This window comes from Paenibacillus suaedae, from assembly GCF_032337355.1.
Classification (GTDB): Bacteria; Bacillota; Bacilli; order Paenibacillales; family Paenibacillaceae; genus Paenibacillus_B; species Paenibacillus_B suaedae.
Genome location: NZ_JAVYAA010000003.1, coordinates 403700 through 461370 on the forward strand (window position 1 = coordinate 403700; position 57671 = coordinate 461370).

Below are 57671 nucleotides of genomic sequence, written 5' to 3' on the forward strand. Positions count from 1 at the left end.
ATTTTGTAAATATCGAAAATGGTTATGGGGACTTACGGAATAGGCATATTGACATTGCTTTCAGTGATTGTTCGGAACTTAACAAGGAACTATATGCTGTACATGTATATAAAGAAGAACAGGCGCTCATCGTTTACGCAGATCATCCATGGGCGGATCGAACGGCCATTTCTCTTCACGAATTGGAACAAATAGATTCAGATGTGTTTGTTAGCGATACAAATACAGAAGAGCTAATGCAAACTTCCGGGTTCGAAACTGCCAAGCCTCCTCAAACGAAATTTCAGTCTACCTCATCTACCATTGTTCTCTATATGGTCATTCAAAAAATGGGGGTGGCTATTTTGCCAATTTCATTCTTAGAAAGCTCTGCTTGTTCGAAAGTAAAAGTAATACGTTTCTTAGACCCGATTCCTGCACGTGAAGTCAAGCTTATTGTTCAAAAGGATCGGTTTATTGAGCCCGCGATTCAAAATTTTATAAGTTATTTTTTAGAACCAGCGAAATCACTTTCCATGTAACAGATCGTGTTCTAAAAAAAGGTACAGTCCGGTTTTATTGGAACTGTACCTATACCTATACGTTGATAGCTATTGTATAGGATGTGAATTTAACCTCCGTGACCGCCAAACATCGTTTTGGCATATACAACGCCCGTACCATAAGCCCCAGCATGCTGGATTGCAACATTCACAACGGCATCGTATGTTTCTTCACGTGCCCAATCGCGTTGATATTCAAGAAGGACAGAAAGCCATGTGACAGGGATCGCCCCCGCTTGAATCATACGTTGAATGGATGTGTTATGGGCTTCTGTCGTCGTACCACCTGAAGCATCTGTAACAATATACACTTCATATCCATCTTTGATGGCCGAAATCGTTGGAAATGCAAGACAAACTTCCGTCCAGAGAGCTGCGATAATCAGCTTCTTGCGCCCCGTTTGCTTTACGGCCTCAACGAAGTTTTTGTCCTCCCAGGAGTTCATCGATGTTCGATCAATTGGCTTTTGATCGGGAAATACTTCTTGAATATGCGGATGAAGGGGGCCTGAGAATGATTCCGAAGCAACCGTTGTTAAAATGATGGGGGCATTAAATACTTTAGCCGTTTTGGCTAATCCAACGGTATTGTTAATAATTGTTTGACGGTCAGCACTTTGTGTTCCAAACAACATTTGGGGCTGATGGTCTATAAGAATGATGGCAGAGTTCTCGGGTGTCAGTAAATCTGTTTTGTCATTAAACATATGTTGATCCCTTCCTTCTTTAAGTATGGTGGCAACGGAAAAGAGCTGATTTCGAACTTCTGTTGCATGTCTTAAGTTTATGGGGTCATGAACGGGCAAACCATCTTCAATTTTCTATAGGATCCATCGTAAAAAACTATATGATATCGAAATCGATAGCTGGCTTATCAGGCATAAGAAACGCTTATGCTTGCCATAGAAATCCCCTTATTGATCAAGCCAATTAAAATTTATAGACTTACTGTTGAATCGAATAACGCTTACGAATCGGATTAATGTAGGGGAGGTAAGAGCGAACATGTGGGGCCCTATTTTTCTTGCCTTAGCAACAGGCATTACTATAGGAGTCGTTTTTCAATTGCTTCGTATTCCGTCTCCCGCGCCGCCTTTTTTTGGGACTGGTTGGTCTTCTGGGCATGTTTATTGGGCAAAGGCTGGTACCTTGGATCAAACTATGGTTTAACCAACAATAAACGAAGGAGGACAAAAGATGATTGAGCAACCGAATCGAATGGAAGCTGAACTGATTATTATGAATGCCAGTATCGTAACGATGAACGATGACAACCCCACAGCGACTGCACTAGCAGTAAAGGACGGGCAATTTTGTGCTATAGGGGACGATGCTGAGATAATGAAGCTTGTCGGCCCAAATACAAAAGTGATTAACGCTAACCAACGCATGTTAATTCCGGGATTAAACGATTCGCATTTGCATCTTATTCGAGGTGGACTTAACTTTAATCTCGAATTGCGCTGGGATGGCGTACCTTCTGTGGCTGATGCTTTAAGGATGTTGAAAAAACAAGTTGATCGAACACCGCCGCCTCATTGGGTTCGCGTTGTTGGCGGATGGACCGAGTTTCAATTTAAAGAACGCCGGATGCCTACATTAGATGAAATTAACCGAATTGCCCCTGATACTCCCGTATTCATCCTTAATCTCTATCGTCAAGCCTTTTTGAATAAAGCGGCTTTGCGTGTGATTGGTTACACGAAAAACACACCGAACCCGCCAGGTGGGGAAATCCAACGGGATGGCCAGGGCAATCCAACGGGATTGTTAATCGCTCGCCCGAATGCGACTATTTTGTATGCCACATTAGCTAAAGGCCCGAAGCTCTCCTATGATGATCAAATGAATTCTACCCGACTGTTTATGAGGGAATTGAACCGTTTTGGAGTAACAAGTGTAATTGATGCTGGAGGCGGCTTTCAGAACTATCCTGATGATTATAAAGTGTTTGAAGAGCTGGATAAGCGTGGTGAGATTACAGTTCGTACAGCGTATCATTTATTTACGCAGCATCCTAATAATGAACTGAACGATTTCAAAGCTTGGACGGAAACAACGCAGCCGTACACGGGCAGCTCTTACTACCGTCATAACGGTGCCGGAGAAATGCTTGTATATAGCGCGGCAGACTTTGAAGATTTTGTTGAACCTCGTCCAGAACTGCCCGCTGTACTGGAAGATGAACTATTCGAAGTAACAGAGCATCTGGCCAAGCATCGATGGCCGTTTCGTCTTCATGCAACCTATGGAGAATCCATTACGCGCTTTCTTGATGTATTTGAACGGGTGAATAAAGAAGCTCCTTTCCAAGACATACGTTGGATTCTCGATCATGCGGAGACAATTCAGGAAAAAGATTTGGAACGCGTCATCACGCTTGGCGGTTCGATTGCCGTTCAGAATCGCATGGCCTTTCAAGGAGAATATTTTGTTGATCAATATGGGGCAGCGGCAGCAGAACATGCACCACCGATAACGAAGATGCTGACTGCTGGTTTGCGTGTCGGAGTAGGGACAGATGCAACAAGAGTAGCAAGTTATAACCCGTGGCTAGCCTTATACTGGTTAGTAACGGGAAAAACACTTGGTGGGCTTAGTTTGTACCCTGCTTCCAATCGTGTAGACAGACATCAGGCGCTTCGTATGTATACAACCGGGAATGCATGGTTCTCTAAAGAGGAGGATGTTAAAGGACAAATTAAAGCCCAGCATTACGCTGATTTTACGATTCTCTCGGACAATTTCTTTCAAGTCGCCGAAGAAGATATTAAAAAAATCGAGTCAGTCTTCACAGTTGTAGGAGGCAAGATCGTGTACGGCACACAAGAGTTTCAGTCCTTGGCACCACCTGCTCCAAAAGCGAGCCCTGACTGGTCACCGCATAATTTCTTCGGAGGCTACTATAACGGATTGAACGACGGAGGCGATGGATCCGGAGGGCTACCTTATAGGCAACAGCGCTTGCATCACAGTTGCAATCATCATCATGGCAGCGGATTCTGTGACTTGGATTGCTTCGTCTTCTAATCTCAAATATGCGGCTTGGAAAGATAGCGAATTGGAGTCGGCCCATTACCTTTTCTTGAAAAAATAGTAAAGCGCAAAAAAGAGAACTGAATTTAGTTCTCTTTTTTACAGATATACAAAATAAGCAATAATCCTTTCACGATTAACCATATAGCAATAACCAATTGTTGAATGGCAATTGGAAAGTTCACGGGCCGCAGCCGGACTTTTCTTCTGTTGGCGCATACAGCGCCGATTCATTAAAACATAGACTGTGTTAATCTTCCATCAAATTACCATAATATTTCCGTAATAAAGGTTCAACATCCGAAAATCGGATATATTCTCCATCAGGTAAATCTGATTTGTCGGTATCCTGCGACCAAAGTGCAGAGCAGGATTCAACCAGCTCGATCGTGTCTCTACACCAGCGGATATATTGAATTTCTTGCTCCAATCCTCTTCTTACAACCGCCGAGCTCATTACAATCCGTGATTTCATGACATTGCGCTCCCGAATGCTTTCCCATCGCTCTTGAAAAATGTGTTTCATCTTGGCTAACCGCTGTTCCCGTTCCTTTTGATAGGCCTTTAACTGGAAAATGACCTCTGAGGCGGGAACATTGTCCATAAAGGAGACTTGCATCAGAAACGAGTCCTTTAGCTTCGGGGTTTCTGAAGGCGAGAGCAGCCAGCTGATCAGCTCCTGCTTGCCTTTGTCTGTGATGGCATAGATCTTTTTGTCGGGTTTGCCCGTTTGCGGTAGTAAGCGGCTTGTAATGTATTCCTCTTGCTCCAAACGCCCAAGTTCCGGATAGATTTGCGATAAATGAGAATGCCAGAAGATGCTCATAAAATCATCAAATTCCTTTTTCAGATCATAACCAGTCGCTTCCCATTTACTAAGGAAACCCAAAATACCATATTTTAACGACATCTCTTATACTTCCTTTCTGATATTTCCATAATTAAACCGCCACTGTTTCAATGTTCGTTTGCTCTGCGGAGTTTCCTTTACCAAGGGATGGAACAGCCAAAATTCCGGCAATCCCGAGTACAAGCAAAAGACCGCTAATCACGAGAATCGTGGTTGGAACTCCACATATCGAGAGCAACACTCCGGTCATCGAAATTCCCGGCAGAGCCGCACTGCTTGAAATCATATGATACATACTGAATACGCGGGTGTAGTTTTCCTTCTCCACAATATCCTGCACGTAGGTCACAAATGTAATATTAAAGCACCCCAGAGCAATTCCCTGCACGAAAAAGAGAGGCAAAATTACCAGCCAACTTTGTATCACATATAGGCAGCCGATGCTGATGCAGAAGGTGAAAAGTGGAGGGACGATCAGCCATTTTCTCTCTATCTTTTTATACCATTTTGGAACGAGAGCCGCACCCACAATCATACCGGAAAGGGAAGCTGTCCCGATAAAACTCAGATTTTCAACGCCTGAACCAAGCACATCTCTTAAAAAGGAGAGCAAAATCAAATCTACTGAGGAAGCAATGAACATGGCAAGCGTCAAAAAAACAAACAACGTTCCAAGCTGGCGGTGGCGAGCAATATAAAGGACACCTTCTTTCATCAAAGTCCAATGTCCTTGCCCTTCAGGCATTTCTTGTTTCACCTTGGGCTTCATAAGCATAATGCACATCAGCGAGCAGAGAAGAAGAAAGGCTGAGAACAGCAGCAGTGAAGCAGGCGGGAACCCATTTTTGAGCATAAAGGCCGTAAAAGTTTGACCTGATATTTTGACGACTGTATAGCCCATTTGCAGCCAACTGTTCGCCGATGGACGTTCTCTTTCGCTTACGATTTGCGGGAGAAGAGACTGATTGGCAGGCATGAAAAATAAACCGACAATGCTTTCGGTGATCAGGAGTACATATACCCACGGCATTGGGATCAAGTCTGAGAAGAAAAAGAACAGGATCATACCTATCATGCGAACGACATTTGACCATGCCATCACATGCTGCAGCGTTTTTCCGGATATCCAGGCTCCGGCAGGCAGGGCTAGCAGAACGATAGGGAGATAGTATGCGACATAGAAAAACGTAAAGGATTCTGTTCCGCCCGATTTGATTTCAATCCATTTGAGCAACGAAAAAAAGAGTATGGAATCCGCAAACACGCTCAGGATTCTTCCGGCGAATAATTGTCTGAAGGCTTTGTGACGCAGCAGCATGGAAAGACCACCTTTTTGGTTTATGTTGGTATATTTATTGTAAATGGGGATGAATAATAGGTCAAGTATTATATATAATTATTTATCTATAAATTTAAAAAAACACTCTTTGCTTCTGAAAGCGACAGCCATCAGCTCCAAAGGGCGTTTGTTTAAACGAATCTATGAAATAAGATCCACATTCTTGGAATCTTCAACGGACACAGCGAAAGTTTAGAAGTCGTTGATGGAAAATCGTTTCTTGGATTTTTTGCAAAATACGGATATAGAAAATCCCCTAGACTTTGATTGGGATATTTAGGTACAATTTGAAGTAGATAATTCTGGAAGGAGTGAAATGTCAATGCTAAACAAGGTGATTATCAATGGTCCAGTTGTAAATTAATGATTTTTTGAAGGATGGTGTACAGAGAGATTGCAAACTAAAGAAAATATCATGACTCATAACGATATTGTTTCAATCGGCGATACCTATTTACTTCCAGTAGTATCGGAGTTGTTCGGATTGGAAGGCTATGAAATTCAGCTTATTCCGGCACATGACGGAGGGCGGAATGTCGTATATACCTGTGAGAAAGAGGGCACCGATGCAAAGATTCTCCGAATTGCCTTCTTACCTGACAGGAAGCGGGAAGATTTTCTGGCCGAATTGGAGTATATCAGGTATTTATATGAGCATGGCGGTAGTGTCTCGGATGTAGTCAGCTCCCGGAAGGGGAATCTGCTGGAAGAGATCACTTATCAAAATCATACCTTTTATATCTGCTTGTTTAAGAAGGCCAAAGGTAAATTGCTTGTGGAAAACAATTATCGATATCGGGAAGGAGTACCTCTTTCCGAATATTTTTATAACTGCGGTAAAGTCCTGGGGAAACTGCACCACATATCGAAAGGGTATACTCCTGTCCATCGTCGGTATAGCTTTTTTGATAAATACAATGCCGAGTATATCAATCAACTGATACCCGACTCCTTCTCTCTGGTTAAGAAGAAGCTGGTTGAGCTGCTTAATACCTTAGAAGGATTGGATACGAACCGTGAGTCTTTCGGTATGAATCATTTTGATTATAACGATGGGAATTATTCGATAGATTTTGATACCGGGCAAATAACCGTATATGATTTCGATAATTCATGTTTCGCTTGGTATATGTTTGATCTGGCAGGTCTCTGGATAAGCGGAGTGGGCTGGGTACAATTTGAACCAGATGCCGCTAAACGTAAAAAGTTTATGGATGATTATTTTGGAATAGTCCTCGAGGGATACAGATCGGAGACCAAGATCGAAGATTCGATGTTGGAACAGTTACCTTTATTTATTCAGGTGTGTGACATGGAAAATATCGTCGACTACTTCGAGGCGATGCAGAACAGCGGTGAGGAGCCAAGGAGTGACGAGGTAATGTCGTATATCATAAAATGTTTGGAAGACGATATCCCATATAAGGGCTTTTTCCATGACATTTACTCATGTGAAGAACCCTTTGAGTATGAGGAACGGAATATTTAGGCTTTGTGTGTGGATTGCAAATGGAACAGCCGGCTTTTTGGGGCCGGCTGTGTTTTAACTTCATTGGATACAGATGTAAAAAGAAAATAGAGTTCTAGACTGAAAAATTAAGTGTTAGACTAGGCAAATAAAGTTGTAGACTGTGAAAATAAAGTATTAGACTGACGTTGCTTCATTAAGCTATACCAGCAGGATAGTCCAAAGTTTTCGCGAATACCCTACATAAGGAATTATTTACGAAGTTCGTGAATAAGACGGTATACAAAAGTCTGTTAGAGCAAACAAGCCAAAGACCATTAAGAAAGATGTGATTCAAATTCATGTATTAAATCATCAAGTAGAAAAACTAGCTCAAATCGTACGAAAACATAAAGCTATATATGAATTACTTGATAGAGTTCAAGAACTGAAGATAAATAATTACTATGTTGGCGCGGGATGTATTACTCAGACAACATGGAATTATTTAAGTGATTTGCCCCTCGAGCATGGAATTAAGGATGTGGATTTGGTCTATTTTGATGATTGTGATTTATCTGAAGAGAATGAAGATCAAGTAAAATCACAGCTAGAAAGGATGTTTCCTAATTATCCATTTAAGATCGATGTAAAGAATGAAGCTAGAGTTCATTTATGGTACAAGAGTCGGTTTGGATATGAGATTAAGCCCTATCAGTCAGTGGAAGAAGCAATCGATACATGGCCAACCACAGCTACGTCTTTAGGAATAAGAATAACTTCCGATAAATGGGATGTATATGCACCTTACGGATTGGATGATTTGTTTAATAAAGTTGTAAGACCAAATAAGCGGCAAATTACTAAAGAGATTTATGATAAGAAAGTAAGTCGATGGAAGGCGCAATGGAATGATTTAAGAATAGAGCCTTGGTAGTTGATTCAGGAAGAACAGACCATCGCATAACACCATTTCACGCATCGCAGCCTAACGGCTGCTCGGTCACTCGAAGTATTTTGAGGAGGCGGAATCAGGCAACAACCCTGCACTGGCTAACTGACCAGCGCAGCCAGCGACTATCTCGCATTAAAACGAGGTAAAACCAGCATAAATTTGTCATTCTAACGGGGCACGTCTGTTCAATGGAACGGCGACAGTCTAGGACTTTATTTTCTCGTCCTTAGCTGTCGCTGTTCCTATTTTTCAGGTCAGTCTATAACTTATTTTATGGAGTCTGGTGGTATGACAATTCGCAAAGGCGCATGGAATAAAGACACTTTTATTTTTAACTGACAGTATGAGTTTTGTTGCTGACGCGCTGAGCGTTAATGAATATTTTATCGGATTAGACAACATGGTTCATTCCAGTACAAATAGCGCTTTTTTGCTCCTCTTCACGATGCAAGAACAAACCGTCGACCAGCTGTTGGGAGAACCATTAATTATGTATCCGGATGGTTGCGATATACGCCAAGAAGCATGAAACAAAAACAGGGCAATCCCGGGAAAGGGATCTGCCCTGTCTATCTATTTATTGCTGAGCAAGTCTATCTCTCCGTTCATGCTCAGGCTCAATATGAATCAGTACTTCTGCCCGCTCGAAACTGCCCTGAATCGTATGCTCGATTTCATCACACAGATGATGCGCGGTTGCGATATCCATTCCAGAAGGTACCACGAGATGAAAGTCCACGTATTCAATAGGGCCGGAGCGTCTCGTACGAAAATCGTGAAACTCAATATACTTATCTTTGTGCAAGAGTATCAGCTGCTGAAGCTGCTGCTCTTCCTCTTCGGACAACCTAGCATCAATCAGGGGAGGAAATGATTCTTTCATAAGCGTGAATGCTTCCTTCATAATGTACACCGCAAGAAAGATCCCAATAATCGGATCTAAAATTGTCCACCCTGTCAGCGTTACGAGCAGCAAGCTTACACCTACGCCAAGTGACGTATACACGTCAGTAAGCAAATGCAGTGCGTTTGATTTCATCGCCACAGAATGCAGCTCATCTGCTGTCTTGCCAACCTTCCTCGCAACGACCAAGTTAATCCCGGCACCAATAAACATAACCGCGATTCCAAGATACGGCATCTCAATTTCTGCTGGCCGCAATAACTTATGAACACACTCATATATAATCCAAATGCCTGCAACGAAGATGAGCAGTGTTTCGATCGTACCGGAAATATTTTCAACCTTACCATGTCCATAGGGATGATTGCGATCCGCTGAACGATTCGATATGCGTACGGAGAAAAACGCAATTACAGACGCTGCCAAGTCCAAGGAAGAATGGATCGCCTCTGAAATAACGGCAATCGATCCCGTCAGAATTCCTACGACCAGCTTTAATATCACAACAGTTGTATTGCTAAGAACTGATAAAAATGCAACCTTTTGTCCGTTCAAGATCATCACCCTTACCATTATCATCAACTTATTCTTGCCAACATAGTCAACCATAGCAGATGAAAATCGAGTGGGTCTATAGAAACCTTTTTTCACGAAGTCAGATAAATAGGGGCAATTGAAAAAAGTTGATGCCATGCAAAAAGACTGGATCATACCATCATATTCCATATGGTGCGGCATTCCGTGCAGAAGTTGTGCTACTATATGGATATACTTGGACAAGGAGGCATCTTTGTGTCGAATGAAACTCGAATTATGGGAATACCTGTCCCTAAAATAACGATGACAGAGACTGTGCATATCATTAGCGATGTCATTCATACTGAGGGCATGGAGATTCAGCAATTGTTCCATGTAGTGACGCTAAATCCTGAGATTACGATGGCCTGCCAACAGGATAAGAACCTGCGAGCAATCATTGACGATGCCGGGCTGCTCACAGCTGACGGTATCGGCATCGTCATGGTATCTCGCTTGAAGGGCAATCCGCTTCCTGAACGGGTGACGGGCTGTGACTTATTATTCAATCTCTTAAGCGAAGGGAATCAGCGAAAGTGGTCTTTCTACTTGCTTGGTGCAGAAGAAGCTGTGAGTAAGAGAGCCGCTGAGGTTATCCAGGAGTCTTATCCTCATGTGCATATTGTAGGAAGGCATCATGGATTCTTCCATTCAGAGGACGAAGCCAAGATAGTCAACGATATTGCTGCCGTGAAGCCGGATGTATTAATCGTGGCACTCGGAGCACCTTACGCTGAACGGTGGATACATAAATACAAGCATCAGCTCCATTCCCGCGTAGCAATTGGCGTCGGGGGAAGTCTGGATATCGTTGCAGGGAAGGTCAAGAGAGCCCCTGCTGTGTGGCAGAAGCTGAATCTGGAATGGCTGCATCGGCTGCTTAATCAGCCGTCGAGATGGAAGAGACAATTGATTCTGCCGCGCTTCGCAGTCAAAGCTGTCTTGTACAAAGAAAATAAAGAATGAGCGGACATTAGGTTAGAATATATGTAAGAGCAACATTTCAAAATATGCCTTGTGCTATAACATAGTTGACCCTATACATAAGGAGATGAACTATGAACAGCTTACAAGGTAAAGTCGCCGTAGTAACCGGCGCTAGTCGAGGAATCGGACGTGCCATTGCACTGCGCCTTGCGCGTGAAGGAGCCTTCGTTGCGGTGCATTTCGGGAGAAGAGAAGAACTTGCTGAGGAAGTGGTACGGCATATTCAACAACAGGGTGGCTTGGCTTTTAAGATAGGCGCAGATATCAGTCAATTGAGCGGGATTCATGATTTATATAGGTCTCTAGACGACACTCTGCAGAAGCATACAGGGAGTAATCGCTTCGATATTCTGGTGAATAACGCTGGAATCGGCCAGATATTGAGCCTGGAAGAGGCAACGGAAGAATCGTTCGATGAAGTAATGAGCATCAATGTCAAAGGGCCTTTTTTCGTCATTCAACAAGCGCTGCCGCGATTAAATGATGGCGGACGCATCATTAATATTTCATCCTTTGTCACCCGAGCGGCGTCGCCAGTCGTCTTTACGTACAGCATGACGAAGGGGGCGATCAACACACTAACATCCGCTCTCGCTAAGCAACTTGGGAAACGCCAAATTACGGTGAACGCCATTCTGCCAGGGATCATTAACACAGAGATGAACGCCGGCACGTTAAGCCAGTCCGAAGGACAGAGGTATGCGGCTGGACTGTCGGCCTTCAACAGATGGGGAGAACCGGAAGATGTAGCTGATATAGCCGCATTTCTAGCTTCAGAAGATAGTCGTTGGGTAACTGGACAATTGATTGACGCGAGCGGAGGCTCACATTTGTAATAGCGCAAGCAATAAAAGAGAGGGATACCCACTTATCGCATATGGGCAGCGTGATCCGTTATGGACGCGCTGTTTTTTGTGACATGAGGCGAGATTGTGAAATTGACGCGATATTCATGATTTTGAAATATTTGATGTGATCGTACGCACTCGGGGGTGCTTCCCCATGTAGTATGTTGAAAATAGAAAATCATTTTGACAGGGGGAAGCGCAATGTTCTGTCATCAATGCGAGCAGACGCCGTCGGGCGGCTGCATGGTTGTCGGAGTGTGCGGCAAGGACGAGACGATTGCTAGTCTACAAGATACGATCGTGTTTGCGTTGAAAGGCATCGCGGCGTATGCGACGCATGCGCGGCAGTTGGGTTATGTCGATGAAGAGGTTGACGCGATTACGCATGAAGCGCTTTATATGACGTTGACTAACTCGAATTTCAACTTACAGGAGCATCTGGACATGGCGATGAAGGTAGGGGGCGCGGCGATCCGTATTATGGATGTGCTGGATCGGGCCTATACGGAGCATTTCGGCGTTCCGGTTCCGGTTACCGTCCCGCAGAACAAGATAGAGGGCAAGTCTATCGTCGTGACAGGGCATAACTTGTATGCACTGGAGGAATTGTTGAAGCAGACGGATGGCAAGGGCATCAACATTTACACTCATTCCGAGATGCTTCCGGCGCATGGTTACCCGGCATTGAAGAAATATCCGCACTTGAAAGGCAATATCGGCAAAGCCTGGTACGACCAGCGCCGTCTGTTTGAGCAATATCCTGGCGCCATCCTTGCGACGACGAACTGTGTAATGCCTATTAAGGGGACCTACGCCGATCGGTTCTTCTCCTATGACGTGGCTGGACTCGAAGGTGTGACCAAGATCGTGAACGACGATTTCTCGCCGCTGATTGAGCGTGCGCTAGTGCTGCCCGCGGCGGATGTGGAGAGCGAGCAGACATTGATAACGGGGTATCACCACGAGACGGTGCTCGGGCTGGCGCCGGAAATTATTCAAGCCGTTAAGGATGGCAAAATCAAGCGCTTCTTCGTCATCGCGGGCTGCGATGCGCCAGGCAAGGGCGGCGAGTATTACCGGGAGCTCGCGACATCACTACCGAACGATACTGTTATTTTGACGACCTCGTGCGGAAAATTCCGGTTTAATGATGTCGATTACGGTACGGTGGCGGATACAGGCATTCCTCGTTATATCGATCTGGGGCAGTGCAATAATTCCGGCTCCACGGTCAAGATCGCAGCTGCGCTTGCAGACGCCTTCGGCTGTAGTGTCAACGAACTGCCGGTGTCGATCGTGCTCTCATGGTTCGAGCAGAAGGCGGTTGCGATTTTGCTTGGCTTGTTCAGTCTGGGCATCCGTGATATTCGCATCGGGCCGAAGCCGCCGGAATTCATCTCGGAAGGCGTGATGAACGTTCTGACCGATCTGTTCGGCCTGAAGCTTATCGGGGATGCGCAGGAAGATATGAAGGCGATGCTCCGTCTTATCTAGATGGTGAATGAGATAAAGTATTTATAGCGTTAATTGATTGAGACGCGATCCCTTAAGGGGTCGCGTCAGACTTTTGACAGGACTTTGTCGAGTCTGAGAGAGGGGGGGATACCCTCTCTTTTTTATTGAACATGATGCCCTTGAGCTGCCAAGCTGCAACAAAGGATGAATGCCAATGACGGAACCATAAAACTAGCGTAGCTTGCCAGTCAGATCTATTGCATGCACGTCGCTATTCTACAGATGATTGATCGAGTATAATAGAATCATTAGATCGAGTTGGAGGAAGGGCATGGATCAGGTAACTTCACCTTATGGCAAGCACGCAATATACAACATATTTGTTGAGCTTATTCATCAACAGGAACAGCACGAGGATTTGATTCAGAAGCATATCGCTCATGAAATGAGAAAGCTAGGAGATGAATTCGACGAGGAACTGCAGCTGAATATCACAGAACTTCACGTTATATCCAGTATTGGGGAGCATGAACCTATTAATGTGACGGCGCTCGCGGAACGATTACGAACATCTAAAGCGACAGTATCTCGAATATGCTCCAAGCTCTTATCTATGGACATCATACGAAGAACCCAACTAAGCGATAACAAGAAAGAGGTCTATTTCCGCTTAAATCCCAAGGGAAGGAAATTGAATGTACTGCATGAGGATGTGCATCATGAACTGGAACAACGATTTCTGGATATTCTAGATCCCTATAACGAAGATGAGCTGCTTATCGTCCAGAAGGTGTTTCGGGACATTCTGAACAATTGGACATCCATACACAAGAATTTAGATACGCGAGGTTAGGTACTCCTATGAGAGCCCAGTCCATGAGCATGCGGACTGGGCTCTCGTCCTACAACAAGGAATTGCATTACTTAGCTGGTGCAAGTCTAGTCTGCTTGCTGCTGAGATTCAACGCTTTTCTGATCTTTCTTGCGAAGATCAATGGTTTCTCAATAGCCTCAATATTGACATAGACTAAGCGTGGACGTTCAAACAGCCATTCACTGTGTACAGACGATACGAGGATACCTTGCTCGCGAATAGCGGATAGGAAGCGGTTCGTTTCTTTTTGTAATAATGCTACTCTGCCTAGACATAAAGCTCTGCGTGTTCTCTTATTTAGGGATTCAAATGAAAATGAAGAGGTTACGCCGAATTTCTTTCCTAAAATAAATGCCCGAATCTGCTGACGAGATATCGTAGCTACGCATTTACCACCTGCAAATCCTGGTTGGCCACCAATGATCATTGCGAACTTTCGACAAAGACGTTCCTCACTGGACATCATGTATCGATAACCTCCTATGCGAACACAACTCAGAAACGCGTAATAACGTCAATAGACAAAAACAATGGTCGTTCTACATAAGTAAATACGTGGATGGAAGTTCATTATTATTTTGCCTGCTCCGATTGTCATAATTCTATTGTCAAGACAATGTATGTCTCTCGGAATAATGATGTCTAGGCACGTATCTCGATTGAGTTTCAAATGATTGGATTCAGCTTCAACGGGTATGGGAGCAATTTTACGGAGGTGAGTGCTCAAGGGATCGCAAATCTGGCGGAACAGGCTTAGGGCTGGCGATCTGCAGGCATATTCTTGAACTGCACGGAAGCACGTATGGGGTAGAGAACACGAAAGATGGCGTATCGTTCTATTTCACAGTAGATCAATCAATAGGTGAAGTGGGTGACAACAATGTACACGAATAAATCGCAATGGCTTCTTATTAGTCTTGTATTGTTCATGCTGCTGAGCGCATGCGGAACAACAGGAACAGCAGACTCAGGCAAGAACGCTCAACCAACGCCTGCAGCGAAGGAGAAGGTTAAGCAGGAAACTCCAATACTGGTTGTCGTCGACCAGACGACGTATCCAGGCCAATCCGAGCATCATTTTTATTTTCAAGTGGAGCAGCTCCCAAAAGGATATGCACTAGCCGAGATGAGTTGGAAATCAGAGAAGACAGACATTATCAATACGACAAAGCAAGCTATCGAACACGGTGGAAATGGGGAGGATGGCTTCTATATTAGCGGAAATGGACAATTTTCAGGATTTATCTATGACGAACAGTTAAAGGGGGAGAATGGTGAGGTCACCTTCGTATTCCGCAACGATGCTGGTGAAGAACGGAAATGGAAGAAGAAGCTCAAGTTGAAGTGAACAAACGCGAATGAAGTTCCGCATCAATAGCCGGAGTCAGGCAGTCAGTACTTGCTCCGGCTTCATTTACATTCATAACTGTAATCCGAATCTCTTCAGCTCAATGAATGTCCCTTCCAGTAGTTTGCCTCTCTCTGTTAGCGAATACTCTACGCGGGGAGGAACCTCAGGGTATACTTTTCTCATCACAATGTCGTGCTGCTCCAGTTCCTTCAATCGAAGCGAGAGTGTCTTCGGACTTATTCCATCCATTGCTTTCAATAAATCGCTAAACCGCATTGTTCCCTCGATCAACAAGTCACGAATAATCAAAAACGTCCATTTCGTACCAATTATATCAAGCGTTTTCGCGATAGGGCAGGTTTGACCAGGGGTTCCTTTTGTCAATGTTACAGGTTCAGATGGATGAAGCATGATCGATCCTCCTCAACAATTTTTAGATGTTACGTCCCATCATAACACAATACTTCCCTAACGGAAATAAGGTGAATAAAATATCAGTACTTCCTTAAAGAAATTATTGAGTATTATACTGTTCTTGCAGCCAATACTTCACACTCAAGGAGCTGAATCCGATGAAAAATATTCTGATTATTAACGGTCATCAACAATACCGTTCTTCTGAAGGGAAACTGAACAACACCTTAATGGAAAACATGGTTCGTGTGTTACGTCCACACCACAATGTCAATACAACAGTTATCCAAAATGGTTATAACATCGAGGAAGAACAGAAGAAATTTTACTGGGCCGATGTTGTCATTTATCAGACACCAATCTATTGGTTCAGTGTACCAGGTCTGCTCAAAACCTATATGGATGAGGTGTATGCATACGGTACATTCTTCACTGGTTCCGATCAATATGGTGAAGGTGGATTGCTGACAGACAAGAAATACATGCTCTCCACGACTTGGAACGCTCCATCCTCTGCATTTGAGAGTAATGATCAATTTTTTGAAGGGGAAGGCTTGGACAATGTGCTAAGTCACCTTCATCGCATACACAAGTTTCTCGGTATGAAGCCTCTAACAAGTTTCTCTTGTTACGATGTAGTTAAGAACCCGAACATTGATCACTATATTGCCAATCTTGAGCAGCACTTAATGGAGGTATTCACAGATGAATATGTTGCAGAATAAGAAGGTTGTATTTATCGGTGGCAGCTCCGGCATCGGACTTGAATCTGCTAAGCAAGCGATTGCTCATGGAGCTGAAGTAGTCATAGCAAGCCGTTCCGAGAACAAGCTGCAGCAAGCCAAGGAACAGCTTGGAATGAAAGCATCGGTTCAACAGCTTGACCTCACGATTGAACATGAGGTAGAGCAATTCTTCCAGAATGTTGGATCATTTGACCATCTTGTCGTAAGTGCGGCAGAGACGTCTGGCGGCCCGTTCCTGAAGACGGATACGAGTCAGGCAAGACAATTGTTCGAGAATAAATTCTGGGGACAATATTATGCAGTCAAATACGGCGCTCCAAAGCTGTCTCCTAATGGCTCAATCGTGTTATTTTCCGGCGTTGTTGCCTATAAATCGATGATCGGTTCATCTATTCTCGGCGCGGCCAATGCTGCTGTATCCAATATGGGGAAGACGTTAGCGTTGGAACTTGCGCCAATTCGGGTAAACGTTGTATCACCAGGAATCATGGATACACCTTCTCGAAGCAAGATGACGGAAGAAGCACGCCAGCAATTGTATGAATCGATCGCAAGCCGTCTTCCCGTACAGCGTGTAGGAACTCCAGAAGATGCTGCGCAGAGCGTAATGTATCTACTCACGAATTCATTCGTGACCGGTACCGTTATCCATGTAGATGGCGGACACGTATTAACGTAAAGCTCCATCATAAGCACTTTGCAGCATAATTTACAGACGAGAAACATAAAACCCCCCGGCATGAATGCCGGGGGGTTCATTGTATGATCAACATACAAATATTAGTATTGAAAAATTACTAGGTATATGTTACTATAGTGTGTGCTCTTAATTTTTACATGCAATTAAAATAAATCATATCATAGACTTTTTTCTTTGTCAATTATGAGTAATTCACTCACATACCGGAAAAAAACGGCTCGAATCCGTACGCATACTTTTAGGGGGGCGACAGTTTGACTAACGAAGAACACAATGAGCAAACTCATTCAGATGCAGATATTAATTTACTACCTCCAGGAGTCAAGATAGATGACTCTGTGCGGATGTATCTAAAGGGAATTGGCCGGGTTGGTCTTCTAAGCACCGAAGAAGAAGTAGATTTGGCTAAACGTATTGCAGAAGGCGATGAAGAAGCGAAGAAAATGCTTACAGAAGCTAACCTTCGCTTGGTCGTGAGCATTGCAAGACGGTATGCCGGGCGAGGCATGTCACTCTTAGATCTTATTCAAGAGGGCAACATGGGTCTGATTAAAGCTGTAGATAAATTTGATTATACAAAAGGCTTTAAATTCAGTACTTATGCCACATGGTGGATTCGACAAGCAATTACACGCGCAATCGCTGACCAGGCAAGAACGATCCGTATTCCTGTTCATATGATTGAAACGATCAATAAGCTTGTTCGTGTCTCCAGACAGCTGGTGCAGGAGCTTGGCAGAGAGCCTGAGGTAGAAGAGATTGCTAAGGAAATGGAATTGAGTGTAGAGAAGGTTCGCGAGATTATGAAGATCTCTCAAGATCCAATCTCACTGGAAACACCAATCGGGGAAGAGCACGATACCAAGCTTGGCGACTTCATCGAGGATCAGGACGCCCAATCTCCAGTAGAATCAGCAGCTTATGAGTCCTTGAAGACACAGCTAGGTGACGTCCTTGATACGCTCACTGAACGTGAAGAGAATGTACTTCGCTTGCGCTTCGGACTCGATGATGGTCGTACTCGGACATTGGAAGAAGTAGGCCAAGTATTTGGTGTTACGCGTGAGCGGATTCGCCAAATCGAGGCGAAGGCTTTGCGTAAGTTAAGACATCCGAGCCGCAGCAAACGCTTGAAGGACTACATCGAATAATGAAATGATATGCAAATGAATGAAGCTGCGTTACACTTCAACGGATTGGAGTGTAATGCGGCTTTTTTTCGTGCAGGCGTACAGGTTTTCATTAACAAGCATGAAAAGCAACAATTTGTAACAATGATTTGGGGAATATCATTTATTTTTCATCTGAACTTCATATTATCTTCATAAGTTTATGTTATTGTATGTTCGATAGAGCACGATAACGTACCCAAGCAAGTATACACATATTGCGTTTGCGCGTTGGGGTAAGGATATTTGGAGGAACAATGAACACCAGCATAGATCAGATTCAACAACTCGTACTCGCCGGAGATGAACGCGTATATACGAAATTATATATCGAATATCGTAGCTTGCTAGTTCAGCACGCTTATCGTTATGTCCGCAATCAACAAGATGCAGAGGATGTTGTACAAGAGGCGTATATTCGTATTTTCCGAAATTTGCATCGGTACAACTTTTCTTGCAAAATATGCAGCTGGATGAAGCTTATTGTAAAAAATCTATGCATTGATCTCATACGGCAGCGTACTCGTAAACCTGCCGTACATTTTACGGAGAACATTGCCTACGACAATCAAGAACAATCATTAATCGAAAGCCTGCAGGATCAGACTCAAGGACCTGAACAGCAAATTCTTGAACAAGAAGTTCAACACAACGTAATTAACATCGTGAATGAAATGCCCGATGCATATCGAGATGTGTTCCGGCTGCGTTACTTATCGGAATATTCGCTTGCAGAAATATCGAATGTCTTATCCCTTGAAATCAATACGGTGAAATCCAGACTGTTTCGAGGAAAGAAATATTTACGCAAACAGGTTGACAGTGGTGATATTTGTTCCTGACCAATTATGTAAATAGTTACAACTTATTTATCATTGACCATTCATCATTGGACATGTGTACAATAATAGATGACGGCTATTACGGATGACTCTCATCCCTCAGGAGGGCAATACTAGACGATGATCAGCTGTCATTACTCTTCAGGAGGTATCATTCATGATTCGCAAAGCTACACCAGAAGACAGCAAGTACATTATCCCATTGATGATGGAGGCGATCGGCACCATCGCCTATGAACTATCTGGAACTACGAACAGAGATGAGACGATGCGCATACTCGAGCAATTCTATAAGCAGTCCGACAATCGCTTGAGCTGGAAGAACAGTATGGTCTGGTTGCAAGAAGATGTACCTGTCGGCTATGCATTGGCTTATGCGGGGTACAAGCTGGTCGAATTGGATCGCCCATTGGAGGAACGTCTATCTACTCTTCAAGGCAATCCTGTTCAACTTATCAAAGAAACAGAAGGGGAAGAGTACTACTTGGATTCATTGGCTGTAGATTCTTCTCAGCGTGGATTAGGGATCGGAACGAAGCTCATGAAGGCGTTCGAATTAGAAGCAGCTCAATTCGGGTTCAGCATCGCCTCGCTGTTAGTGAACGTTGCGAACACGCGAGCGAAGCAATTGTATGAAGCACAAGGGTATACAGCAGATGGCAAGATCATAACAATTGCAGGGGAAGATTATGAACATATGGTGAAAAAGGTACAGTAACCTATACACGAATGCAGAAGAAGCGACAACTTAGTTGCAGTCACTTTGCGATTACTTACATCAGCTGCAGCACCTTGCACAGTTTAACAAGTTCATGTACTCCTCGGAATTGCTGGCGATTTCGATCATGGAGGCTGCGGATAGCATTTTCCGTCACTTTTTTGGCCTGCTCGATGCTGTGATGGTCAAGAGCATCTACAATTTCTTTCATGCTTTTGAGAAAATATAACGTACTGCGCAAGGTGCGAAGCAGCAATATTTTGCGGATATGCAGCGCGTTGAACATCCGATACCCGTTCTCGGGATTGCGTTCCGGGATGATTAACCCTTCCTTCTCCCAATGCCGGATGGCGGACGCGGCAACCCCTGTATATTCAGCAGCTTCGCCGATGGTCATTGGGCTCTTAAAGGTCTTATTCCCAATAGTCGGGAGGTCAATTTGCTCCAATACCGTTAATAATTGATCTGCCACAACCTTCTCCTGATGCAAGTTAGCCTGTTCCTCATTGACAAGCCAGAAGGCTTCGTCCACCTCTTCTTTCTGCATATGTTTGAGAACTGTACAAGTTAGCCCCACCCCAAAGCCAGGGAACATCGCACGAAGACATCGAAAATAAGCAAGATGTACGTCGGTGTACAACCTGTATCCATTCGCATCCCGATCCGGTGCAGGAATCACTCCCCATGATTCATAATGCCGAAGAGCACTCGTACTGATATGAAGTACCCTTGCGATATCCACAGGTTTGTAATACTGCATGTTTTTCCTCCTCAGCTAGTAATGACCTCAATGTATCAGATCGTTTCCCATAAAATCAAATCTTCTAGTAAAACCTTAAAGCACCGTGCTAAAGTATTGCACGATAAATCTGCGTCTATCAACACATTTTTTTATAAAACTCTAGCACTTGCATGAATGTTGTAAAGTGGATCATGTAACTCGTATTTCACCGTCACTTTAGAACGATGGAGGGTGCTGCATGAAAGACGTTATCCGTATTCAAGGCGCAAGAGAAAATAATTTAAAAAATGTGACATTAGACATTCCAAAGCATCAGCTTATCGTGGTTACGGGTCCTTCCGGCTCGGGTAAATCAACACTTGCTATGGACATACTGCAGCGGGAATGCCAGAGGCAGTATGTGGAGTCTAGTGGAATATCCGCCGAATCCATTGCCAAGCCTAATGTCGATTCGATTACTGGACTTGCACCGTCTATCTCGATTGGACAGCATGTGACGAACCGCAATCCTCGCTCAACTGTTGGGACGATTACGGATATGTACACGTATTTGCGGACAGTCTATGAGAATAAGGGAGTTAGGACATGTCAGTTCTGTGGAGAGAGAATATCTCCTTCTCCCGTACTCGTTGCGGGTGAGTCAATGAAGTGTCCAGCCTGCTCACAGCCATACATGCCACTGACGAAGGCGGATTTCTCCTTCAATACACCAAGCGGTGCGTGTTCCACGTGCAGTGGTTTAGGAACCATAGTCGATATTCAAGTTGAGGCTGTATTCAACAAGGAGAAAACGATTCGTGAAGGAGCCGTAACCTTCTGGTACGCATCCCTAACTGATTATCAAGCCAACATTATTGAGGCGGCAGGGAAGCATTATGGCTTAGATATGAGTGGGCCGCTGCGCAGTTTCAGCCCTGTACAATGGGAATTATTGAAGTATGGGGTGGAGAGCGAAGCATTTGCATGTCACTTCCCGCATATTGAACCGCCCAAAACAGTTGGCAAAGGCCGATTTAAAGGTGTACTAACTGCAATGTGGCAGAAGTACAAGGAGCGGGATGGGCAGTCAAGCGAGGCGGCTTATTTTACGACTCAATCATGTCCCGATTGCAGGGGAGATCGTCTGAAGTACGAGAGCAGATCAGTTACCGTCGAAGGCTGTACCCTGCCTAGCTTAGCGAGATGCTCGTTAGAAGAGCTGAATGATTGGTTGCTTGCCGTTCATGCGAAGTCTCGTATGGAAGGCGATATGATCCTTCTTGCCGTACTCGAAGAACTCCTTGGTAAAATAAAGCGCGTCATTCTTGTAGGACTTGGCTACTTATCGCTCGACAGACAGATGATCACATTATCAGGAGGAGAAGCGCAGCGACTACGGCTAGCATCGATCCTTGGATCTGGGTTAACTGGTGTACTGTATGTCCTTGATGAGCCGACCACCGGCCTTCATCCCAAGGATACAGATGGTCTGATCGAGGTGATGAAGGAATTGCGCGATATGGGTAATACTGTACTCATGATCGAGCATGATACACGTGTGATGCAGCAGGCGGATCACATTATCGATATCGGTCCAGGGTCAGGTCGGTTCGGAGGAGAGATTGTTGGGCAAGGTACGCTTAAGCAACTTATGGAACAGACTTCATCCGTGACTGGACATTATGTTAGAGCGCAATCACGTCTTCAATCCAAATGCCGACAAGGCAATGGGGATGTTATCTCCATTCATGAGGCAACCCTTCATAACTTGAAGCAGGTAACCGTGTCATTCCCATTAGGCAGTCTGATCTCGGTATCTGGAGCCTCAGGTTCTGGCAAGTCGACACTCGTATTCGATTTGTTGGCAAATGCCAGCGGCACTGGAGGCCGAGTTGAAGGCTGCCGGGAAGTCACAGGGCTGAATAAAGTTAACAGCATCATTACTGTAGATCAATCTCCCATATCGCGAATGCAGCGCTCGAGTGTGGCAACTTATACAGATCTGTATACCTTGCTTCGCAAGGTGTTCGCCTCACTTCCAGCAGCGAAGGCACGTGGCTTGAACGAGAAATATTTTTCCTTCAATTCACCGGGCGGAAGATGTGAGCAGTGCGAAGGACTCGGAATCGTTGAAGTCGATATGCACTTCCTCCCGCATCTGCGTGTGCAATGTCCAGCTTGTCATGGCAAGCGGTTTATTCCGGAAGTCCTGGCCGTTACGTATGAAGACTACACCATAGCTGACATCTTAGAGCTCAGTATTGAAGAGAGTTTATCACTATTTAAGGGCCACCCAAAAATGGCGAAGCTGCTTAAGCTGTTGTGTGATGTTGGTATTGGCTATCTCCAATGGGGACAATCTGTAACAACGCTTTCCGGTGGGGAAGGGCAGCGCTTAAAGCTTGCTAGGGAACTGAGTGCACCTGCTAACGGTCACACCCTGTATCTGTTGGACGAACCGTCTTCGGGTTTGCATCCGCTCGATGTACACAAGCTGTATATATTATTGGATAAGCTTGTAGATGCCGGAAATACCGTAATCTTGGTCGAACATAATACTGATCTGATTGCAGCATCAGATTGGGTCATTGATATGGGGCCAGGCGGAGGCAACTCTGGAGGTCAGGTCGTAGCGGCAGGTACACCGGAGCAAATCGTTAGCTCTGAAGCGTCTTGTACAGGAACCTATTTATCGATATAGATATAACTGCGCTAGGGTAGTGTCATATAACAAATACGCAGTCAATGGATTTTAGTTGGATGCGAAAAACGCCAGCCAGATCCATGATGTGATCTGGCCGGCGTTCTTCAGAACCCGAGTTAAGTTTGTCTGATTTATTCCTTGGGTCTGCTTGTATACCTGCTTACGTCACCAGGCTAGGACAATCCTTCTTATTTCTTTACAGCCGTTTCAGCAAACTTTATCAAATCTTCTTTGGTGAGCGGGTTGCCCGGATTGGTTGTGATGCTATAAATATGATCCTGATCTGACCATATCAGCTTGTTTCGAACCAAGCCAGGGATCTTCTTGCCTTGTTCGGCATCGACTTCAGTTGATTTAATGTACCGGTATCCGTTGTTTGCCGTTTTTCTGCCAAGACTGTGCGCTACTTGCATTTCTAAATTGTCTTTTCCGTTTACGAATGTAAGATTGATTTCGCCCATTTCGTTCCAGTCGAATTTTTTGTAATACACGCCTTTTCCTTGAGCTTCCGCTTCCGCTTTCACTTCTCGTTGAAATTCCTTAAGATGCTTTGCAATCGGGGGTTGGATGTTTCCATTCTCAAATTGATAACCTTCAGGCAGACCTACCGGCTTTTGAAGCACAGGACCCTGCAGTTTGCCTGCCTGGTTTAAATAATCATCATAATTTGTGAATTTGAACATATCCAGATAATACAAGAATGCAGATCCGCCATTGAGACTTGGGTCACTTACGTACAAGAGGTACGTATCCCCTGTATTCTTTCCAATCTCCCCATTTACTTTCTGGGAGAGTTCAGCTTTTGCCGCTTCAACAGCTTCCTTACCAACCGCCGGCGTTTTCGATTCAAACTCCTGTGCGGAGTTTGTTTGGTTTGCAAATGCCTCCGTCATATTTGCGGTGCCAAACAACAACGCGATACCCGTTGCGACAACGGCTGCCTTCTTTACGTATTTCATGTGAATATTACTCCTCTCATTTATGCAAGTTTTATTTTTTTGTGAAGACCGGACGCTATCGATTGGGATCCCTTTGTGCCAGCTTCTGTGATATAAACACAGCTCAGGAAAATTTGGTTCACTATTTCGAGCAATATCAGAAACAATAACAATGCGTAATGAAAATCACACTTTGTTTTGCCCCTTTGGAATCGGCATTAATGACATTTTTCAAGCGATTATAATCTATAAACACAATTGAAAGACCGCTTACGCTCATGGAGCGGTCTTCGTCATTTTCTGCCAAAATTCTTGAGTGACATGTTAAAATAGAAAAAGACATATAAACGTAGTAGGATAATTGTCATTGCAAACCTTTGGAATGAGAGGAAGGCGAGATTCAACTGTTGGTTGGAATAAAAATAACATTGTCAAGTTGCATGAAAAATCAGTATGCTTAATTTTACTTGAAACGATTAGGACTTTAGCCCCGTACTAACAACAGTAGGGGATATTACCTAGCGCATTGGCCGATGAAACGAATATTGTATTGGTAGCATATTCCACCATTTCGTGTGAAGGGATGCGGCAACAAAAAAACGTCTATACCTGAGAGCGGAATGAGTACATTTCTATAACAGTTGGCTTCCAAACAGCAAATGTCAACATTACCAAAGTGTAATCATTCGCAACACGAAATAAGGTAAAATGAGATTTACCAATCAATTTATAGAAAGAATTTTTCCGGATAGGAGTAGATTATGTTTCAAAACATCATTGATTTTCTAATGGACTATGGGATATGGGGGCTAGTCATCCACTCTTTCGCAGATGCAGTTATTTTTCCTGTACCAGCCTTCTTCCTGCAGGTGCCATTAAGCTTACTGGATCCATCAAATGCCTTATGGCTAGCAACAGCAGGATATATTGCATGTCTGCTCGGTACTCCAGTAGGCTACATGATCGGTAAGCTGTTAGGCCACTCCGTCTTGGAGAAAATCCTTAAAAAATCATGGATTGACGGCGCCAATCAAATGTTTAAGAAAAATGGAGAAACTACGATTCTTATTGGCTCTTTTACTCCAATTCCGTTCAAAGTATTTACGATTCTATCCGGCTGCATGAATTTCCCGCTATGGAGACTTATCGGATATGCAGCAATCGGAAGAGCAGTTAAGTTCTATGCAGTAGGTCTGCTGTTTTATTTGTATGGGAGATCTGCAGAAGGAATGGTTAAGCACGTCTCGCTGTATATCTTCCTCATTGCTGTTCCAATCTTGGTTATCTTTTTGATTATTCGCAAGAGAAGAAGAAACAAAGCTGCAGCAAAACTAGAACAGACTGAAGCCAATACAACCTCAATCAGCGATTAAACAGCTTGTAAAAAGGTCGACCCTATGGGTCGGCCTTTTATTATCTTCATCAGTCGTATGAGAGTACCTTACATAGTAGGTTGCATATAGCGTAAATCCAGTTGGGCTTCATTCCAAATGGGGAGCAATCTTTTTCCGGTGTCCATCCTGCTTAACTTCATCGAATAAATTCTCTTCTTTCTGGGGCTGCTTCGGAACAGTCTTGTTCCATGCTTTCATGATCCTTTCTAATTCTCCGATCGTCACAGGCTTAGCATGTCGTGCTAACTCATAACCGATATGACCGCTCATCTCGATAGTCGCCGTTTTCACTTCCGACAACGATGTAATTCCCTTTGTTCTTAATTTTGCTTCTAGCTGATCGACAGTTAGCCGCAGCTTTTTGAGACTCTTCTCAACAATAACCCCATCCTCAATTACTACCGTTGATCTCCCCACGAACCACTTCTCGACCCAATTGAACTTAATGGCAAGGAATTGAATGGTGAGGAGAAGAGTGACAAAGATGCATAAGGTTATCAATGTTCGCAATAGACCGTCCCCTTTGACAGCATGTCCAATCATGGAGGCCATCGCGAGCAGCGTAATAATCTCAACGCCAGTCATTTCTCCGACCGTTTTTTTACCGAGAATGCGCAGCAGACAATAGCCAAAGCTGAGAACAATGACTGCTTCCCAAATGAATGAGAAATCCATAGCATACTACCTCCAGACCCTGTCAATGATGGGAAGGCAACATATGTGCGTTCCACTGTGTTCCAGACATGAGTAGTATGCATATTTGTTCAAATTTTACTCGTAAGGTTGATGTCACTCATTCATTCATTCATTCATTTGCGTTGATTGGAGAAATGCACGGACACAGTGCTCGCAGACACATGCCTTTCTGCGCATTTCTGACGGAATCTTTTCCAGCAATGCTTTCGGCACCGATAGAGTCATACACCAGCATTCCTGATGGGGGCGGCCTGCCTGGTATGCGCAGTGGTTCTCATTGCCGCACAAGGGACATATTTTCGGATCGATTACTACCTCAGACATGGTAAACACCTGCTTTTGTAAGTTTAATAGCGAAATTGATGCTATACAAGATAATAGCGTATCAGTGAGCATTAACCCAATATATTTCATCACAGCGCACAATTTCATAAAGAAAATGAAACTGTTTCCTGTGTTGAAGCATCTAATTTGATAGAAAGCCCGAGCTGCGCTTGCTAACTCGCAAACGTACCACGTTTATATAATCATGGCAATTACCTTTAGAAAGAGGGATAAGGTGATCAAGCGAATAAAGTTGCGCACATTATTGATTGGAGCCATCTTTACAATCTTTTTCGGGGTCTTTTTCGTTCGGCTGTTCTGGTATCAGGTTATCAATCAATCGTTCTGGATGGAGCAAGCGAGAGATTCGTGGTCCGTGAGGAAGGAGCTGACTCCTATCAGGGGAACGATCTATGATCAGAATGGCGACGTATTGGCCATGGATGCCCGTACTTATACCGTAGCGATAAGCCCCAAGGTGATTCAGGAGCTCCGCAAGAAGGGCGATCTGATCGAGAAACGGATTGATATGGAGCGCATCATCGTAGACAAGTTGCATGCCGTACTGAAAAAGCCTGAGAATGAACTCTTTGAGCTTACACGAAAAAGGAGAACAAAGGACGGCAAAGACGAATATTATCCTCAGGTCGAGGTGCGCAATGAAGGATGGAAGTTGGACGACGAAACAGCCAAGAAATTGCGCGAATTTATCGAGGAATTAAAAGATATGACGAGATTGCGTGACGTCGGACTTTACCTGCTGCCCGAGATCAAGCGGTTCTATGCGAAGAATGCGCTGGCCTCACACGTTCTTGGATATATGGATAAGCAGAACAATCCCATCGGCGGGATTGAGAAAATGTACGATGAACAGCTTCGAGGCACTGTCGGTTTCCTACAATATGAGAAGGATCGGTTAGGAAATAAGCTTCCCACAGCATCGGAAGTATTTCAGCCTTCCCGGGACGGCAGCAACATCTACTTGACGATAGATAGCACGATCCAGCAATATATCGTGAATTCGATGCGCGAGGTGTATAACAAATATACGCCCAAAAGCATGACAGTCATCGCGGCCGATCCGAAAACGGGCGACATCCTGGGACTGGCCAATATGCCGGATTTTGATCCGAATTCATATTGGAAAGCCAAGGACCTATCCGCTTTTTATAACCATGCAGTCCAATCGCGTTATGAGCCTGGGTCGACGTTCAAAATCGTGACGCTGTCGGCAGCCGTACAGGAGGGCATCTTCAATCCGGATGAAAAGTTCGTGTCTGGCAAAATCATAGCCGGCGGAGTACCCATTGGCGACGTGAATCAGACATGGGGAACGATCACTTATTTAGAGGGTTTGAAGCGATCCAGCAACGTGGCATTCGTCAAGCTAGGCTACGAGAAATTGAAGGAAGAGAAATTGAAATCGTACATCGAGAAATTCGGCTTCGGCAAGAAGACTGAGATTGAAATGCTTGGTGAGAACAGCGGACTGATTCGCTTTGAATATGCGGCAGATGTGGCCGCTGCTTCATACGGCCACGGGCAGGTGCTGGTGACGCCGATCCAGCAGGTTATGGCCGTATCGGCAGTGGCGAATGGCGGTAATCTAATGAAGCCGCATCTTATTCGTAAAATCGAAGATACCGTTAGCGGTGAGGTGTCGGAGCGCAAGCCGGAAATCGTGCGCGAGGTTATCGATCAAAATGTAGCCAAACAAGTAAGTGAATATTTAGAGCAGGTGGTTGCCGATCAAGAGATCGGTACAGGTAGACATGCCTATATCGAAGAATATCGCGTCGCAGGCAAGACAGGTACCGCAATCAAGGTTATTAACGGGGGTTATAATCAAGACCGCGCGGTCGTATCGTTTATCGGCTTCGCACCCGTAGAAGATCCGCGGATCGTTCTGCTCGTCGTGGTCGATGATCCGAAAGATTTTTACCAAGGCGGCGGTTTCGTCGCTCCTTATATGTTTAAGGATATTGTATCCCAATCCTTGCGTTACATGGGGGTACCCTCCTCTTTGCAGTCGAATCCGAAGTCTAGTGGTAACAAGCTCGGCTCGCGGCCGACCGTACCGGCACCCGATATGCAAAACATGAAGGTGCGCGATGCCAAGCAGCAGCTTGCAGAACAAGGTATGGTATTCGATACGATTGGCCCAGGAGATACAGTGAAACGCCAATATCCAAAGCCGGGTGATCCGATGGCTGTCAGACAGCGCATATATTTGCTTACGGATGACCCTGAGAAGCTGCTACTTCCGGACTTTAAGGACAAATCGCTGCGTGAAGTGATGGAAATTACTTCGCTTCTCGGATGGAAGGTACGCGTCGATGGCGAAGGATATGTAGTTGAACAGAAGGAAAGCAGTGAAAACGGCGTGCACGTCCTTCATGTGAAGCTGGAACCGAAGTATCCGGGAGGATGATGTGAAAACGGAATCACGCCACCGTGTTCTGGGATCCAGGAACAAACGCTCTGGGATTAAATCATGTAAAAGTGTAAATTGGTTTGGGTAATGAATCCACAAGAAACAACTCGAAGAGCCTGAATCCTTGAAGGTTCAGGCTCTTCGAGTTGAACATAGCGATAGTTGTACGTGACACGTATCTCTTACCACAGTTTACTTCTGCTTGCGAGAGAACTCCTTAATAATCGGGTATGTTTTTAGCTTTTTGAGAATCTCTGTCCGATCGATTAGATGCCCATTCATGATGACCGCATGGATTTGGGTTGTGTTGCGGATATCTGCGAGCGGATTCGCGTCTAGCAGGACGAGATCGGCTAGCTTTCCTACCTCTACCGTGCCCTGCTTATCCTCATTTTCCAAATAGCGAGCCGGATTAATCGTGGCAGCCTGAAGGGCTTGCAGCGGATTTAGTCCCGCTTTGACTAGCAGTTGAAGTTCTTCATGCAGGCTAAAGCCATAATATAGATTTGGCATCAAGTAAGTAGAATCAGTGCCAGCCATAATCGGTACCCCAGCTTCATTCATTTTACGAACTAATTGCAAATTGTTCTGTTCCAGCTCCTGATGGATAGCAGCCCCTCTTTTATCTTTGTGCCATCACCCTTTACTCCAATGTGTAGCACACCTAACAGATGGCTCAAGGTGAATATACTCGTTCATTTGTCATCCGGCATAGTGACGAAATGTCATATGACATTTCATCATATTATGTTATCCCGTCTCCAAAATAAAATAAATTCCCAAAACTCTCCCTTTCTTTATTGTCACACACTTCCGTATTTATCCATTAACAAGTCTGTAGACATCAGTAAAAATCTAGGATTTTGCTTTGTACAGGTCTTAAGTGGATTGGATACGGACAAAAAATGAATAGGCATTTGGCCGATCCATTTAAAAGCACGATATAACGGATTATGGATCTGTACGATATCGAATCCCAAATGCGTGCATCCTCGATGCAGCATCGTAATACCGATAATGGCCTTAATTTCACGGAATTTTGGATGGGCTTGAATATGCCGACACACCCCAGGCAAGGACTGCTCTACTGTGCGATAAATAATTCGCCCCTTCTTTACACCATTCTCCATATAAAAAATTTCCGTAAGTAAACGAACATTATGAAGATGTATTTTTACCAATAGATCGCTATGTTCGATGCGTGTCCCGTCAGACAGTATGATTGTCTTGCCTCGATACCGGAGTAATCTTACCCTGAAGATATTCGAACGTGATTGCTCAGGAAAGGTCAGTCGCGTTAACGAAAAATATATCGGATCTAACATACTCCATACGAATAATATCAGCATTTTTAGTTTCATATGGTCTAATTTCCCCTTAACGTAATTAATGATAATTTGGATTAAACAAAAGGATTTTATCCACAGGTTGAAGTTGCAGCGAATATAGGACTTTACTTGATGCATATCATGTGCCAGGTAATAGGATTAATTAGTATTGTGAGATGATGATATGGAACTTAATAAGGAGGGAGCGAATGGCTGCAAAATTATCGAATTCGCAGCGAGCCGCGCTGCATTTTGTGACTACCTATGCGAGAGGCCGAAAAATGAACGCACAGCATACGATAGCGGGCATATTACAAGGTTCCGCCATTTCACAATCCGAATATGACCAAGCTGTACGAATGATAAAGTCATATGCTAGAGTTGCCCTACACTTCCACCCGGACAGACCTGACCTAAACATGAAAAGTGTTGCTGAAGCTCTTTTGGAACAAGGATTGTACAAAAGCCAATTTGAAACGCTTCTATCCAATGGAAGTGTATCTGCTTATCCTGGAGGTGAACGCGATCTTTGGGAGAAAAAGTTGTTTGGCGGTGCCTATCAGCTCGAAGGCACGAGCAATAGCGAGCGTCCCAAATATGGGGCGCTTAACCTTATGCTTCATTCTGACGGGCCCGCTCCTCGATTTGGCTCGTGTTATTTCCTCTTGTCACCCAAAGTATCAACGCGGTGTACCTTCACATATATGGATTCCCATCTAGATCCGTTGGAAATGGGAACCTATGACGAGCTTGATGATATATTGGCGGCTCTCTTAACAGATGCATATCGCAATAACTGTGCCATTGGGGACAAAAATCTTAGTCCAAGCAAACTAATTAATCATTTACGATGCAGGCTGGCATGTTCATTTCCCAATCCTTCCTGCAGAGAACCGAGTCGCAATCTGGATGAATATATTGAAGCGCAGATTCATGGCGACCTTTCACTACAGGATGACGTTGATATACTAGTCGCTGATCCCTCCTTCATACATACCCACATCGGCAGGACACTGGAGGAAATATGCCGTAAGTATGCAATTGCGCTTTACTGGCATAGGGGATTCTCGTTGTTGGCACATGAGGTGCCTAGTGGCTTTAGAGGATCGGCAATGCCATCATTAGCAATGCGCATTGCTAATGATGGCAGGGTAGATGCCAGCGTGATAGGCGATGCTGTCATGGAATTAAGGAGCGACCCGACTAAATGGATGGATCGTGGCAGCGATAAGGAAGTACTTCAGGAGTTGAAATTGCTGTGGCATGTACTTGTGAGATATGGGGAGCCCATGCTGTAGCGCTACCTGTTTTTTGCTCGACGGAAAGAGATGAGTTGCAACAACTATCGGTTTTCTTTATACTATTAAGTAACAGGGGAGGTGGCAAGGGATGGCAAAAAACTTTGCCAGAATCAGCAACGACTCATGCAAAGCCTGATTTAGGGGCGATACTTTGCATGGGGCTGGACAATACGAAGAATGATTGTCGCCCAAGTACGCTTATATCGTTTCTAATAATGGGCTTTGCACCTTATTTCTTCAACTATTCAAAATAAGGAGCTGTAAAGCATGACAACACCATTTATTAGAAACCACCAATATAATTTGATTAAAAAGCAAGCGACTTTGCTTCAACATACTTGTCAGACAGTAGCGGATCACAAGATTGTTGATACAGTACGATACAGCGCGTTCACCAAGATTACAGAGGCGTTCCAGAGTGCAGAAGAGCAGCAGCTTCGTCTGCTTGAGCGGATTACGACACTCGACAAAACGGAAGAATTCTCTCAATTTCTGCTTTCTCTTGAACCTTACCTGATTGAGTTCGAACAGGTAACTGACAAGCAGCTGAAGAAGCTCTATCCGAAGAGTAAGAAGCTGAAGCTTCCGAATATGGAGGGACTGGATCTCCGCCATACGACGTATCTTGGATGGACGGACATTGGAACGAATCGCATGTATCTGATCCATCAGTTAGACGGACGACTTGTCGGTATTGAGGGGAAATTCACCCAAGCAAAGAAGAAGGGTACGTGCTTCCTATGCAATCGACAGGAAGAAGTTGCCTTATTTACAGCGGAAACGAAAACCAAACCAGCGAATGCTACGCCTGATTATTACAAGGCCATTGGGAATTATATGTGCATGAACAGCCATACCTGCAATCAGAACATTACGGATACGACAGCGTTGGAAATGTTTATTCGCAGCATTATTGGTTAAGTTTACGAGATAAAGAAGAAGAGGATGTCCATTCGGATATCCTCTTCTTCTATTCTCATGTTGGATGCCCTATTCTTGGGTTAACACACTTGTTATTTCCGCGGTGCATTACTCTTTAATACAGAGGCTACTTTTTTGAACTGGATATTTTCTTGGTTCATTTTGACCATCTGATCTTTAAGAACCTCTGCTGTAATTCTCCCGCCAGCGCCGACATGCCCAATTGCAATACATACATCATGACGGCGGAAATGCTCGCGCATTAGCATGAACTGCTTATGAACAGCCGCCTTCGTATGTACATCATCTAGGAAGATGTGATTCTCTAGGCTGGGAACCTGCACCTCGCTTGCGATCTTGCCAACAATGCTGCGAAAATTAGTATGGCTGTCTACGAAGAAAAGCCCACGTTCTTTGCACACTTTCAACACATTTCGCATAACACGCTCATCAACTGTAGCCTTAGAACCCATATGATTGTTCATGCCTATGGCGTGGGGGACATTATCGATAGCTGCATGTACCCGTTTCTGAATTTCTGCATCACTCAGATCCGTTGTTATTGCTCCAGGCCCAAGCCAATGTTTCTTGCCTGACAATGCTTCCATCGGCATATGAACGATAACATCATGACCTGCAGCATGCGCACGCTTCGCGTCTTTTTCTGTACTTGGCATGAAGGGCATAACAGCAACAGTTACTTTATAGGGCAGCTCCATAATCTCTGTAGTACCCTTGGCGTTATTCCCGAAATCATCAATAATGATCATTGCCGTTTTTTCTCCGTGCTGCCGATCGGATAAGGATTGTACGTCAACAGGGAATAACGGCAAGCTAAGGAATGCCACTATAAGGCTAAGGGCAATCCGGCATGACAAGCGTTTATTTACATCTTTCACATCAGCACCTGCTTTCTTGCTTGCTTCAATGATATCCTTGCTTATCATTGTTCATCGAAAACGTACAAACCATGCTTAATATTTTTTAGCAGAATCAGTTATTCGATGCAGGGCATAGTAAAAGGGTGCTGTAATTATGTATTTCACGAGCAGGGTGCGAAGTTTATGTGGTCGAAGTGACAAAAGGAAAAAGAGGGAGGTGTTTGTCGTTAACATGTATAGATGGTTTGTTATCCCTATATTCGTTATCGTTTGTATTGCTGTATCCTCCATACCGCAATACGCATTCTCCGCAGAACAGCAAACAGTAGATAATGAGCTTACAACATTTATTCAGCAATTATTTGCGAATCGAGCCAAATATTTACTTCGTCAGGAAGATGGGCTGCTCCGCGATTTTTATATGCCTGAACGCGCATCAAGCATGAGGGCGATGAAGCATGAACAGATGCGTGCACAATATGTACAAACGTGGGTGAAGCATAGGCAACTTCAATTGGCGGATGCTGCTAGCAGCCCAAGAGTAATTCGGGCGAAAAAACGTAATGATCAGGTATTTGTCTCCGCTGTAGATTCATTGCGTCTCGGATATACGTACAATCAACCGTCAAGTCAAGTCGAGCACTTCGGGATAGGTACGCGGCATGCCCTTACCCTGATAAGGAAGAATGGATCGTGGAAGGTACTGCGAGAATGGTACTTAGATCCACTGGAAGAGAATCCTGATCTAATCCCGAAATTAACCGAGTTACCGCGCAATTCAGCGTCTAATCGGGTTAATGACAAGACAAACCAAGCATCGGGTCTACATTCAACTTCAACTCGCTACAACCGTGATAAGGCTATTGATTATGCGAATAAATACGCAGGAATAGCTTGGGGGGCTGGTAACAATCATCGCTACAACCCCAGATATCGGGATTATACCGGGCAAGGAGGGGATTGTACGAATTTTGCTTCCCAATGTATTGGCGATCAAGAAGGCGGCGGATTGCGCATGAAGGGTGGATGGCATCACTATCGCTCAGGAGGCAGTAAAGCATGGGTACAGACCGATGCTTTCAAAAACTTCCTCATATATAGCGGGTACGGCAAAGTCATCAAAAAAGGAACCTACACTACAATTGTCCAGACCAGCAATCAGCATCCAAACGGCGCTTGGGCTGGTCTTAAGGCGGGAGACCTGATTGGGTACGAGCTTAATGGCGATATCGATCATTTTTCGATTGTAGTTGGCTTTGATGCTCAAGGTTACCCACTCGTGAATTCACACACTGCCGATCGTTACCGAGTGCCTTTTGATCTAGGCTGGGATAAATATACGATGTACTGGCTCATCCATATTCGTGATTAGCTTGGCAGAACTGGTCAGCACTTCGGCACATACCTCGTCCACTCCGATCATACAATGATGAGGACAAGAAGGAGTGGTCGGAAGGTGAACGAATGTTGTTGTCATCACTCGTAAAGCAAACTGCACTTCGAAGTGCAGTTCTCGTCATTGGTAAAGGAATAGGCCTTGCAGGCAGAGTAGCCATAACAAGAATGCTCGGTGCAGAAGGCATTGGGTTATACCAGATTGCCTATTCCTTCTTTGGCATGGCCTTGATGGTTATTTCCGGAGGGTTGCCTACTACGCTCGCCTTATTCACAGCGAAGCAGACTGATCGAGGTTGGAGGGTATTCCAGCTTTTATCCGTTTATACTGCATTGATTGGGATGGGGCTCGCATTTTGGACACAATACTATGCGAACAACATTGCTGTGCTAATTGGAGATGTTGAACTTGCATGGGCGCTGCGAGCCCTAGCTCCGGCATTAATCGCTGTACCACTACTCCAATTAGCACGCGGTTATATGCAGGGAATCCGCAGCTACGAAGCGATTTCCTTGTCCGAATTAACGGAGCAAGCAGTGCGGATTACGATACTGATTACCTTCGTAAGCCTGTACGCGGCTCAAGGAGTAGGTCGAGCCATAGGCTACGGGTTGTATGGCACGACGATTGCAGCTATTGCTGCGTTTTTGTTTTTGACGATATATGCATCTTCCACACGGCGTGCAGCGATAATGATCACATATTCCCCATTGAGCAAAGAAGGGTTAGGCCTTTTTCTAAGATCCTCCTTCGTAATCGGTTGCACGCGAATGCTTGTACCACTTTCAGACTTCATTGACTCCATCCTTATTCCAAACAGACTACAGGCTGCAGGGTATTCTATACCAGATTCAATCGCGATGTATGGCATTATTACAGGAATGGCTGCTGTCATCGTCTATATGCCGACGATGATAACGGCCTCTGTCTCTTATACGGTAACGATGAAGATAGCAGCGAAGCACGAAGCAGGCATGGAGAGCGGGCGCGATATCGAACGAATTCTCCGATTTGTCTGGACATGGGGAATCATTAGCGGACTTTTTATTTTTCTGTATGCGAAGGAAGCGGCAATACTCCTATTCGGCGTGGAAGCTGCAGCAGAGCCTATTCGATACCTATCTGCAATCCCTCTTATTGTTGGGTTGCGTGAACTTACCACGAGTATTCTGTGGGCCCAAGATCGCAAACGGATTCCATTAACGGGACTTGCACTGGGAATCGGCCTATCCGTCTTGCTTCAATTCGTTATTGTTGCAATTCCAGGTTTTGGGTACAGAGGCGCCGCGATTGGAATTCTTCTTATGGAAACGGTAGCCGTTCTGTGGAATTTGCATGCGCTTCGGAATGCTAACGTAACCTTATTCACAATTAAGTGGGTAGGATGGGATCTCATATTGTTTTCTTGTATCATGTTTGTACTCATATCGCCCTTTATTAAGGAAGGGCAACTAACATTGATTGTTCTAAGTGCACTTTTCTATTGGATAAGCGCAGCTTTCCTTATCGCTATAAGATACAGCAAGTAGAAATTTACTGAATGAAAGCGAGTTAGGGGAGTGTTCCATATCATGTTAGAAATTTACACAGGGGCTTGATTTCGTTCTCATCAGGACTACAGAAAGAATGGGAGTAAAAATAAGTCATCAATGAACCCAAATGGGATTCGGCGAGGGAAAAAGCGGCGTCTAGGGAAAAAACCAGGCTGAAACCCAAATTGTCTGTAAACGGAAGGTTGTGTTGGCATGCCGCTCATTTGCGTCATCATTTGATCACTTGGAATGGCAAGTGTTAACCCATCTTGATCGACATGGGAGATAAACCCATCATGATACATATTGTCTTTGGTACGAATACCTACATAATTGTTTACACAATTCCAACTCACTTGATGATAGTAATTAGGATCCATAAGTGCCTCCTTGTAAATATCAGTCATCTCAGCATCAGTCTATCCGCGAATCCCCATATTGCTCACGGCTATAGCCCAATTTCAATAGAAACAATACAATTCCATTCTCTTCTGTCACAAACAGCTGTGCTATGTCGTTCTATGTGCAAATCGATTTTAAGGAGAGAAGCACATGAGAGAACAGACATGCATCATTATTGGAGGCGGCTACGCCGGATTGAATGCTGCACACGCGATGTCAAGTAGTATGAAGGGCATGAAAGACTCCTCCCTTCATATTTTTCTTATTGACCAGCAAGCACATCATTTGCGTAAAGTACTCCTGTTTAAGCCTGCTGCCACAGACTCGGCCATTACGGTTCCATGGTCGGATGTATTACCGAGCAGAGTTACATTCATTCAAGGGAGTGTTACTTCCATAGGAGCCAACAAGCAAGTACTATACAAAGGCCGGGATGGCCAATTACATCGTATCTCATATGACTTTCTCATTGTTGCTCTTGGGAGTACTATTCGTAAACCGGCTGAAGAACAAGGAGGAATTGCGCTTACCCATGAACATGCAGCATTGCAGATCCAACAGCAATGGCGAAGCAATATGCAGAAGGCGGCAGGAAAACAAGATCAGCTCGAACGCAAGCGTCTCATGTCGGTTGCTGTAGTAGGAGCAGGAATTAGTGGCATTGAGACTTCTGCCGAATTAGCTTACGCAATGCGGATGGAGGCTATTGAGCTCGGATTAGCTGCGAGTGACGTTCGAGTTTCTTTAATAAATGCGCAGGAGCGGTTATTCACCGAAGGCCCCTTGAAGGTAGCTGCCAAGTTGGAAGCTGCACTGAACGAGTTAGGTGTTGCTGTAATTCACCACAGTCGAGCAAGTCATGTGAGGGATGGAAAGCTGCACTTTGTTGGCCGCGAACCGCTGCCAGTTGGCGTATGTATTTGGACACTGGGCCTTCAGCCTAATCCAGTCCTTCGCACCTTGGGTTTACCCGTAACTGATGATGGGAAAGTCATCGTAGATGCAAGCTATCGAGTTCCTGGTTTCCCAGGTGTATATAGTATCGGTGATTGTGCGCATATCGTTGATCCGAAGAATGGTAGTCCAGATCGTATGACATGCAAGGAAGCTATTCCACAAGCAAATCGGCTAGCCAAAATCATAGCAGCAGACATTGCCCATCGTCCTGCACCATTACACCAGTCTTATATGGAGTTATTTTGTATTGGCCTAGGTCCAGAACGTGGATTGGTGTGGTGCCGACAATGGGGAATAGATTTTGTATTGACAGGCAAGCTCGGATGGAAGATACGAAAGTTCACCTGGGATTCTGCTAGTTTGATAAAATAATGGCATCAATTGTGATTACAAGGGAGAAGGACAATATGGATACGACAGAACTTTATCATCAATATAAAGCACTGCTGTTCACACTTGCCTATCAGTTGACTGGTTCAACTGTTGACGCAGAAGATGTCGTGCAAGAGGTATTCGTCAAAATCCATAAGTTGAACGGAAATGAGCTTGAACAACCGAAGGCATATTTGTGCAAAATGGTTACGAATCAGTGCTATGATTTGCTAAAATCGGCTCAGCGCCGACGAGAGCAATATTTCGGTACTTGGCTGCCAGAGCCTGTTGCGACAACCTACGAGGATCCGATGAGTTCAATTGTACGTTCTGATTTGCTATCCTACGCGATGCTTGTGCTGCTTGAACGATTAGCGCCTGTGGAACGCACGATCTTCATCTTGCGTGAAGCGCTCGGGTTCGACTATCCCGCAATTGCACAAATTGTGAATAAAAATGAGGTGAATTGCCGCAAGTTGTTAAGCCGAGCCCGCAATAAGATGGGAATTTCGGAGGAGGAGCCTATCCCTCATGAGCTGGCTAGTGAGGAATGGGTAATGCGTTTATTACAAGCACTGAGGTCGAATAGCGTGGATGCCGTCGTTTCTATGCTGCATGAAGATATCGTTGTTCTGTCTGATGGAGGCGGCAAGGTGTCGGCTGCTGCACATCCAATTACAACGCCAGAACGAGTCGCACAATTCCTCATCGGACTTATGAAGAAGACTGTCCAACAAGAGAACCTGTTGCATTATGAAATTACCTCTATTAATGGGCAAGCGGGAGTGATCGTCCATACCGATGGACGACCCGACACCGTTATCCTGCTTCATTCGGAGGGGGCTGCCATTCGCAATATCTATTTCGTACGCAACCCAGATAAGCTTGTACGACTCTAATAGTGGATGACCCCTCTAATATAAGACTGAGAGCCGATCGACCGTTGTTAAAGAATTTACAGTAGTTGATTCGGCTCTAAAATAATGAGGACTTGACAATTATATAGTTAGGAGCCATACTATTTGTATGACCAATCAACCATTATTTACAAAGAGCAATGAAACCGCACCTACACTCATTCAATCCAAGCGGCAGATTGATCGCTACAACCTCGACGTCGACGCACAAGCCATTCTTGTTGCTGCTCGCTTAATGGAGGCTGGCGCGAAGCTAGGACATGCGGCAGAAGTTCATTTCTCCAGATTCGGATTATCAACAGGTCGATATCGATTGTTAGCTGACTTGGAGGACAATGGGGGAGAGGAGCTGCCATCGCAATTAGCCAACAACCTCGGTGTGACTCGTGCGACTGTCACGGGCTTAATCGATACCTTGGAACGCGATGGTCTCGTCTCTCGGCGTGCTAGCGCAGCAGACGGTAGGCAGAAGTCGGTTGTTCTTACAGAACGAGGAGTCATTAAGCTTCGTGAGATGGCACCAGAGCATTTTGCAAGACTGGAAGCCATGGTAGGATTGCTTACTTCTGAAGAGCGCACCGTGTTTCTCGACCTGCTCGGAAGGGTTACCGAAGGAATTTCAGCACTTACCGCGGAATGTATTGATTAAACAGACACATCGAGTGAGCGTGAATGGGGCTAGTCCTGACTAGCCCTCCTTTCTGCCCATATAGTTAGGAACCTAATTATATGAGGTGTAGGAGTGAGCAATTTTTTTAACAGAAAGGGTGAAGACAAGCATTGAACAGATCAAATGATGCAAGTAAGACCAAGGATGGTAGTAATAGGATATCTAAGCCTTCTGTTCTCTGGCGCGATATCATGATAGCTTATGCTGCGCCGGCGTTGATGGCCGGGATTGGAGGAGTGATGATCGGTGACCAGATTCTGTTCATTGCCGCCTTTACTTCGATAGGAGGGACATCTGCCGTAACAGCATGGATCATTGGTCGTTGGCTGCAAGATTGGGGATTACATACACAATGGTTGAACAGGTCGCATCTTCTTGTTATTGCAACGATATTCGCCTTTTTAGGAGTAGCAACAGGGTTGCTGATAGCTTTGGTTGTTACAGAACTGTCGATTTATGCATTTTCACAAGAGATTGCATGGTTGGATCGGGTGTGGATAGATTTTCCTCTATCTGTCACGATAGCGAGCACAACTACAGTATGCCGCTGGTATAAGGCAACACACAAACATACATCGAACAGGAGCGTGTAAGAAATGATCGTAGTAATCGGTGCAACAGGAACCATCGGCAGAGAACTGCTAAACAGTCTGATTCAAGCAAACGTACCCGTACGGGCCATCAGCAGAGAGCCGGACAAACTCCGGATTCAATTGGGTGCGGGTGACCATAGACAGGTCGAGATTGTCCAGGCAGATGCATCCGACGCATCAGCATTGCGCGCTGCATTTCAAGGGGCGAGCCAACTTTTTCTGTCCATGTCGAATAGTCCAAGACAAGTGGAATTAGAGAGCACTGTCATCCGAACGGCTATCGAAGCCGGCATTGAGCATATTGTAAAGATTTCTAGCCCGCTGTATAACGCTCTTGCTCCAGTGGAGATTGCAAGATGGCATCTGGAAATTGAAACCTTGCTCAACGATTCAGGTATATTGCATACCGTACTGCGACCCTATGCTTTTATGCAGAACTTATTGCGATTGACAGGATCGATTCGCAAGCACAATGCCTTCTACGGCTCAATGGGGAGCTCAGCATGCAACTACATCGATTGCCGAGATATTGCAGATGTCGCCGCAGAAGTGCTGACGAATCATAAGAAAGCAGGACGCATCTATACACTCACTGGATCAGAAGTGTTCAATTATGAACGGATTGCGGCCAAATTCACAGCAATGCTCGGTCGTCCTATTACGTATATCAACATGGATCCGAACACACAGCGCCGTTCCTTAATGGAACAAGATCATATGCCGCTATGGCTTGCGAATCACGTTGTAGAGATTCAAGCCATGTCTGTAGCCATTCCGGAGCATCCTACAGATACAGTCGCACGATTACTCGGCCATGTACCAAGAACGCTCGATGCCTTTCTCGAAGAACATATTGGCCTATTCCAGCATTAGAAGATGCATTTCGCCGCTTTTGGTTTCTTATCTATCCTAATTGTAATATTTTCAATATAATTCATAAATATTGATCGATTAACATAATCTTCGCATGAACATAAGTTTCCCTTAACATACGAGCCCCATAATAATGTTGAACGGAGAGGTTCAATCCCCCGCATCACAAAATGAGGAGGCGAAGAAGAATGAATATGCTAACTGTGTTGAAACGCAAATGGTTCAAAGTTGTACTTGCTGCATTAATCGCACTACCCACGTTGTCCTTGGGAGCAGGGTCTAACGCTTATGCGGAGGGGCCAGCCGATCCGGCGCCGTATATCACGGCAAAGGGTACACCGAACGGCAAGAAAGTATTGTTCGATAACACTCACGGTCAAACGGCTGGCGCAGCAGACTGGGTAATTGATGGCGGCTTCTCAGATTTCGCTAACGGCATTGCAGACAAAGGCTATGAGGTTAAGGAATTGCGCAAGTCTACGCCAATCACTTATGATGATCTGAAAGATTATCAAGTGTTTGTTATTGGCGAGGCCAACATTCCGTATAAGACATCCGAGCAAGCAGCAATGTTGCAGTATGTCAACAGTGGGGGCAGCATCTTCTTCATCGCAGACCATTACAATGCGGATCGCAACAAGAACCGCTGGGACGCTTCTGAAGCATTTAACGGTTACCGCCGTGGAGCATGGAGCAACCCAGCACAAGGGATGAGCACAGAGGAGGCCAACTCAGCTGCTATGCAGGATGTTGCAAGCTCCGATTGGCTGTCCGACAACTTCGGTGTTCGTATTCGCTACAATGCACTCGGTGACATTAATGCTAACGTGATTGTCGATCCACAGCAAGCATTCGGCATTACGAATCAAGTAAGCAGTGTTGCCATGCATGCGGGTTCAACGGTTGCAATTACAAATCCGCAAATTGCGAAAGGCATCGTGTACTTGCCTGCGGTAAGCAGCAGCCAGAAATGGCCAAATGCAGTAGATCAAGGCGTATATAACGGAGGCGGTGTCGCAGAAGGGGCTTATGTATCTATCTCGAAGGTCGGGTTAGGGAAAGCCGCTGTCATTGGTGATTCCTCTCCAGTAGAAGATGCAACACCGAAATATTTGCGCGAAGAGAATGGACAGACGAAAAAAACATATGATGGCTACAAAGAGCAGGATGATGCCGCACTGCTCATGAACCTTATTGACTGGCTTGCCGAGCAGGAGTCATACACAAGCTTCACACAGGTGCCAGGACTGCAGCTTGACACACCAACTGCATTGCTGCCGTTCGAGACACCGCAGCTCAGTACAGAGCCGCAGCCTGAGCCGTGGGCAGCACCTGCAGCGGGCTACAAATGGTGGGACTCTTCCACATTCAAGAAAGGCTCATATGGCGCTCCAAGTGGGGGACAGAACCCATCTGGCAATCCTGCGATGACACATCCTGCAACGGTAACTGCAGCCACGCCATTCAATGTAACGATTACAGCAGGCGGATTAACGCCGAACAGCAGCATTACGCTTCAAATCGGCGTATACTTAACGGGCGGGCAGCAAGTCGGTCAAGTGCAGCAAGATAATGGCAGTTGGCCTACCGGATATGGCTATAATAGCTTCACACTTACAGCGGATAGCACTGGTACTGCCGTGAAGACAATCCAGGTGCGAACACAATCAGGCAAGAGCGGGGCAGCCAGCATTCGTCTCCGCAAGGATAGCAGCAATGTATATCAGACTAATCCAATTACAATTGCACCTTAAGCTATAAATGTCATGAATTGTCTGACATAGCTAGATCGTATAGAGAAGTCCCGGCGGGGTTGCCAGGGCTTCTCTATCCTTTCTTTCGAAAGACACCAGCCAAGATAGGATAGATGCTTCCAACACAGATGAGGAGAATCCATATGAGCAATGAAACAGCAGTACCTCTTCACGAAAACAGTGATTCCTGCATAGTAGCCATCATACATACAAGTGACATTCACGGAACCGTTATGCCTTATCGTTATGCGGATCAGCAGCATATTGAAGCAGGGTTAGCCAGAATGGCGACCGCTATTGACACTCTGCGCCATCAGTATAAGGAATCTGTACTGATCGACAATGGCGATCTGCTTCAAGGCACACCGCTAACCTATTATCATGCTCGCATACAACAAGAGCTGCCTAATCCAATGGTCGCCTGCATGAACCACATCAAGGCAGATGCTGCCGTAATCGGGAACCATGAATTTAACTATGGGCTTCCCTATTTGAAGCAGGCGATTAAGGAGTCTCAGTTTCCATGGCTCAGCGCAAATCTGCTTCGAGCAGAAGACGGAGAACCTTACTTTGGCAAGCCCTATATTGTAAAGGAGTATGCGAATGGACTTAAGATTGGCATACTGGGCCTAACAACCCCGTATATACCCAACTGGGAACTCCCGCAGCATATTGCAGGAATCTGCTTCGAGGATGCGGTTGATGAGGCGAAGCGCTGGGTGAACATTCTTCGAAATGAAGAGCAGGTTGATCTCGTTGTCGTATCCTATCACGGCGGATTCGAGCGGGACATGCGTACTGGCGAATTGACAGAGGCAGATACAGGGGAAAATCAAGGCTATCGAATTTGTATGGACGTTCCCGGAATCGACATCTTGTTAACCGGTCATCAGCACAGAATGATTGTAGATGAGCAGGTGAACGGAGTATGGATCGCGCAACCGAGCTCACACGGGCAAGGAATTGGATTCATGGAGATCTGCATGACCAAGCAAGAGGGGAAATGGACACTCGTGCAATGTCAATCTCAGTTCATTTCTGTAGAGGGAACAGTCCCTGACGAACGTATCTTGGAAGCGATCCATGACATCGAACAGAAGGTTCAACATTGGCTGGATCAACCGATTGGTACTATGGAAGGCAATATGTTGGTCGATGATCCGTCGCAAGTCCGGCTTGCAGACCATCCGTTGATCGCATTCATTAATCGGGTTCAAATGGAATACGGATGTGCCGAAATATCGAATACCGCTCTCTTCGATGATAGTGCGCCAGGATTCTATGGAGAGATTACGATGCGACAGGTGCTGGCCAACTATATGTATCCGAATACGCTAAGAGTCATTCGCGTCTCGGGTCAAGATATTAAGGACGCCTTGGAGCAATCTGCCTCTTATTTTGCATTATCGGAGCAAGGGGATCAGATACAGGTAAGTGAAGCGTTCTTATATCCGAAGCCCCAGCATTATAATTATGATATGTGGTCAGGGATTGAGTATGAGATTCAAGTCTCTCGTCCGGTAGGACAGCGCGTTACTACGCTAACCATTGGCGGCGCTCCAATTGAGATGAACGCTGAATATGATGTGGCTATGAACAATTACCGAGCCGGGGGCGGGGGGAATTATGTCATGTTCGCCAATAAGCCGATTGTGCTTGATCTGCCGACAGATATGGCCGAATTAATCGTGGATTATATTAGGAAGCGGGGAACCATTACAGCCGAGTACAGTCATAATTGGAGAGTTGTCTTGTAGGATTTGAAGCAAAATACCATCTTTCAAAACCGAAACAAGGTTATGACTACGAACTAAGGGAGGCTGCTTGAACAGCTTCCCTTGTTTTTTGGGATTCACTTACTTAGAAGCATTTCGCACCCGCACTTTCGGATATTCGAGACATGTAAAAGAAACAGCATGCACTCTATCCTCTCAGAATGACGATAGGGTGCATAAGCAGTATCTTGGAAGCATCCTAAAACAGCTAATGTGAAGAGTGCAGACCCGCGCTCATTCTACCAATCCAAGATGTACATAAATAGGGAAGGAAACAACGCCATTTGGCTCTAGATGGTGATCGCGTTGATAACGCTTGAGGGCCTGTGTCGTGCTTGATCTGAACTTGCCGTCACACCTTCCTGTGTAATATCCTGCACTTTGCAGCCTCGACTGAATCAATTGCACATCTCCGCCAACATCACCTTCCGCTAAATCACGTGGATTATGCCTTAAATCACCCAGTGCATGTCCCATAATCGTTACTTTCGTGCCAATCGGAATCATCTCATACAATTCAATAACATCTTTATTGCGCATACGAATACAACCATGACTCGCGTGACGTCCAATGGAATAGGGCTTATTGGTACCATGGATACCATAGTATCCCCATGTCACATTCAAGCCGAGCCAACGAGGGCCGAATGATGGCCCCCAGTTCTCCCCCTTAAATATGATACGGAATTCACCCGTGGGGGTTGGGGTAGCGGGATCACCAACTGCGATATGATAAGACTTGATTGTCTTGTTATGCTGTTGCACAACAAGGCGATGAAGGTGGGGGAAGATGATGATCGAGTAGTCATCTCGCTTCGATTCAACGGTATTCAAAGGTTTTGCTTCAACCATATTTGGCACGAGGGTGACCATTGCCAAAGGAATGGATATACTTAACAGCAATAGCCGAAAGAAAAGTACATTGGCATGTAAGTTCATTTATTTATGTCTCCATAAGGTTTTGCATTTCGGTGCGGATAGTTTCACCGATTTTGCGAAATTTATACAATTATAGCTGCGTTCTCGGTATTTACAAGAAATTATCAAATGAACAATTCTTTTTAGAAAATATTTGATTGACCCTCTTTCCAATGGCATGTTTCAATGTGCTAGTAGATGAATTTGACAGGGAAGGGCGAGTCTGATGAATGATTGGTCACTTACACATCCTCAACTTAGAATTTGGTACATGGAGAATATGCAGCCGAATACAAGCTTAGGCATTATTTCAGTATCGTTGCGGCTGAAGTCGAAACAAGGCAATCTGGAGATTCCTTTCCTGCAGCAAGCTGTAAATGAGCTCTTAAGACGAAATGAAGTTCTGCGTCTTCGTATCGTAGAGAGGGACGGACAGGAGCCAAGACAATACATCAGCAAGTATCAAAGTTATGAGGTTCCAGTCATTGATGCTGTCGGTATTGACGTACAATCATGGGAGAAGGCGAGAGCTCAAGTGCCAATGCCGTGGAAGGATACCGATCTATTTGAGTTCATTCTGTTGCGGATTAATGCTACGGATTGTGTATTATACCAGCGTTTTCATCATTTCATTCACGATGGAATCTCCCAGCAGCTTATCATTGATGATATTCTTGCCTATTACAGTTGCCTTGTACAAGGTGCAACCTTGCCTGAGTCACATCGACCTTCCTACTTGCAGTTCATCGCTAGTGAGCTGGAGTACGAGCAATCTGAGCGCCGGGAGAAAGACCGACAATATTGGCTGCAGGAATTTGAAGCACATCCCTCTGACAGCGCACATACAATCTCGCCACTCCTACTGCATGATCCCACCTGTAAATCCGATCGTATAACTTATCCATTGTCTGCCTCCGTGCAAAAGCACGTATATCAATTCTGCGAAAAGCATCAAGTTAGTCCATTTACGTTATTCACTGCACTACTCGGCATTTATTTATACAAGTGGAATGGGAACCAAAATCAAGTCATCGGCACGACATTAAGCAATCGAACGAATAGAGCAGAGAAAAACATGTTAGGTATGTTCGTCAGCACCGTGCCACTCCGCCTCCAGATAGAAGGGGAACAAGACAGGATCTCCTTCATTAAGCAAGTGAACAAAAAGCAATTCTCAGCTGCAAGGCATCAGAAATACCCATTCAATCAGCTTGTACAGGACATTCGCTCCAAAACAGGCGACAGTTCACCTCTCTTTCAAACATCCATTGAATACCGGGAGACGGATACATCGAATGAACACAGCAATGAGTACGTTCAATATGAATGGGAGCATATCCATTGTGGCTATGAGGAAAATGACTTCCTGCTTCGGGTACAGCGAGTCGTGGCGACAAACGAATTGTCCCTGCACTTTGATTATCAGATAACTAAGTTCAGTTCAGAAGAAATACAGCGACAGCTTGAACAGTATGTATATGTAATCGAGGAAGTGCTTGCACAGCCTGAACGCTCTATCGACTCAACCGAAATTTGCACGCCTGAGCAGCGTGCAGAGCTGATGACTTCCTTTCAGGCAGCTAAAACAAAAGAGTCCAATCCCACTCTCTTAGTCGTCCAAGCGTTCAATGAGCAGTGCGAACGAACTCCTGAAGCTATAGCCATTCGATGCGACCAGAAATCCATCACTTATCGAGAATTAAGTTACAGAGCCGACCGATTGAGTGCACATCTAAGGAATAAAAGTATCGGGCAGGACGATGTCGTAGGCATCCTGATGGAGCGATCTATCGATACTATTGTCAGCATGCTCGGGATATGGAGAGCTGGGGCGGCCTACATTCCGCTAGACCCTGCACTCCCTCATGAACGAATCTCATTTATGCTTACAGACAGTAGTGTCAAAGTCATCGTTACGCATCGAGGCCTAGAAAGGCGTTTCCAAATCGATAGAGCATATGAATGGTTGGATCTAGATAAATGCACCGCAGACAGCGACAAGCAAGAAAGTAGGATAGAAAGCAAGCTATTAAGTGACATTTCAAAAGATGACATTCAAGCCACTCACCCTGCTCCAAACAGCCTTGCATATATCATCTATACCTCCGGGTCGACCGGCAATCCGAAGGGGGTGATGATCGAGCATCAATCATTCGGCAGCACTCTGCATTATCGGAACCAAGAATACAAGACAAGGGTAGGAGACACCGTGCTCCCGTTGATTTCCTTCGCGTTCGATGGTTTTGTGGCGACGTGCTGGTCACCGCTTATTATGGGAGCGACAGTTGTGCTGGCAGTTGAGGAGGCGATGAAAGACTTCTATGCCCTACGTAACTTGATTATACAAGAGAAGGTCTATCATATTATTTCCACACCAAGCCTATATGGGTCTTTACTCACTGGATTATCAACAGAAGATATGTCGAGTCTTCGGATTGTTACCTTAGCAGGCGAGCGGGTCAGTGATGCGGTGATAGAGAGAAGCAAGCAGCTTCAGTCCGACACTGAAATTGTAATTGAATACGGCCCTTCCGAGAACAGTGTTGTCACGTCGATCAAGAAAGACGCGCAAACGGGAGGAGCCTATAGCATTGGCAGACCGTTAGCGAATAGCTTCGTATATATCGTGAATGAGCATCTTCAGCTGCAGCCAATTGGGGCACAAGGACAGCTATGTATCACCGGAATAGGACTTGCTCGCGGATATCTCAATCTACCGGAGCAATCAGAGCAGCGCTTCATAGCGAACCCCTTCTTCGACTCGGATGGATGGAAGCGAATGTACTTGACCGGTGATTATGCCAGATGGCTTCCTAACGGGGAACTCGAATTCATTGGTCGAACAGACGACCAAGTGAAAATTCGTGGTTATCGAATTGAAATTGGTGAAATTGAATCGCAGCTGCAGCGCTTGCCAGGCATTCAAGAAGCTGCCGTGCTTATGATCAAGCAAGATACTTCCGACTCGACGCTATCTGCCTATATTGTCACGGATCAAGAACTCGTGATCTCAGACATTCGCACTCAGCTGCTGAATCAGCTTCCTAGCTATATGGTTCCTGCACACTTCATGAAGATTGACAGCATGCCGCTAACACACAATGGCAAGATTGACCGCAATGCACTGCTTCACATGACCGCACTGTCTTCTGGCAATCAACCGTATATTGCGCCTGTTACCGAACGTGAGCAGCTGCTGGCGGAGCTGTGGGCAGAGACGCTAAATAGGCACTCAATCGGATTACACCACAGCTTCTGGGAGCTCGGCGGCGATTCCATCAAAGCGCTTCAACTCATGGGACGATTGCATCAATACGGATATACCTTGCCAGTAAAGGAACTGCATTTATACCCAACGTTGGGTGAGGCAGCCGCCCGCATGAGATCTACAGATAAGCGCACTCAGAACGAGATCATAACTGGAGTCGTTCCATTCACACCTATACAACAGTGGTTCTGGGAGCAGCGGTTCGCGAACCCGCATCATTGGAATCAGTCATTCGTCCTATTCAGTAAGACGAGATTTGTGCAAGAGCACATCGAACATGTATTTGACCATCTTGTTCTTCACCATGATGCATTGCGAATGACCTACCGCTCAGATGGAAAGTCGATCGTTCAGACCATCCGCCAGCCGGATGAAGGGCCCTTCTATCATTTCGTATCATACGATCTAGAAGATGCTGACCATCCTGAGCGAGAAATGGAACAGATTGCAACTCAACTGCAGCAGAGTATTAATCTCTACAAGGGCCCAATTGTCAAGCTTGGTCTATTCCGTACGAAGGGTGGGGATCACCTGCTGCTCACGATTCATCATCTGATTGTAGACGGATATGCTTGGCGTGTGCTCCTCGAAGATTTTGCTGATGGATACGATCAGTTGGTGAACGGACATCCACTGCGTGTTAGGCCAAAGTCAACTTCTCTGAAGCAGTGGGCAGAGAGATTACTCACCTATGCTCATCAGGATGAGGTTATTCAGGAACTTCCTTATTGGCTTGCGCTTGAACAATATTCTGGAGATCCATTACCGCTCGGTATACGCAGCGATGTGCAAGCTGCCGATCTTGGCGTATGGAGCGATAATGGCATGATTGCGGTTGAATTCTCTTCGGAAGCAACCGACACACTGCTTCGGAGCAATAATACGTCAGCAAGCCCGGAAGCATATGACCTCATGCTAACTGCGTTCGGAATGGCGCTTGCGGATTGGAGTGGCGGACGCACATTTCGCTTGGATGTTGAAGGCCATGGAAGAGAAGCAATCGGGGAAGAGATCGAGGTGTCGCGTACGATCGGCTGGTTCATGACGATGTATCCGATCATTCTCGATATGTCACGAGCCGATTCCCTTCCCGCAGCTGTCGAACAGACTCGGCAAATGCTGCGCAGCATTCCGAACAAGGGAATGAATTATGGGGTACTGAAGTATTTGACCAAGCATGAGTCAGCAAGCGGTACAGCAATTTTGGAGAGGAAGGCAAATATAAATTTCAATTATATGGGTCAATTCGGTAACGAGCTGAATAATGAAAATTTTACGTTCTCAGCGATGCCGCCAGGTGATACGATAGGACTGGACAATGGACGAATGTATCAATTAGAGGCGGTTGCCATGATTGTAGCAGGGCAGCTTGTCGTTCGGTTCGTGTACAACACACGGGACTATGAGCATTCCAATATTCAGGTGCTCGTCAATCGATATAAGGCCCGTCTCGAAGCATTGCTTGAATTACACAAGCACGGATATGCATCAGGGCCGAGTTCCAGTCTAACCGTCTAAGCGTAACAGAGACCGATGCTGCTTCGACTATATCCGTATCTTCATCCGAATAAGTAGGAATGAGATAGCCTGAGTCATCACAAGTAAGATGGGAAAGTCCTCCTATTTTCCATTGAATGTGACGCAATCCACAATTAAATCGGATAGTCATGAAAAAAAGGTCGAGAGCAGGGCGCCATATTACCCTGAACTCGACCTTTGTCTTATTAGATAGGATCCCGCAGAAGGTAAGCTAACGAATTGGACAGCCTCATTCCGTGGTTATCGTCATATTACTCAGTACGATCCTGTTGCCGCTGCTCCGTTTTGACTGCGCCAATCGTACTTCCTGCTGCAATCCGTATCAATTTCGCCTTAGATACTCCAATTTGTTGTGAAGTATAGATACCGGTATGACCTGAAAATAAATAGCTGATTAAGCAGGCGATAAACATATAAATGGCGCCCTCAGAACCGAACAATTCAATTCCCATCAGGAAGCAGGCGATCGGTGTGTTCGTTGCTCCACAAAATACGGCAATAAATCCGAGTGCAGCCAAGAAGGGGGCATACAACTGCAAGATGCCCGACAATGCATTGCCTAATGTAGCTCCGATGGCAAATAACGGCGTGACCTCACCGCCCTGAAAGCCTGCACCCAACGTAAAGGAAGTGAAAATGAGCTTCCCAAGAAAGGCAAATGGAGATACGTCCTCCGTAAATGAGTTCTGAATAAGCGGAATTCCTAAGCCAAGATAATCGCGTGATCCGACGATATACACAAATGCGATAATAACAAGTCCGCCTACTGCACTTTTGAGCATCGGATTTGCGAATAGCTTGGCGTACCCTTTTTTCAAATAGTGGGTCAGTTGACTGAACAGCCGGCTCGTAAGTCCGAACAAGATGGAGGCCAGCACAACCTTTCCCAGTACAAGCAGCGATAACTCCGGAAATTCATTGACGACGTAATGGACATGTGATACTCCCCATACTGACGAGGTGACAATATTCCCGACAAAGCTCGCTACGAATGCTGGAACCAAGGCCTCGTGACGGATGAGTCCGATGGCCAGCACCTCAAGTCCAAATACTGTACCCGCAAGCGGGGTGCCGAATATAGAACCGAACCCACCACTAATGCCGCAGATGAGAAGAATTCTACGATCAGTGTGATCGACTCGCAGCATTTTGCCAAGCCATTCGGATAAGCTGCCGCCCATCTGGACTGCCGTCCCTTCACGGCCTGCGGAGCCGCCGAACAGATGCGTAATGAGCGTACCGAACAAGACTAGGGGCGCCATACGCAGTGGAATCGCTTCTTTGCCATCATGAATCTGTTCAATAATAAGATTATTGCCTTTCGCGCTGTTCTTACCGAATTTCAAATACATGTAACTGACCACAGCACCGCCCAGCGGCAACAGGTACAACAACCAAGGATGCTCGATTCTCGTCCCCGTAACATAGTCCAAGCTGATGAGAAATATCGCAGAAGCAGAACCAGTCAATAGCCCAACGATACTCCCAAGTACAATCCACTTTAATAAAGAAGCCATAATAGCGGCGTATGTAGATTTCTGTAAGACAGGTACGAGCAACCCTCTCCATTTCTTCACAACATCTCATCATCCTTTCTGTCTTTACCATTCTGGACAAAAAAACAGACTCCTACCAGGGAAGTTATTCTCTGGTAGGAGTCATTAGCCTAGACGGCGGTTATGGCGAACTCCATCGCCTATTCAACTTAATATAGATGTATTTTATTTCATTTCATCCGCATAGTCAATTCTAATCCGAAGTAAGACGCGCTTAAAACCTAATTCTCCGTACAGCAATTGCGGTAAGCCTGTCGAAATCATAACGAACAAGCGGTTGCCGGGATACATCGTAAATACGGATGCAGTCTCATTCGGCATTGCACCGCCCGTTCCGCCTGTGAAGGACATATTAAGGAGCGATCAGCTTCGTACATTGCACAAGAGCTCCTTACAATGATGATGAGCTGCTTGCATTGAAAAATTTTTCCCAATTCGTTTAAAAAAATGCTCAACGACGATAATTGAAATAGATTGATCACAAATATCCACAATATAGGAAATGGAGGATTACGACATATTTTAGCTAGTTTAGGGATCCTCATTATTGCAGCCACCATTATTATCATGGAATACCCAGCATTGTCGAAGAGCGGAAGTAAACAAGAAGCTGTCGCATTCGGTACACTGCTTACACTCGGCACAGTACTTGGCATCGCTCTGGCATTTCATGTTAAGGTACCAAGTCCGCTGGACATGGTTGCAACCATCTATAAACCAATTACACGCCTGATTTCAACATTCTTGAAGGGATGAACGAGAGGAGCAATCATGATGGGAAAAGGGGAACAGAATAATATCAGCGTTCGTCAGTTTACAATTCTCGTCTTCTTATATTCCGTTGGAACTGCGATTTTAGTTATCCCTTCAAGCTTGGCAGAAGAGGTGAAGCAGGATGCATGGATTGCTTCAATTATTAGCATTGGAATAAGCATGCTTCTTGTGAAGCTGTATAGCATCGTCGCACAGCATCATCCGAGAATGACACTCGTTGAAATGATTGAGAAGCGCTTAGGAAAATGGATTGGGACAGCTATTTCGTGGTTCTTCGTTTTCTTTGCATTAATTACTTCATCGGAGCTGCTAAACTATATGGGCTTCTTCATGACAACTCAGATATTGCCCAATACTCCTATGATCGCTACGAATATCATATTCGCATTCATCGTTGTTATGGGCGTGCGCTTAGGCTTAGAGGTGCTTGCAAGATCTGCAGAGATTGTATTTCCATACTTCATACTCTTGCTCCTCATTCTATTGTTATGCATTGCGCCACAGATCGATATACATAAGATTCAGCCTATCTTCGAGTCGAGTATGAAGCCGATGATCCGTGCGACATTATTGTTCAGCAGTATATACTTGTTTCCAGCTGTCGTCTTCTTAATGATCTATCCGTCATCCACTCCAGAAGTGAGCAAAGCAACAAAAGCGTTCTATATCGGAGTGCTTCTAGCCGGTATTGTGTTGACAATCATTATCGCCTGTACGATCCTGGTTCTCGGAGCAGAGACAACTTCACGGCAATTATATCCGAGCTATGCGCTGGCAAAAAGAATTATGGTAGGTACTTTTTTTCAGCATGTCGAAGTAGTTGTAGCTGTCATGTGGTTCATTACCATTTACTTCAAAATGTCGATGTATTTTTACGTCTCGTGTGTAGGTCTGTCACAGACATTGCGACTGCACGATTACCGCATCCTTGTGTATCCGTTAGGTCTTCTATTAGTCATCTTCTCCATAATTGTTCATCCGAGCTCGGTGCACTACAGCGATTATAACAAGACAACCTGGATTCCGTTCGTTGCTACCTTCGGAATCTTAGTCCCGCTTCTGCTGCTCGCTGTTTCTATTCGATACAAGCGGGCACAATCGAGAGAGGAATCATGTCATCAAGAGGGGAGTAAGGAGTAGGCAATACGGATACGGTCATGTTCTGTGGTGCGCCATTGCCATCATGTTCTCACACAAAGCAGTCTAACATCCGACTTTACATTGGTGGAATGATTTGTTATTATCTATCCCAATAAAAGAAACGCGATGATGAGAAGAGTAAGGAAATATGCCCATATACAGAGAGCTCCTGCAGCTGAGAAGGAGCAATGAGCCATTTCCCGAACCAAGCCTCTGAGCAGCATGCCGGATCCGTTCAACCGTGGGATGGCATGACGGGAGCTCCCGTTACAGAGCTAGAGTATAAGCATGCTTCTTATGCCGTACTTGATGAGATTAATATGGCGACATATTAATGAACCCGGGGTGGTACCACGATAACTTCGTCCCCAAGACTTAACGTCTTGGAGGTGAGGTTTTTTTATTGCGTTTTTTAGATATGTGTTAACACTCGATTCACCCCACAAGTTCATGAGGAGGCGTCACCATGAATCAAGATACTGCCTATTCAACTGACCATTATTTATACAGACTCATACATGAGGAACAGGAAGCTTCGCCGTTCAGTCGAAGCATGTGCACGCGGTTCCCCCCAGAGCCGAATGGCTATCTCCACATTGGGAGCGCCTATGCCATCCACACAAGCTATATGCTTGCGAAGCAGTATGGAGGCTCATTTCATCTGCGATTCGACGACACGAATCCTCTGAAGGAGGACATCCATTATGTTCACTCCATCATTGAGGATATGAAATGGCTTGGATATGACCCCGATTATATTTATTATGGATCGGACTATTCGGAGCAGATTTACCAAGCAGCTGTGACCTTAATTAGAAAAGGGAAGGCCTATGTCTGCGATCTTGCGCCAGACGAAGTAGCGAAATATCGGGGGACGTTGACAGAGCCTGGCCGAAATAGCCCTTATCGCAGCCGCACGATACAAGAGAACTTAGAGCTATTTACTAACATGAGACAAGGAGTCTTTCCTACCGCATCTAAAGTGCTTCGCGCCAAGATCGATATGAGCTCGCCGAACATGAATTTGCGGGATCCGGTTTTATATCGAATTATTCATGCTGCGCACTATCGAACCAAGGATAACTGGTGTATATACCCAATGTATGATTTTGCCCATCCGATTCAAGACGCCATCGAAGGCATCACGTACTCGTTATGCTCGCTTGAATTCAAAGACCATCGTCCGCTGTACGAGTGGGTTCTCCGCGAACTCGAAGTTCCAGAGCCTCCAAGGCAGCGCGAATTCGGACGATTGAATCTTACGGGTGTCGTAACAAGCAAGCGTTACTTACGTCAGTTAGTCGAGGAGAGACTCGTTGAGGGCTGGGACGATCCAAGATTGCCAACGATTCGGGGCCTTCGTAGAAGAGGGTACACGTCAGAGAGTATACGCGCATTCATCGAAGAGATCGGCAGTATTCGGACGGAGAGCACCGCGAATATCTCGCTGCTGGATCATTACGCAAGACAGGATCTTCAAGACCGAACTAGCGGCATCATGGCAGTACTGCACCCGTTAAAGGTTGTCATAACAAACTATCCTGAGGATAAGGTAGAATGGCTGCAATTGGAGAACAATCCTCATAATGAGCAGCTGGGCCAACGGGATGTTCCCTTTTCGAGAACCATTTATATCGAGCGAGATGATTTTCTGGAGCAGCCACCAAGCCAGTTCCACCGGCTACGTCCAAATGGCGAGGTTCGATTGAAGGGTGCTTATTTTATCCGGTGTGATGAAGTAATCAAAGATCCAGCAACCGACGAAATTACAGAACTTCGATGCACATATGATCCGGTCACGAAGAGCGGCACAGGCTTTACTGGACGGAAAGTGAAGGGAACCATTCACTGGGTGTCAGCTGCTCATGCGGTGGAGGCCGTCGTTCATTTGTACGAAAACCTCTTGCTAGATGAGTCTGTGCCGAAGGATAACGACATCATCTGGACTGACCGAATCTGCCCAGACTCACATACTCGTATCTCAAACGTTATGTTGGAGCCTTGGGCAGCACAAGCTCTAACAGAACAGCGATTCCAGTTTATCAGACATGGTTATTTTGCCAGGGAGCAAGGTAGGGAGGGCACACATCTCGAATTTCATCGGATCGTACCGTTGAAGGATTCCTGGGTCAAGAAATAAGCTCTGTATGGTGCGAATCATTTGGATGCCACTTATGCTGTATAATCTGCTTGTCGTTTCATTGCTGTGAAGACGTTTGTTGTTGAAGTATTGGCGAAATAACATGATAGATCTTTGCTTTTCTGCAAAATGTATCATTTTCTTTGGAGAATATGAACGAAAATGGAGAAAGAGCTCTCTCGAAGGAACACATTCGGGAGAGCTTATTTTATTGCTGTGATTCATCCAGACTGTACTGTTTGGAGATCAGTATGGCTTTTCTTTGGCCGCTGGAACAATTGCTTCAAGCTGTCGTAATTGATAAAGGCTGTGCCGACAATAATGATTACTGCACCAGCAGCCGATACCCATGTGATCCTCTCCCCATAGAACAGTACGCCAACTACGAGCGCGAGCATCGGAGATACGTACAGCCAAGTAGAAGCAAATATTGGCGTCGTCTTGGCGACAAGCCAATAGAACAGGCTATGCCCAATCATCGAACCAATCACAATTAAATAAAGCAATGAGCCAAGTGCGCGACCAGATAGCATACTCCCAAAGTCCCAATCCTCCGTAAATGCGGATAGAGTAAGCAGTAGAGCTCCTCCATATATCATCTGAACCGCATTAAGTGCAAATGGTGACGTAGTTGCAAAGCGCTTTGCAACCCGTTTGGAGTAAATTGCACCCCCTGCATAGAACAATTGACCTAAGATTATAACGATGCTGCCGACAATAACCCATACGCTTGCCGATACTGAGATCCCAGGTACTAGCATAAGAACAACTCCTAGGAATCCTATGACACAACCTAGTAAAGCGTGAATGGTGGGTTTGTGGCGCATGAAGATCATCTGCAGCACAAGTACTAGAATAGGCGCTGTAGCTGACAGAATCGCTGCGATCCCCGAAGCAACAAATTGTTCTCCCCAATATAGAGCAGCAAAAGTTCCGAACGTAAGACCTATCCCTGTAAGGAGCGAATCTTTGTGCAATAACAAGGACAGGCTTGCTTTCTTCCTCCATAGCATCCAACTGAACAATAGGATTCCAGCAATGAAAAATCGAAGCCCCCCTGACAGGAAAGGCGGGGCAGAGGCGTCCACACCAATTTTCACCGCTAGGAAGGTTGTGCTGAAGATAAGACAAACGAGCACATAATTGAAGATAACCATGGTTCCTCCTCCTTTTGGATTGATCATACACGCTGTGAGATAGGACAGATTACTACAAATAGAACAGATTACTTCGATACGTTAATCAATGGAAGGAAGATAAGATCATGTCCATACGATGAGAGCAAGTGTAATAACGATCAGTATCCACCTTACTATCGTTTCATTGGATGTAAACACGATGTTGGTTTCCAGCCTAATTATAGGAGTACACGTCTGTAATGACGCGTAGAAACGGAACATACTTTATGTCTTTACCTTGCGTTGTTTACCCAATCATTTCTTTCATATGTTCATATAATTATAGGGTAATTGAAAATACAACTTGCGGGAGGGATTTCATTTGTCACAATCTAATATCCCTAATATTACTCCTATTATTTCTGTAACTAGAGACGATGCAATCAATTTATTGTTATCTTCTATTGCTTTGGAAGAGCTCGGATTAAGCCACATTATTAATGCTGAAGGTGAAAAAATTCAGTTTGCTTTAGGTACTTTACCAGGTGTTACTTCTCCACCTGCTACAATTAGCGACATTTT

At 45.1% G+C, this 57671-nt stretch carries 51 protein-coding genes, 2 pseudogenes, 1 riboswitch and 1 other annotated feature (2 of these 55 running past the window's edge); of the genes and pseudogenes, 35 read left to right on the forward strand and 18 right to left on the reverse strand.

Features of this window, described 5'->3' with window-relative positions; translation table 11 throughout:
* Positions 1 to 521 carry the 3' portion of a LysR family transcriptional regulator gene (locus RQP50_RS15115; RefSeq protein WP_315745902.1) on the forward strand. It extends 373 nt beyond the left edge of the window, so the window shows 521 of its 894 coding nt (coding positions 374–894); the start codon falls outside the window, past its left edge; it ends in the stop codon at positions 519 to 521.
* An 89-nt stretch (positions 522 to 610) separates the two neighbouring features.
* Here the strand turns inward: RQP50_RS15115 and RQP50_RS15120 are convergent, their stop codons facing one another.
* Positions 611 to 1249: a hydrolase gene (locus RQP50_RS15120; protein WP_072729608.1), complete on the reverse strand. Its 639-nt coding sequence runs from the start codon at positions 1247 to 1249 to the stop codon at positions 611 to 613.
* A 298-nt stretch (positions 1250 to 1547) separates the two neighbouring features.
* On the opposite strand from RQP50_RS15120, the gene RQP50_RS15125 reads away from it, so the two are divergent.
* Positions 1548 to 1712 carry a XapX domain-containing protein gene (locus RQP50_RS15125; RefSeq protein ID WP_315745903.1) on the forward strand — a complete coding sequence of 55 codons (165 nt, stop codon included), beginning with the start codon at positions 1548 to 1550 and terminating at the stop codon, positions 1710 to 1712.
* 27 nt (positions 1713 to 1739) lie between these two features.
* The gene (locus RQP50_RS15130) at positions 1740 to 3572 is read left to right on the forward strand and encodes an amidohydrolase (protein WP_315745904.1); all 1833 of its coding nucleotides are present in this window, start codon (positions 1740 to 1742) and stop codon (positions 3570 to 3572) included.
* A 256-nt stretch (positions 3573 to 3828) separates the two neighbouring features.
* Here the strand turns inward: RQP50_RS15130 and RQP50_RS15135 are convergent, their stop codons facing one another.
* Both RQP50_RS15135 and RQP50_RS15140 read right to left on the reverse strand, forming a co-directional pair.
* On the reverse strand, positions 3829 to 4488 hold the full coding sequence (locus tag RQP50_RS15135) for a PadR family transcriptional regulator (protein ID WP_315745905.1): 660 nt from the start codon (positions 4486 to 4488) through the stop codon (positions 3829 to 3831).
* A gap of 31 nt (positions 4489 to 4519) precedes the next feature.
* Entirely contained in the window at positions 4520 to 5746 is a 1227-nt protein-coding gene (locus RQP50_RS15140; RefSeq protein WP_315745906.1) for an MFS transporter, read from the reverse strand.
* Positions 5747 to 6182: 436 nt separating this feature from the next.
* On the opposite strand from RQP50_RS15140, the gene RQP50_RS15145 reads away from it, so the two are divergent.
* On the forward strand, positions 6183 to 7256 hold the full coding sequence (locus RQP50_RS15145) for a phosphotransferase enzyme family protein (RefSeq protein WP_175560719.1): 1074 nt from the start codon (positions 6183 to 6185) through the stop codon (positions 7254 to 7256).
* A 307-nt stretch (positions 7257 to 7563) separates the two neighbouring features.
* Positions 7564 to 8151, forward strand: a complete 588-nt coding sequence (locus tag RQP50_RS15150) for a nucleotidyltransferase family protein (RefSeq protein ID WP_072729602.1) — start codon at positions 7564 to 7566, stop codon at positions 8149 to 8151.
* 595 nt (positions 8152 to 8746) lie between these two features.
* On the opposite strand, the gene RQP50_RS15155 is transcribed toward RQP50_RS15150, so the two are convergent.
* Positions 8747 to 9634 carry a cation diffusion facilitator family transporter gene (locus RQP50_RS15155; protein ID WP_072729645.1) on the reverse strand — a complete coding sequence of 296 codons (888 nt, stop codon included), beginning with the start codon at positions 9632 to 9634 and terminating at the stop codon, positions 8747 to 8749.
* Positions 9635 to 9865: 231 nt separating this feature from the next.
* Here RQP50_RS15155 and RQP50_RS15160 point away from each other — a divergent pair, with 231 nt between their 5' ends.
* The 4 genes from RQP50_RS15160 (at position 9866) to RQP50_RS15175 (ending at position 13792) form a co-directional block, all read left to right on the forward strand.
* Complete coding sequence (locus RQP50_RS15160; RefSeq protein WP_315745907.1) at positions 9866 to 10615, forward strand: WecB/TagA/CpsF family glycosyltransferase; 750 nt, start codon at positions 9866 to 9868, stop codon at positions 10613 to 10615.
* A gap of 92 nt (positions 10616 to 10707) precedes the next feature.
* Positions 10708 to 11472, forward strand: coding sequence for an SDR family oxidoreductase (locus RQP50_RS15165; protein WP_315745908.1), 765 nt, complete (start codon positions 10708 to 10710; stop codon positions 11470 to 11472).
* A 213-nt stretch (positions 11473 to 11685) separates the two neighbouring features.
* Positions 11686 to 12978, forward strand: coding sequence for a hydroxylamine reductase (hcp, locus tag RQP50_RS15170; RefSeq protein ID WP_315745909.1), 1293 nt, complete (start codon positions 11686 to 11688; stop codon positions 12976 to 12978).
* Positions 12979 to 13270: 292 nt separating this feature from the next.
* Entirely contained in the window at positions 13271 to 13792 is a 522-nt protein-coding gene (locus tag RQP50_RS15175) for a MarR family transcriptional regulator (RefSeq protein WP_315745910.1), read from the forward strand.
* 67 nt (positions 13793 to 13859) lie between these two features.
* Here the strand turns inward: RQP50_RS15175 and RQP50_RS15180 are convergent, their stop codons facing one another.
* Positions 13860 to 14279, reverse strand: a complete 420-nt coding sequence (locus tag RQP50_RS15180; RefSeq protein WP_139295348.1) for a DUF1259 domain-containing protein — start codon at positions 14277 to 14279, stop codon at positions 13860 to 13862.
* 215 nt (positions 14280 to 14494) lie between these two features.
* On the opposite strand from RQP50_RS15180, the pseudogene RQP50_RS15185 reads away from it, so the two are divergent.
* Positions 14495 to 14707 (forward strand): annotated as a pseudogene (locus RQP50_RS15185) (ATP-binding protein); the annotation flags it as partial.
* Entirely contained in the window at positions 14694 to 15161 is a 468-nt protein-coding gene (locus RQP50_RS15190; RefSeq protein WP_315745911.1) for a hypothetical protein, read from the forward strand. The pseudogene RQP50_RS15185 and the gene RQP50_RS15190, both read left to right, overlap by 14 nt.
* Before the next feature lie 72 nt (positions 15162 to 15233).
* Here the strand turns inward: RQP50_RS15190 and RQP50_RS15195 are convergent, their stop codons facing one another.
* Positions 15234 to 15575, reverse strand: coding sequence for a winged helix-turn-helix transcriptional regulator (locus RQP50_RS15195; protein WP_021252394.1), 342 nt, complete (start codon positions 15573 to 15575; stop codon positions 15234 to 15236).
* 161 nt (positions 15576 to 15736) lie between these two features.
* On the opposite strand from RQP50_RS15195, the gene RQP50_RS15200 reads away from it, so the two are divergent.
* From RQP50_RS15200 to RQP50_RS15220, 5 genes are all read left to right on the forward strand, one after another.
* Positions 15737 to 16303 (forward strand): NAD(P)H-dependent oxidoreductase, encoded by a 567-nt coding sequence (locus tag RQP50_RS15200; protein WP_315745912.1) that lies wholly within the window; start codon positions 15737 to 15739, stop codon positions 16301 to 16303.
* On the forward strand, positions 16290 to 17003 hold the full coding sequence (locus RQP50_RS15205) for an SDR family oxidoreductase (RefSeq protein ID WP_072729643.1): 714 nt from the start codon (positions 16290 to 16292) through the stop codon (positions 17001 to 17003). Before RQP50_RS15200 ends, RQP50_RS15205 begins: the two co-directional genes overlap by 14 nt.
* A gap of 275 nt (positions 17004 to 17278) precedes the next feature.
* Entirely contained in the window at positions 17279 to 18175 is an 897-nt protein-coding gene (gene rpoD, locus RQP50_RS15210; RefSeq protein ID WP_021262698.1) for an RNA polymerase sigma factor RpoD, read from the forward strand.
* 275 nt (positions 18176 to 18450) lie between these two features.
* Positions 18451 to 19035, forward strand: a complete 585-nt coding sequence (locus tag RQP50_RS15215) for an RNA polymerase sigma factor (protein WP_315745913.1) — start codon at positions 18451 to 18453, stop codon at positions 19033 to 19035.
* A 157-nt stretch (positions 19036 to 19192) separates the two neighbouring features.
* Complete coding sequence (locus RQP50_RS15220) at positions 19193 to 19753, forward strand: GNAT family N-acetyltransferase (RefSeq protein WP_072729595.1); 561 nt, start codon at positions 19193 to 19195, stop codon at positions 19751 to 19753.
* 55 nt (positions 19754 to 19808) lie between these two features.
* Here the strand turns inward: RQP50_RS15220 and RQP50_RS15225 are convergent, their stop codons facing one another.
* A complete protein-coding gene (locus RQP50_RS15225; protein ID WP_315745914.1) occupies positions 19809 to 20513 on the reverse strand; it encodes a MerR family DNA-binding transcriptional regulator in 705 nt (234 codons plus the stop codon).
* A gap of 220 nt (positions 20514 to 20733) precedes the next feature.
* Here RQP50_RS15225 and uvrA point away from each other — a divergent pair, with 220 nt between their 5' ends.
* A complete protein-coding gene (gene uvrA / locus RQP50_RS15230; protein WP_315745915.1) occupies positions 20734 to 23175 on the forward strand; it encodes an excinuclease ABC subunit UvrA in 2442 nt (813 codons plus the stop codon).
* 191 nt (positions 23176 to 23366) lie between these two features.
* On the opposite strand, the gene RQP50_RS15235 is transcribed toward uvrA, so the two are convergent.
* Positions 23367 to 24137 (reverse strand): hypothetical protein, encoded by a 771-nt coding sequence (locus RQP50_RS15235; protein ID WP_315745916.1) that lies wholly within the window; start codon positions 24135 to 24137, stop codon positions 23367 to 23369.
* A gap of 740 nt (positions 24138 to 24877) precedes the next feature.
* On the opposite strand from RQP50_RS15235, the gene RQP50_RS15240 reads away from it, so the two are divergent.
* Positions 24878 to 25489: a YqaA family protein gene (locus tag RQP50_RS15240; RefSeq protein WP_065290902.1), complete on the forward strand. Its 612-nt coding sequence runs from the start codon at positions 24878 to 24880 to the stop codon at positions 25487 to 25489.
* A gap of 108 nt (positions 25490 to 25597) precedes the next feature.
* Here RQP50_RS15240 and RQP50_RS15245 read toward each other — a convergent pair whose 3' ends face one another.
* Together RQP50_RS15245 and RQP50_RS15250 are read right to left on the reverse strand one after the other, a co-directional pair.
* On the reverse strand, positions 25598 to 26185 hold the full coding sequence (locus tag RQP50_RS15245; RefSeq protein ID WP_174810448.1) for a DUF421 domain-containing protein: 588 nt from the start codon (positions 26183 to 26185) through the stop codon (positions 25598 to 25600).
* 126 nt (positions 26186 to 26311) lie between these two features.
* Positions 26312 to 26638 carry a cysteine-rich CWC family protein gene (locus RQP50_RS15250; protein ID WP_311279648.1) on the reverse strand — a complete coding sequence of 109 codons (327 nt, stop codon included), beginning with the start codon at positions 26636 to 26638 and terminating at the stop codon, positions 26312 to 26314.
* Positions 26639 to 26765: 127 nt separating this feature from the next.
* Here RQP50_RS15250 and RQP50_RS15255 point away from each other — a divergent pair, with 127 nt between their 5' ends.
* Positions 26766 to 28961, forward strand: a complete 2196-nt coding sequence (locus tag RQP50_RS15255) for a penicillin-binding transpeptidase domain-containing protein (RefSeq protein ID WP_315745917.1) — start codon at positions 26766 to 26768, stop codon at positions 28959 to 28961.
* A 195-nt stretch (positions 28962 to 29156) separates the two neighbouring features.
* Here the strand turns inward: RQP50_RS15255 and RQP50_RS15260 are convergent, their stop codons facing one another.
* Positions 29157 to 29546 carry an amidohydrolase family protein gene (locus RQP50_RS15260; protein ID WP_315745918.1) on the reverse strand — a complete coding sequence of 130 codons (390 nt, stop codon included), beginning with the start codon at positions 29544 to 29546 and terminating at the stop codon, positions 29157 to 29159.
* A 221-nt stretch (positions 29547 to 29767) separates the two neighbouring features.
* A complete protein-coding gene (locus tag RQP50_RS29335; RefSeq protein ID WP_394358399.1) occupies positions 29768 to 30430 on the reverse strand; it encodes a YkoP family protein in 663 nt (220 codons plus the stop codon).
* 71 nt (positions 30431 to 30501) lie between these two features.
* Here RQP50_RS29335 and RQP50_RS15270 point away from each other — a divergent pair, with 71 nt between their 5' ends.
* The gene (locus tag RQP50_RS15270) at positions 30502 to 31590 is read left to right on the forward strand and encodes a DUF3626 domain-containing protein (RefSeq protein ID WP_315745919.1); all 1089 of its coding nucleotides are present in this window, start codon (positions 30502 to 30504) and stop codon (positions 31588 to 31590) included.
* A gap of 270 nt (positions 31591 to 31860) precedes the next feature.
* The gene (locus RQP50_RS15275) at positions 31861 to 32514 is read left to right on the forward strand and encodes a FusB/FusC family EF-G-binding protein (protein WP_315745920.1); all 654 of its coding nucleotides are present in this window, start codon (positions 31861 to 31863) and stop codon (positions 32512 to 32514) included.
* A gap of 92 nt (positions 32515 to 32606) precedes the next feature.
* On the opposite strand, the gene RQP50_RS15280 is transcribed toward RQP50_RS15275, so the two are convergent.
* A complete protein-coding gene (locus tag RQP50_RS15280) occupies positions 32607 to 33413 on the reverse strand; it encodes a divergent polysaccharide deacetylase family protein (protein ID WP_394358400.1) in 807 nt (268 codons plus the stop codon).
* 214 nt (positions 33414 to 33627) lie between these two features.
* On the opposite strand from RQP50_RS15280, the gene RQP50_RS15285 reads away from it, so the two are divergent.
* Both RQP50_RS15285 and RQP50_RS15290 read left to right on the forward strand, forming a co-directional pair.
* The gene (locus RQP50_RS15285) at positions 33628 to 34767 is read left to right on the forward strand and encodes an amidase domain-containing protein (RefSeq protein WP_315745921.1); all 1140 of its coding nucleotides are present in this window, start codon (positions 33628 to 33630) and stop codon (positions 34765 to 34767) included.
* A gap of 92 nt (positions 34768 to 34859) precedes the next feature.
* Complete coding sequence (locus RQP50_RS15290) at positions 34860 to 36320, forward strand: oligosaccharide flippase family protein (protein ID WP_315745922.1); 1461 nt, start codon at positions 34860 to 34862, stop codon at positions 36318 to 36320.
* An 86-nt stretch (positions 36321 to 36406) separates the two neighbouring features.
* Here RQP50_RS15290 and RQP50_RS15295 read toward each other — a convergent pair whose 3' ends face one another.
* A complete protein-coding gene (locus tag RQP50_RS15295; protein ID WP_072729582.1) occupies positions 36407 to 36703 on the reverse strand; it encodes a phosphatidylinositol kinase in 297 nt (98 codons plus the stop codon).
* A 172-nt stretch (positions 36704 to 36875) separates the two neighbouring features.
* On the opposite strand from RQP50_RS15295, the gene RQP50_RS15300 reads away from it, so the two are divergent.
* The 7 genes from RQP50_RS15300 (at position 36876) to RQP50_RS15330 (ending at position 44618) form a co-directional block, all read left to right on the forward strand.
* On the forward strand, positions 36876 to 38054 hold the full coding sequence (locus RQP50_RS15300) for an NAD(P)/FAD-dependent oxidoreductase (RefSeq protein WP_315745923.1): 1179 nt from the start codon (positions 36876 to 36878) through the stop codon (positions 38052 to 38054).
* A 35-nt stretch (positions 38055 to 38089) separates the two neighbouring features.
* Entirely contained in the window at positions 38090 to 38953 is an 864-nt protein-coding gene (gene sigJ / locus RQP50_RS15305; RefSeq protein WP_315745924.1) for an RNA polymerase sigma factor SigJ, read from the forward strand.
* 127 nt (positions 38954 to 39080) lie between these two features.
* Positions 39081 to 39620 carry a MarR family winged helix-turn-helix transcriptional regulator gene (locus RQP50_RS15310; RefSeq protein ID WP_315745925.1) on the forward strand — a complete coding sequence of 180 codons (540 nt, stop codon included), beginning with the start codon at positions 39081 to 39083 and terminating at the stop codon, positions 39618 to 39620.
* A gap of 131 nt (positions 39621 to 39751) precedes the next feature.
* Positions 39752 to 40234 (forward strand): hypothetical protein, encoded by a 483-nt coding sequence (locus RQP50_RS15315; RefSeq protein WP_315745926.1) that lies wholly within the window; start codon positions 39752 to 39754, stop codon positions 40232 to 40234.
* A 3-nt stretch (positions 40235 to 40237) separates the two neighbouring features.
* Positions 40238 to 41107, forward strand: coding sequence for an NmrA family NAD(P)-binding protein (locus RQP50_RS15320; RefSeq protein WP_315745927.1), 870 nt, complete (start codon positions 40238 to 40240; stop codon positions 41105 to 41107).
* 203 nt (positions 41108 to 41310) lie between these two features.
* Entirely contained in the window at positions 41311 to 42861 is a 1551-nt protein-coding gene (locus RQP50_RS15325) for a DNA-binding protein (RefSeq protein WP_370510425.1), read from the forward strand.
* 143 nt (positions 42862 to 43004) lie between these two features.
* Complete coding sequence (locus RQP50_RS15330; protein WP_315745928.1) at positions 43005 to 44618, forward strand: bifunctional metallophosphatase/5'-nucleotidase; 1614 nt, start codon at positions 43005 to 43007, stop codon at positions 44616 to 44618.
* Positions 44619 to 44870: 252 nt separating this feature from the next.
* Here RQP50_RS15330 and RQP50_RS15335 read toward each other — a convergent pair whose 3' ends face one another.
* On the reverse strand, positions 44871 to 45488 hold the full coding sequence (locus tag RQP50_RS15335; protein WP_227774699.1) for a L,D-transpeptidase family protein: 618 nt from the start codon (positions 45486 to 45488) through the stop codon (positions 44871 to 44873).
* 292 nt (positions 45489 to 45780) lie between these two features.
* Between RQP50_RS15335 and RQP50_RS15340 the strand changes: the two genes are divergently transcribed.
* A complete protein-coding gene (locus RQP50_RS15340; protein ID WP_315745929.1) occupies positions 45781 to 50340 on the forward strand; it encodes a non-ribosomal peptide synthetase in 4560 nt (1519 codons plus the stop codon).
* Positions 50341 to 50612: 272 nt separating this feature from the next.
* Here the strand turns inward: RQP50_RS15340 and RQP50_RS15345 are convergent, their stop codons facing one another.
* Positions 50613 to 51878 (reverse strand): voltage-gated chloride channel family protein, encoded by a 1266-nt coding sequence (locus tag RQP50_RS15345; protein ID WP_072729640.1) that lies wholly within the window; start codon positions 51876 to 51878, stop codon positions 50613 to 50615.
* Positions 51879 to 52006: 128 nt separating this feature from the next.
* Positions 52007 to 52067, reverse strand: a riboswitch (Fluoride riboswitch).
* A gap of 63 nt (positions 52068 to 52130) precedes the next feature.
* Positions 52131 to 52244, reverse strand: a pseudogene (locus RQP50_RS15350) (ABC transporter substrate-binding protein); the annotation flags it as partial.
* A gap of 240 nt (positions 52245 to 52484) precedes the next feature.
* Here RQP50_RS15350 and RQP50_RS15355 point away from each other — a divergent pair.
* The 3 genes from RQP50_RS15355 (at position 52485) to RQP50_RS15365 (ending at position 55971) form a co-directional block, all read left to right on the forward strand.
* A complete protein-coding gene (locus RQP50_RS15355; protein ID WP_227774679.1) occupies positions 52485 to 52673 on the forward strand; it encodes a hypothetical protein in 189 nt (62 codons plus the stop codon).
* A gap of 15 nt (positions 52674 to 52688) precedes the next feature.
* Complete coding sequence (locus RQP50_RS15360; RefSeq protein WP_072729572.1) at positions 52689 to 53831, forward strand: GerAB/ArcD/ProY family transporter; 1143 nt, start codon at positions 52689 to 52691, stop codon at positions 53829 to 53831.
* Positions 53832 to 53948: 117 nt separating this feature from the next.
* Positions 53949 to 54204 (forward strand) — a binding site (T-box leader).
* A 93-nt stretch (positions 54205 to 54297) separates the two neighbouring features.
* Positions 54298 to 55971, forward strand: a complete 1674-nt coding sequence (locus tag RQP50_RS15365) for a glutamine--tRNA ligase/YqeY domain fusion protein (protein ID WP_072729571.1) — start codon at positions 54298 to 54300, stop codon at positions 55969 to 55971.
* Positions 55972 to 56192: 221 nt separating this feature from the next.
* On the opposite strand, the gene RQP50_RS15370 is transcribed toward RQP50_RS15365, so the two are convergent.
* The gene (locus RQP50_RS15370) at positions 56193 to 57128 is read right to left on the reverse strand and encodes a DMT family transporter (protein ID WP_072729570.1); all 936 of its coding nucleotides are present in this window, start codon (positions 57126 to 57128) and stop codon (positions 56193 to 56195) included.
* Between the two features lie 343 nt (positions 57129 to 57471).
* Between RQP50_RS15370 and RQP50_RS15375 the strand changes: the two genes are divergently transcribed.
* Positions 57472 to 57671: the beginning of an exosporium glycoprotein BclB-related protein gene (locus tag RQP50_RS15375; RefSeq protein ID WP_315745930.1), read on the forward strand. The gene runs 844 nt beyond the window's last position; only the first 200 of its 1044 coding nucleotides appear in the window; its start codon is at positions 57472 to 57474; the stop codon falls past the right edge of the window.

Coding starts and splice junctions, on each gene's coding strand:
- RQP50_RS15365 (WP_072729571.1), top strand. CDS start 54,298: ATGAATCAAGATACTGCCTATTCAACTGACCATTATTTATACAGACTC.
- RQP50_RS15235 (WP_315745916.1), bottom strand. CDS start 24,137: ATGAAATACGTAAAGAAGGCAGCCGTTGTCGCAACGGGTATCGCGTTG.
- RQP50_RS15335 (WP_227774699.1), bottom strand. CDS start 45,488: ATGGTTGAAGCAAAACCTTTGAATACCGTTGAATCGAAGCGAGATGAC.
- RQP50_RS15320 (WP_315745927.1), top strand. CDS start 40,238: ATGATCGTAGTAATCGGTGCAACAGGAACCATCGGCAGAGAACTGCTA.
- RQP50_RS15250 (WP_311279648.1), bottom strand. CDS start 26,638: ATGAAATTGTGCGCTGTGATGAAATATATTGGGTTAATGCTCACTGAT.
- RQP50_RS15240 (WP_065290902.1), top strand. CDS start 24,878: ATGTTTCAAAACATCATTGATTTTCTAATGGACTATGGGATATGGGGG.
- RQP50_RS15195 (WP_021252394.1), bottom strand. CDS start 15,575: ATGCTTCATCCATCTGAACCTGTAACATTGACAAAAGGAACCCCTGGT.
- RQP50_RS15130 (WP_315745904.1), top strand. CDS start 1,740: ATGATTGAGCAACCGAATCGAATGGAAGCTGAACTGATTATTATGAAT.
- RQP50_RS15140 (WP_315745906.1), bottom strand. CDS start 5,746: ATGCTGCTGCGTCACAAAGCCTTCAGACAATTATTCGCCGGAAGAATC.
- RQP50_RS15355 (WP_227774679.1), top strand. CDS start 52,485: ATGGAATACCCAGCATTGTCGAAGAGCGGAAGTAAACAAGAAGCTGTC.
- RQP50_RS15310 (WP_315745925.1), top strand. CDS start 39,081: ATGACCAATCAACCATTATTTACAAAGAGCAATGAAACCGCACCTACA.
- RQP50_RS15175 (WP_315745910.1), top strand. CDS start 13,271: ATGGATCAGGTAACTTCACCTTATGGCAAGCACGCAATATACAACATA.
- RQP50_RS15295 (WP_072729582.1), bottom strand. CDS start 36,703: ATGGATCCTAATTACTATCATCAAGTGAGTTGGAATTGTGTAAACAAT.
- RQP50_RS15245 (WP_174810448.1), bottom strand. CDS start 26,185: ATGGATTTCTCATTCATTTGGGAAGCAGTCATTGTTCTCAGCTTTGGC.
- uvrA (WP_315745915.1), top strand. CDS start 20,734: ATGAAAGACGTTATCCGTATTCAAGGCGCAAGAGAAAATAATTTAAAA.
- RQP50_RS15205 (WP_072729643.1), top strand. CDS start 16,290: ATGTTGCAGAATAAGAAGGTTGTATTTATCGGTGGCAGCTCCGGCATC.
- RQP50_RS15360 (WP_072729572.1), top strand. CDS start 52,689: ATGATGGGAAAAGGGGAACAGAATAATATCAGCGTTCGTCAGTTTACA.
- RQP50_RS15165 (WP_315745908.1), top strand. CDS start 10,708: ATGAACAGCTTACAAGGTAAAGTCGCCGTAGTAACCGGCGCTAGTCGA.
- RQP50_RS15215 (WP_315745913.1), top strand. CDS start 18,451: ATGAACACCAGCATAGATCAGATTCAACAACTCGTACTCGCCGGAGAT.
- hcp (WP_315745909.1), top strand. CDS start 11,686: ATGTTCTGTCATCAATGCGAGCAGACGCCGTCGGGCGGCTGCATGGTT.
- RQP50_RS15370 (WP_072729570.1), bottom strand. CDS start 57,128: ATGGTTATCTTCAATTATGTGCTCGTTTGTCTTATCTTCAGCACAACC.
- RQP50_RS15120 (WP_072729608.1), bottom strand. CDS start 1,249: ATGTTTAATGACAAAACAGATTTACTGACACCCGAGAACTCTGCCATC.
- sigJ (WP_315745924.1), top strand. CDS start 38,090: ATGGATACGACAGAACTTTATCATCAATATAAAGCACTGCTGTTCACA.
- RQP50_RS15125 (WP_315745903.1), top strand. CDS start 1,548: ATGTGGGGCCCTATTTTTCTTGCCTTAGCAACAGGCATTACTATAGGA.
- RQP50_RS15300 (WP_315745923.1), top strand. CDS start 36,876: ATGAGAGAACAGACATGCATCATTATTGGAGGCGGCTACGCCGGATTG.
- RQP50_RS15135 (WP_315745905.1), bottom strand. CDS start 4,488: ATGTCGTTAAAATATGGTATTTTGGGTTTCCTTAGTAAATGGGAAGCG.
- RQP50_RS15155 (WP_072729645.1), bottom strand. CDS start 9,634: ATGATCTTGAACGGACAAAAGGTTGCATTTTTATCAGTTCTTAGCAAT.
- RQP50_RS15345 (WP_072729640.1), bottom strand. CDS start 51,878: ATGGCTTCTTTATTAAAGTGGATTGTACTTGGGAGTATCGTTGGGCTA.
- RQP50_RS15145 (WP_175560719.1), top strand. CDS start 6,183: ATGACTCATAACGATATTGTTTCAATCGGCGATACCTATTTACTTCCA.
- RQP50_RS15190 (WP_315745911.1), top strand. CDS start 14,694: ATGTACACGAATAAATCGCAATGGCTTCTTATTAGTCTTGTATTGTTC.
- RQP50_RS29335 (WP_394358399.1), bottom strand. CDS start 30,430: ATGCATCAAGTAAAGTCCTATATTCGCTGCAACTTCAACCTGTGGATA.
- RQP50_RS15275 (WP_315745920.1), top strand. CDS start 31,861: ATGACAACACCATTTATTAGAAACCACCAATATAATTTGATTAAAAAG.
- RQP50_RS15285 (WP_315745921.1), top strand. CDS start 33,628: ATGTATAGATGGTTTGTTATCCCTATATTCGTTATCGTTTGTATTGCT.
- RQP50_RS15200 (WP_315745912.1), top strand. CDS start 15,737: ATGAAAAATATTCTGATTATTAACGGTCATCAACAATACCGTTCTTCT.
- RQP50_RS15180 (WP_139295348.1), bottom strand. CDS start 14,279: ATGATGTCCAGTGAGGAACGTCTTTGTCGAAAGTTCGCAATGATCATT.
- RQP50_RS15340 (WP_315745929.1), top strand. CDS start 45,781: ATGAATGATTGGTCACTTACACATCCTCAACTTAGAATTTGGTACATG.
- RQP50_RS15220 (WP_072729595.1), top strand. CDS start 19,193: ATGATTCGCAAAGCTACACCAGAAGACAGCAAGTACATTATCCCATTG.
- RQP50_RS15270 (WP_315745919.1), top strand. CDS start 30,502: ATGGCTGCAAAATTATCGAATTCGCAGCGAGCCGCGCTGCATTTTGTG.
- RQP50_RS15290 (WP_315745922.1), top strand. CDS start 34,860: ATGTTGTTGTCATCACTCGTAAAGCAAACTGCACTTCGAAGTGCAGTT.
- RQP50_RS15225 (WP_315745914.1), bottom strand. CDS start 20,513: ATGCAGTATTACAAACCTGTGGATATCGCAAGGGTACTTCATATCAGT.
- RQP50_RS15330 (WP_315745928.1), top strand. CDS start 43,005: ATGAGCAATGAAACAGCAGTACCTCTTCACGAAAACAGTGATTCCTGC.